The sequence below is a fragment of the Nocardioides sp. genome (genome assembly GCF_035481145.1).
Classification (GTDB): Bacteria; Actinomycetota; Actinomycetes; order Propionibacteriales; family Nocardioidaceae; genus Nocardioides.
This window is the reverse complement of the sequence record NZ_DATIHB010000117.1, coordinates 1-50,586: the sequence shown is the minus strand read 5'-3', so window position 1 is coordinate 50,586 and position 50,586 is coordinate 1. Positions and strand designations below refer to the sequence as shown.

55 protein-coding genes and 1 riboswitch are annotated in these 50,586 nt (G+C 70.9%); of the genes, 7 read left to right on the top strand and 48 right to left on the bottom strand.

Features of this window, described 5'->3' with window-relative positions:
* Positions 1-79 precede the first annotated feature (79 nt).
* Together VLF38_RS09900 and VLF38_RS09895 are read right to left on the bottom strand one after the other, a co-directional pair.
* Positions 80-625 (bottom strand): DUF3090 domain-containing protein, encoded by a 546-nt coding sequence (locus VLF38_RS09900; protein WP_325271099.1) that lies wholly within the window; start codon positions 623-625, stop codon positions 80-82.
* A 10-nt stretch (positions 626-635) separates the two neighbouring features.
* Entirely contained in the window at positions 636-1,337 is a 702-nt protein-coding gene (locus VLF38_RS09895; protein ID WP_325271098.1) for an MSMEG_4193 family putative phosphomutase, read from the bottom strand.
* 33 nt (positions 1,338-1,370) lie between these two features.
* On the opposite strand from VLF38_RS09895, the gene corA reads away from it, so the two are divergent.
* A complete protein-coding gene (corA, locus tag VLF38_RS09890) occupies positions 1,371-2,372 on the top strand; it encodes a magnesium/cobalt transporter CorA (RefSeq protein WP_325271097.1) in 1,002 nt (333 codons plus the stop codon).
* Positions 2,373-2,382: 10 nt separating this feature from the next.
* Here corA and VLF38_RS09885 read toward each other — a convergent pair whose 3' ends face one another.
* On the bottom strand, positions 2,383-3,207 hold the full coding sequence (locus tag VLF38_RS09885) for an undecaprenyl-diphosphate phosphatase (RefSeq protein ID WP_414689380.1): 825 nt from the start codon (positions 3,205-3,207) through the stop codon (positions 2,383-2,385).
* 13 nt (positions 3,208-3,220) lie between these two features.
* The gene (locus VLF38_RS09880; protein WP_325271095.1) at positions 3,221-3,415 is read right to left on the bottom strand and encodes a hypothetical protein; all 195 of its coding nucleotides are present in this window, start codon (positions 3,413-3,415) and stop codon (positions 3,221-3,223) included.
* 71 nt (positions 3,416-3,486) lie between these two features.
* Here VLF38_RS09880 and VLF38_RS09875 point away from each other — a divergent pair, with 71 nt between their 5' ends.
* The 3 genes from VLF38_RS09875 to VLF38_RS09865 all read left to right on the top strand — a co-directional run bounded on the left by VLF38_RS09875 (position 3,487) and on the right by VLF38_RS09865 (position 5,134).
* Positions 3,487-4,434: an aldo/keto reductase gene (locus VLF38_RS09875; RefSeq protein WP_325271094.1), complete on the top strand. Its 948-nt coding sequence runs from the start codon at positions 3,487-3,489 to the stop codon at positions 4,432-4,434.
* 3 nt (positions 4,435-4,437) lie between these two features.
* Positions 4,438-4,671 carry a DUF5703 family protein gene (locus VLF38_RS09870; RefSeq protein ID WP_325271093.1) on the top strand — a complete coding sequence of 78 codons (234 nt, stop codon included), beginning with the start codon at positions 4,438-4,440 and terminating at the stop codon, positions 4,669-4,671.
* A 64-nt stretch (positions 4,672-4,735) separates the two neighbouring features.
* On the top strand, positions 4,736-5,134 hold the full coding sequence (locus VLF38_RS09865) for a hypothetical protein (RefSeq protein ID WP_325271092.1): 399 nt from the start codon (positions 4,736-4,738) through the stop codon (positions 5,132-5,134).
* Positions 5,135-5,164: 30 nt separating this feature from the next.
* Here the strand turns inward: VLF38_RS09865 and VLF38_RS09860 are convergent, their stop codons facing one another.
* Positions 5,165-6,484, bottom strand: a complete 1,320-nt coding sequence (locus VLF38_RS09860; RefSeq protein ID WP_325271091.1) for a M20/M25/M40 family metallo-hydrolase — start codon at positions 6,482-6,484, stop codon at positions 5,165-5,167.
* 31 nt (positions 6,485-6,515) lie between these two features.
* Here VLF38_RS09860 and VLF38_RS09855 point away from each other — a divergent pair, with 31 nt between their 5' ends.
* Complete coding sequence (locus VLF38_RS09855) at positions 6,516-6,905, top strand: DUF6766 family protein (protein ID WP_325271090.1); 390 nt, start codon at positions 6,516-6,518, stop codon at positions 6,903-6,905.
* Here VLF38_RS09855 and ribH read toward each other — a convergent pair.
* The 5 genes from ribH to rpe form a co-directional block, all read right to left on the bottom strand.
* The gene (gene ribH, locus VLF38_RS09850) at positions 6,893-7,375 is read right to left on the bottom strand and encodes a 6,7-dimethyl-8-ribityllumazine synthase (RefSeq protein WP_325271089.1); all 483 of its coding nucleotides are present in this window, start codon (positions 7,373-7,375) and stop codon (positions 6,893-6,895) included. The genes VLF38_RS09855 and ribH overlap by 13 nt on opposite strands.
* Positions 7,372-8,664 (bottom strand): bifunctional 3,4-dihydroxy-2-butanone-4-phosphate synthase/GTP cyclohydrolase II, encoded by a 1,293-nt coding sequence (locus tag VLF38_RS09845; protein WP_325271088.1) that lies wholly within the window; start codon positions 8,662-8,664, stop codon positions 7,372-7,374. Before VLF38_RS09845 ends, ribH begins: the two co-directional genes overlap by 4 nt.
* Positions 8,661-9,305 carry a riboflavin synthase gene (locus VLF38_RS09840; protein ID WP_325271087.1) on the bottom strand — a complete coding sequence of 215 codons (645 nt, stop codon included), beginning with the start codon at positions 9,303-9,305 and terminating at the stop codon, positions 8,661-8,663. Before VLF38_RS09840 ends, VLF38_RS09845 begins: the two co-directional genes overlap by 4 nt.
* On the bottom strand, positions 9,305-10,384 hold the full coding sequence (gene ribD / locus VLF38_RS09835) for a bifunctional diaminohydroxyphosphoribosylaminopyrimidine deaminase/5-amino-6-(5-phosphoribosylamino)uracil reductase RibD (RefSeq protein WP_325271086.1): 1,080 nt from the start codon (positions 10,382-10,384) through the stop codon (positions 9,305-9,307). Before ribD ends, VLF38_RS09840 begins: the two co-directional genes overlap by 1 nt.
* A gap of 101 nt (positions 10,385-10,485) precedes the next feature.
* Positions 10,486-10,645, bottom strand: a riboswitch (FMN riboswitch).
* Between the two features lie 106 nt (positions 10,646-10,751).
* Entirely contained in the window at positions 10,752-11,408 is a 657-nt protein-coding gene (gene rpe / locus VLF38_RS09830; RefSeq protein ID WP_325271100.1) for a ribulose-phosphate 3-epimerase, read from the bottom strand.
* An 87-nt stretch (positions 11,409-11,495) separates the two neighbouring features.
* Here rpe and VLF38_RS09825 point away from each other — a divergent pair, with 87 nt between their 5' ends.
* Together VLF38_RS09825 and VLF38_RS09820 are read left to right on the top strand one after the other, a co-directional pair.
* Positions 11,496-11,774: a hypothetical protein gene (locus VLF38_RS09825; protein ID WP_325271085.1), complete on the top strand. Its 279-nt coding sequence runs from the start codon at positions 11,496-11,498 to the stop codon at positions 11,772-11,774.
* Positions 11,774-12,928 (top strand): hypothetical protein, encoded by a 1,155-nt coding sequence (locus VLF38_RS09820; protein ID WP_325271084.1) that lies wholly within the window; start codon positions 11,774-11,776, stop codon positions 12,926-12,928. Before VLF38_RS09825 ends, VLF38_RS09820 begins: the two co-directional genes overlap by 1 nt.
* 34 nt (positions 12,929-12,962) lie before the next feature.
* Here the strand turns inward: VLF38_RS09820 and ligD are convergent, their stop codons facing one another.
* The 38 genes from ligD to VLF38_RS09630 form a co-directional block, all read right to left on the bottom strand.
* Positions 12,963-13,937 carry a non-homologous end-joining DNA ligase gene (gene ligD, locus VLF38_RS09815; protein ID WP_325271083.1) on the bottom strand — a complete coding sequence of 325 codons (975 nt, stop codon included), beginning with the start codon at positions 13,935-13,937 and terminating at the stop codon, positions 12,963-12,965.
* 35 nt (positions 13,938-13,972) lie between these two features.
* Positions 13,973-15,355 (bottom strand): RsmB/NOP family class I SAM-dependent RNA methyltransferase, encoded by a 1,383-nt coding sequence (locus VLF38_RS09810; RefSeq protein WP_325271082.1) that lies wholly within the window; start codon positions 15,353-15,355, stop codon positions 13,973-13,975.
* Entirely contained in the window at positions 15,348-15,773 is a 426-nt protein-coding gene (locus VLF38_RS09805; protein WP_325271081.1) for a hypothetical protein, read from the bottom strand. The genes VLF38_RS09810 and VLF38_RS09805 overlap by 8 nt, the downstream gene beginning before the upstream one ends.
* Positions 15,774-15,775: 2 nt before the next feature.
* On the bottom strand, positions 15,776-16,705 hold the full coding sequence (gene fmt, locus VLF38_RS09800) for a methionyl-tRNA formyltransferase (RefSeq protein ID WP_325271080.1): 930 nt from the start codon (positions 16,703-16,705) through the stop codon (positions 15,776-15,778).
* A gap of 2 nt (positions 16,706-16,707) precedes the next feature.
* On the bottom strand, positions 16,708-17,256 hold the full coding sequence (gene def, locus VLF38_RS09795) for a peptide deformylase (RefSeq protein ID WP_325271079.1): 549 nt from the start codon (positions 17,254-17,256) through the stop codon (positions 16,708-16,710).
* Positions 17,257-17,298: 42 nt separating this feature from the next.
* Positions 17,299-19,353, bottom strand: coding sequence for a primosomal protein N' (locus VLF38_RS09790; protein WP_325271078.1), 2,055 nt, complete (start codon positions 19,351-19,353; stop codon positions 17,299-17,301).
* 176 nt (positions 19,354-19,529) lie between these two features.
* A complete protein-coding gene (metK, locus tag VLF38_RS09785) occupies positions 19,530-20,729 on the bottom strand; it encodes a methionine adenosyltransferase (protein WP_325271077.1) in 1,200 nt (399 codons plus the stop codon).
* A gap of 77 nt (positions 20,730-20,806) precedes the next feature.
* Entirely contained in the window at positions 20,807-22,021 is a 1,215-nt protein-coding gene (coaBC, locus tag VLF38_RS09780; protein WP_325271076.1) for a bifunctional phosphopantothenoylcysteine decarboxylase/phosphopantothenate--cysteine ligase CoaBC, read from the bottom strand.
* A 16-nt stretch (positions 22,022-22,037) separates the two neighbouring features.
* Positions 22,038-22,367, bottom strand: a complete 330-nt coding sequence (rpoZ, locus tag VLF38_RS09775; protein ID WP_325271075.1) for a DNA-directed RNA polymerase subunit omega — start codon at positions 22,365-22,367, stop codon at positions 22,038-22,040.
* 62 nt (positions 22,368-22,429) lie between these two features.
* Positions 22,430-22,990, bottom strand: a complete 561-nt coding sequence (gene gmk / locus VLF38_RS09770) for a guanylate kinase (RefSeq protein ID WP_325271074.1) — start codon at positions 22,988-22,990, stop codon at positions 22,430-22,432.
* Entirely contained in the window at positions 22,990-23,307 is a 318-nt protein-coding gene (mihF, locus tag VLF38_RS09765; protein WP_325271073.1) for an integration host factor, actinobacterial type, read from the bottom strand. Before mihF ends, gmk begins: the two co-directional genes overlap by 1 nt.
* A 98-nt stretch (positions 23,308-23,405) precedes the next feature.
* Entirely contained in the window at positions 23,406-23,783 is a 378-nt protein-coding gene (locus VLF38_RS09760; RefSeq protein ID WP_325271072.1) for a hypothetical protein, read from the bottom strand.
* 10 nt (positions 23,784-23,793) lie between these two features.
* Positions 23,794-24,645: an orotidine-5'-phosphate decarboxylase gene (pyrF, locus tag VLF38_RS09755; protein ID WP_325271071.1), complete on the bottom strand. Its 852-nt coding sequence runs from the start codon at positions 24,643-24,645 to the stop codon at positions 23,794-23,796.
* Entirely contained in the window at positions 24,645-25,448 is an 804-nt protein-coding gene (locus VLF38_RS09750) for a tRNA-dihydrouridine synthase (protein WP_325271070.1), read from the bottom strand. Before VLF38_RS09750 ends, pyrF begins: the two co-directional genes overlap by 1 nt.
* Positions 25,445-26,257 (bottom strand): hypothetical protein, encoded by an 813-nt coding sequence (locus tag VLF38_RS09745; protein WP_325271069.1) that lies wholly within the window; start codon positions 26,255-26,257, stop codon positions 25,445-25,447. The genes VLF38_RS09750 and VLF38_RS09745 overlap by 4 nt, the downstream gene beginning before the upstream one ends.
* A 10-nt stretch (positions 26,258-26,267) precedes the next feature.
* Complete coding sequence (locus tag VLF38_RS09740; protein WP_325271068.1) at positions 26,268-27,323, bottom strand: quinone-dependent dihydroorotate dehydrogenase; 1,056 nt, start codon at positions 27,321-27,323, stop codon at positions 26,268-26,270.
* Positions 27,320-30,649: a carbamoyl-phosphate synthase large subunit gene (gene carB / locus VLF38_RS09735; RefSeq protein ID WP_325271067.1), complete on the bottom strand. Its 3,330-nt coding sequence runs from the start codon at positions 30,647-30,649 to the stop codon at positions 27,320-27,322. The genes VLF38_RS09740 and carB overlap by 4 nt, the downstream gene beginning before the upstream one ends.
* Positions 30,650-30,656: 7 nt before the next feature.
* Positions 30,657-31,793, bottom strand: a complete 1,137-nt coding sequence (gene carA / locus VLF38_RS09730; RefSeq protein ID WP_325271066.1) for a glutamine-hydrolyzing carbamoyl-phosphate synthase small subunit — start codon at positions 31,791-31,793, stop codon at positions 30,657-30,659.
* Entirely contained in the window at positions 31,790-33,097 is a 1,308-nt protein-coding gene (locus VLF38_RS09725; protein WP_325271065.1) for a dihydroorotase, read from the bottom strand. The genes carA and VLF38_RS09725 overlap by 4 nt, the downstream gene beginning before the upstream one ends.
* A 4-nt stretch (positions 33,098-33,101) precedes the next feature.
* Positions 33,102-34,055 carry an aspartate carbamoyltransferase catalytic subunit gene (locus VLF38_RS09720; protein WP_325271064.1) on the bottom strand — a complete coding sequence of 318 codons (954 nt, stop codon included), beginning with the start codon at positions 34,053-34,055 and terminating at the stop codon, positions 33,102-33,104.
* On the bottom strand, positions 34,052-34,666 hold the full coding sequence (gene pyrR / locus VLF38_RS09715; RefSeq protein WP_325271063.1) for a bifunctional pyr operon transcriptional regulator/uracil phosphoribosyltransferase PyrR: 615 nt from the start codon (positions 34,664-34,666) through the stop codon (positions 34,052-34,054). Before pyrR ends, VLF38_RS09720 begins: the two co-directional genes overlap by 4 nt.
* Positions 34,667-34,778: 112 nt before the next feature.
* Positions 34,779-35,603 (bottom strand): DUF1206 domain-containing protein, encoded by an 825-nt coding sequence (locus tag VLF38_RS09710; protein WP_325271062.1) that lies wholly within the window; start codon positions 35,601-35,603, stop codon positions 34,779-34,781.
* Between the two features lie 35 nt (positions 35,604-35,638).
* The gene (locus tag VLF38_RS09705; protein WP_325271061.1) at positions 35,639-37,363 is read right to left on the bottom strand and encodes a TIGR03767 family metallophosphoesterase; all 1,725 of its coding nucleotides are present in this window, start codon (positions 37,361-37,363) and stop codon (positions 35,639-35,641) included.
* A gap of 142 nt (positions 37,364-37,505) precedes the next feature.
* Complete coding sequence (gene nusB / locus VLF38_RS09700; RefSeq protein ID WP_325271060.1) at positions 37,506-37,904, bottom strand: transcription antitermination factor NusB; 399 nt, start codon at positions 37,902-37,904, stop codon at positions 37,506-37,508.
* On the bottom strand, positions 37,904-38,470 hold the full coding sequence (gene efp, locus VLF38_RS09695) for an elongation factor P (protein WP_107699588.1): 567 nt from the start codon (positions 38,468-38,470) through the stop codon (positions 37,904-37,906). The genes nusB and efp overlap by 1 nt, the downstream gene beginning before the upstream one ends.
* 109 nt (positions 38,471-38,579) lie before the next feature.
* Positions 38,580-39,323: an SIMPL domain-containing protein gene (locus tag VLF38_RS09690; RefSeq protein ID WP_325271059.1), complete on the bottom strand. Its 744-nt coding sequence runs from the start codon at positions 39,321-39,323 to the stop codon at positions 38,580-38,582.
* Positions 39,324-39,522: 199 nt separating this feature from the next.
* Positions 39,523-39,966: a type II 3-dehydroquinate dehydratase gene (locus tag VLF38_RS09685; RefSeq protein WP_325271058.1), complete on the bottom strand. Its 444-nt coding sequence runs from the start codon at positions 39,964-39,966 to the stop codon at positions 39,523-39,525.
* Between the two features lies 1 nt (position 39,967).
* Positions 39,968-41,080 carry a 3-dehydroquinate synthase gene (gene aroB, locus VLF38_RS09680; RefSeq protein WP_325271057.1) on the bottom strand — a complete coding sequence of 371 codons (1,113 nt, stop codon included), beginning with the start codon at positions 41,078-41,080 and terminating at the stop codon, positions 39,968-39,970.
* On the bottom strand, positions 41,077-41,586 hold the full coding sequence (locus tag VLF38_RS09675; RefSeq protein WP_325271056.1) for a shikimate kinase: 510 nt from the start codon (positions 41,584-41,586) through the stop codon (positions 41,077-41,079). Before VLF38_RS09675 ends, aroB begins: the two co-directional genes overlap by 4 nt.
* Before the next feature lie 6 nt (positions 41,587-41,592).
* Entirely contained in the window at positions 41,593-42,774 is a 1,182-nt protein-coding gene (gene aroC, locus VLF38_RS09670) for a chorismate synthase (RefSeq protein ID WP_325271055.1), read from the bottom strand.
* Positions 42,775-42,921: 147 nt separating this feature from the next.
* Complete coding sequence (locus VLF38_RS09665; protein ID WP_325271054.1) at positions 42,922-43,647, bottom strand: hypothetical protein; 726 nt, start codon at positions 43,645-43,647, stop codon at positions 42,922-42,924.
* Between the two features lie 55 nt (positions 43,648-43,702).
* Positions 43,703-44,401, bottom strand: coding sequence for an A24 family peptidase (locus VLF38_RS09660; RefSeq protein WP_325271053.1), 699 nt, complete (start codon positions 44,399-44,401; stop codon positions 43,703-43,705).
* On the bottom strand, positions 44,401-45,204 hold the full coding sequence (locus VLF38_RS09655; RefSeq protein WP_325271052.1) for a shikimate dehydrogenase: 804 nt from the start codon (positions 45,202-45,204) through the stop codon (positions 44,401-44,403). The genes VLF38_RS09660 and VLF38_RS09655 overlap by 1 nt, the downstream gene beginning before the upstream one ends.
* Positions 45,204-46,442: an endolytic transglycosylase MltG gene (gene mltG, locus VLF38_RS09650; RefSeq protein ID WP_325271051.1), complete on the bottom strand. Its 1,239-nt coding sequence runs from the start codon at positions 46,440-46,442 to the stop codon at positions 45,204-45,206. The genes VLF38_RS09655 and mltG overlap by 1 nt, the downstream gene beginning before the upstream one ends.
* A complete protein-coding gene (gene ruvX, locus VLF38_RS09645) occupies positions 46,439-46,924 on the bottom strand; it encodes a Holliday junction resolvase RuvX (RefSeq protein ID WP_325271050.1) in 486 nt (161 codons plus the stop codon). The genes mltG and ruvX overlap by 4 nt, the downstream gene beginning before the upstream one ends.
* Before the next feature lie 6 nt (positions 46,925-46,930).
* Positions 46,931-49,615, bottom strand: a complete 2,685-nt coding sequence (gene alaS / locus VLF38_RS09640; RefSeq protein ID WP_325271049.1) for an alanine--tRNA ligase — start codon at positions 49,613-49,615, stop codon at positions 46,931-46,933.
* A complete protein-coding gene (locus VLF38_RS09635; RefSeq protein ID WP_325271048.1) occupies positions 49,615-49,908 on the bottom strand; it encodes a DUF6167 family protein in 294 nt (97 codons plus the stop codon). The genes alaS and VLF38_RS09635 overlap by 1 nt, the downstream gene beginning before the upstream one ends.
* Positions 49,905-50,408: a hypothetical protein gene (locus VLF38_RS09630; RefSeq protein WP_325271047.1), complete on the bottom strand. Its 504-nt coding sequence runs from the start codon at positions 50,406-50,408 to the stop codon at positions 49,905-49,907. The genes VLF38_RS09635 and VLF38_RS09630 overlap by 4 nt, the downstream gene beginning before the upstream one ends.
* Positions 50,409-50,586: the final 178 nt, after the last annotated feature.

Genomic DNA, 50,586 nt, shown 5'->3' with positions numbered 1-50,586 from the left:
GCCGTCGAGGCGGGCCAGGAACGTCGCGTTGGAGGCCGCCGTGAGCCGCCCTTCGAGGACGAGCCCGGCTGCCGCTCCCTCAGGCACGTCGCTTGAAGCCGTTGGCGCGGACGCAGAGATGGCCCACCGGGTCAATCGGCTCACCGCAGAACGGACAGTCGGGCCGGCCGGCCGACACGACCTTCAGGGCGCGTGCCACGAAGGCACGGGCCGAGGCCGCCGGGAGTCGTACGACGAGGACCTCGCTCGCAGCCTCCGGATCGTCCTCGTCGGGAGTGTCGACCGGGTAGACCTCGATGACGATGCGCTCGTCGTCGGTGTCCCACGACAGCGTCATCGTGCCGGCTCGGAACTGCTCGTCGATCGGCTGCTCCAGCGGCCCGTCGTCGGCGAGATCCAGGGGTGCGACCGCTGGGATGAGGATGTCGGTGTCCGCGTGCATGAGCTCGTCTAGAAGCTCGTCGACGCGCTGCGCGAGGACCGTCACCTGCTGCTTCTCCAGGGCGACGCTGACGACGTGCCGACCGGACCGGGCCTGCAGGAAGAAGGTGCGCTGCCCGGGCGAGCCGACGGTGCCGGCCACGAAGCGCTCAGGCGGATCGAACGAGTGCATCACCGGGTCCATGCCGCCCAGCCTAGGACCCGTGCGGAGAGGTCGTCGGGCCTGCTCCCCCACCGACATCGGCGTCATCCGGCCGGGCAACGGGGGCCTTGAGCCAGGCCAGGTCGCCGGCGTGGGTGTTCATCGCCAGCACGGTCGGTCGAGTGCTGCCGTAGCGCACGATCGAGACCGAGCCCGGGTCGACGTGGATCCGCTGGAAGAGGTCGAAGTCCAGCCCGAGGGCATCTGCTAGTGCGGCCTTGATCGGGTCGCCGTGGCTCACCGCAACCCAGACTGCGCCCGCGCCGTGCTCGGCCTCGACGGCGGCATCGTGCGCGCGGAGAGCCCCCGCGATGCGGGCGGCCATGTCGCCGAGGCACTCGCCCTCCGGGAAGGTCGCCTGCGACGGCGTCGACTGCACGGTCTTCCACAGCGGCTCGTCGAGCAACTCCTTGATCGTGCGGCCCTGCCACCCGCCGTACCCGACCTCCTGCAGGGCGGCATCGACGGTGACCTCGAGGCCGGTGGCCGCGGCGATCGGCGCGGCCGTCTGCAGGCATCGCTCGAGCGGACTGGCGGCGAGGGCGACCGGCCCGGCAGCGGCGATCCGGTCGGCGACCGCATCCGCCTGGGTGCGGCCCACCTCGTCGAGGTGCACACCCGGCGTGCGGCCGGCCAGGACTCCGGAGGTGTTCGCCGTGCTCCGGCCGTGCCGCACGAGGATCACTGTTGCCATGTCGGCGAGCCTAGCCGGGGCTAGTGTCGAGTCGTGATCGTCGACAGTGCCCTCTACCGCGACGGCGTCCGCGTGCCGCTGGACTGCACGATCGACGACCTCAGCCGGCTACGCGCCGAGTGCGACGAGACGAACGAGTTCGTCTGGATCGGTCTGCACGAGCCCACCGAGGCCGAGCTCGAGCGGGTGGCCGCGATCTTCAACCTCCACCCCCTCGCCGTCGAGGACGCGCTGATGGCGCACCAACGGCCGAAGCTCGAGCGCTACCCCGACTCGACGTTCCTCGTGCTCAAGACGCTCTGGTACGTCGACGAGACCGACGCCGTCGAGACGGGCGAGATCAATGTCTTCACGGGTCGCGACTTCGTCGTCACCGTCCGTCACGGCAAGGGCGCCGAGCTGCACACCGCGAGGCTGATGCTCGAGCAGCGGGCGGCCGTCCTCAGCCACGGCCCCTCGGCGGTGTCGTACGCCGTGTGCGACCGTGTCGTCGACGAGTACCTCAAGGTGGCGGGCGAGCTCGAGATCGACGTCGACGAGGTCGAGGCGTCGGTCTTCTCCGAGGAGGAGACCGACGAGACCGAGCGCATCTACATCCTCAAGCGCGAGCTCGCGGAGGTGCGCCGAGCGGTGCTGCCGCTCCGGGAGCCGATGAACCGGGCGGCGACCGGTGCTGTGGCGGGCATGCCCATGGACGCTGCGCCGTACTTCCGTGATGTCGCGGACCACCTCGGCAGGGTGGCGGAGGCGATCGACACCCTCGACTCGTTGCTGTCGTCCGCCTTCGAGGCACAGACCGCGCGCATCTCGCTGCAGCTGTCGAAGGTCTCCGCGCAGCAGAACGAGGACATGCGCAAGATCTCCGCCGGCGCCGCCCTGGTCCTCGTACCGACTCTCATCGCGGGCATCTACGGCATGAACTTCGACCACATGCCGGAGCTGCACTGGTTCTTCGGCTATCCCTTCGCCCTGGTGTTGATGGCGGGTGTCTCGCTCTACCTCTACCTGCGGTTCAAGCGCTCCGGCTGGCTCTGACGCCGACGGATCACGCGGTGAGGCGATAGCCCGCCGTCAGCAACACGAGGACGCCGGTGCCGAGCACGACGCGGTAGATCACGAATGGCAGGTACGACCGCGTGGAGACGTACCGGAGCAGCCAGGCGATCGCGGCGTAGCCCACGACGAAGGAGACCACCGTGGCGGTGATCGTCGGTCCCCACCCGTAGGTGTTGTCGTTGGCGCCGATCTCCTTGAGCTCGAAGAGGCCGGCTCCGATCACCGCGGGGATCGCCAGCAGGAAGGCGTAGCGGGTCGCCGCTGCGCGCTCGTAGCCGAGGAAGCGGCCCATCGAGATGGTCGCGCCGCTGCGGGAGACGCCGGGGATGAGTGCGCACGCCTGGGCGAGCCCCATCAGCACACCGTCGCGAAGGGTGAGGTGGCGGATCTCCTTGCTGCTGGAGCTCACGCGATCTGCGATGCCGAGCACGATGCCGAGCACGATCAGGGTGGTGCCCACGACCCAGAGGTTGCGGAAGTGCGTCTCGATGACGTCCTTGAGCACGATGCCGAGGAGGACGATCGGCAGCGAGCCGACGATGATGAACCAGCCCATCCGGGCGTCGAGGGTCCCGCGTAGCTGCGGCTGCCACAGTGACCGCAGCCAGGCGCTGCCGATGCGCCAGATGTCCTTCCAGAAGTAGATCAGGACCGCCAGCTCCGTGCCGATCTGGATGACCGCCGTGAACGCGGCGCCCGGATCGCCCCACCCGAAGAGCTCCGGGAAGATCCGCAGGTGGGCCGAGCTCGAGATCGGGAGGAACTCGGTCAGGCCCTGCAGGATGCCGAGGAAGATCGCCTTGAGGAAGTCCAGCACGCCGCGAAGCCTACGAGAGGCCGAGCGCGACCGCGGCGGCGACACCCGCGACCCCGACCATCGTGAGCGCCGCGCCGGCGAGCAGGCACCGCCAGGGCGAGGGCCCGTCGCCGCGGGGTGGCGCGGGGTCGGCGGCGACGAACGCGCGCACCCGTCGCCGTCGCTCGTAAGCCTGTGCCTCGGCCAGCTCCCGGACGCTCACCATGTGGCCGACCGTACGCCGAGCGGCGGCGTGGCGCGCGCGGGCGCCCGCGCCCCTGTGGATACCGTTTGTGCATGCAGCAGCGCACGTTGGGCTCCACCGGGCTCCAGGTCTCCCGCCTCGGTCTCGGCACGCTCACGTGGGGCCGCGACACCGACGAGTACGAAGCCCGCGAGATGCTCACGTCGTTCGTCGCCGCCGGTGGCTCGCTGCTCGACACTGCCGCCGGCTATGGCGACGGCGCCTCGGAGGAGCTGATCGGCTCGCTGCTCGGCGACGCCGTCTCCCGCGACGACGTCGTGATCGCCACGAAGGCCGGCATCTCCCGTCGCCGCGGCGAGCGGGAGACCAACGTGTCACGTGGCCGGCTGATCGCGGAGCTCGATGCGTCCCTGCGGCGCCTCGGGGTCGACCACGTCGACCTGTGGCAGGTGCACACCTGGGTCGACGAGACCCCGCTCGAGGAGACCCTCTCGGCCCTCGACTACGCCGTCACGACCGGCCGCGCGTCGTACGTCGGCGTCTCCAACTACACCGGCTGGCAGACCGCGCAGGCCGCGACCTGGCAGCGTGCTGTCCCCGGGCGGGCCACGCTCGCCTCCACCCAAGTCGAGTACTCGCTGCTCAACCGCGCCGTCGAGGCCGAGATCGTCCCGGCCGCGCAGGCACTCGGCCTCGGGCTGCTCCCCTGGTCGCCGCTGGGCCGTGGTGTGCTCACTGGCAAGTACCGCACCGGGACGCCCGCCGACTCCCGTGCGGCGTCCTCGCACTTCTCCGGCTTCGTCGGCGCCTACCTCAACGAGCGCTCCCAGCGGATCGTCGAAGCGGTCTGCCGGGCCGCCGATGGTCTGGGCTGGACCCCGATCGAGGTCGCCCTCACGTGGGTACGGGACCGGCCCGGGGTGGCCTCCCCGATCGTCGGAGCCCGCACCGCCGCCCAGCTCAAGGCGGCGCTCGGCACCGACGAGCTGGTCCTGCCGCCCGCGATCACCGACGCACTGGACGACGTCTCAGGAGAGTGACTGATGGCCGCAGCCGCACGCAGGGCACTCAAGCCCGGACTCGAGTGGGAGTTCGACCAGCACGTCCTGCCGCGTGAGGCGAGCCGTTCAGCGGTCACGCGCTACCTCGTCGACCTCGCCGAGACAGGCGGCTGGGAGCTCGCCCGCCTCGCCATCGGCAACGACGGTGTACGCCGGATCGTGGTGAAGCGGAAGATCATCCGCCAGCAGCGCCAGCTCTACTTCCTGCCGGTCTGAGGGGCGCTCCAGCTGAGTAGCACTGCTGTCGCGACCGGCATGCGCCCGCGTACACGCTGACGACATGAGGATCTTGAGCACGTCGGTGGCGCTGGCCGTCTTCTCCGCAGCGATGTGGTTCGCCTGGCTGGGCTGGGACCACGAGTACTACCTCGTCGACGGCTACCCCCAGGGGCCGTACCGGGCCTGGCAGGTCATCGGTGCGGGGGCAACGGTCGTGGCCGGAGCGGTGGTCGCCTACGCCGTCGTGCGCCGTGCGTGGGCGATCGTGCCGCTTGCTGCTGCCGGAGCACTGGGCTTTGCGATCCCGTGGTCGATCGACGCCGCGCAGACCGACGACAGCGGCCTGTGGGTGGTGGGCCTGATCCTGCTGCTCGGCGGAGCCGGCGCGGGCCTGCTGGTGGTGCTGGCGATCGCGACGGCGGTCTTCCGCCCGCGTGCTGTGGCACGGCCCGGGGCCTGAACGCCCCGTCCTGCGCCAGGCCTGCTCACCTCAGGCGTGATCGAGGAACCGGTCGAAGACCCGGGCACCGAACTCCAGCCCGTCGACCGGAACCCGCTCGTCGACACCGTGGAAGAGCGCGGTGAAGTCGAGCTCAGCAGGCAGCCGCAGCGGGGCGAACCCGTAGCAGCGCATCCCGAGCTTGCGGAAGTGCTTCGCGTCGGTGCCACCGCTCATCAGATACGGCGCGACGAGGGCATCGGGATCCTCGGCCAGCAGCGAACTCTCCATCGCGCGCACCAGCCCTCCGTCGTACGGCGTCTCCCAGGGCTGCTGGTGGGAGACGAACTCCCAGTCGATGTCCGGCCCGCAGAGCTGGCGGAGGGTCTCGAAGAACTCGTCCTCGAAGCCGGGCAGGAACCTGCCGTCGACGTGGGCCGCCGCGTGGCCGGGCACGACGTTGACCTTGTAGCCAGCGTCGAACATCGTGGGGTTCGCAGTGTTGCGGATCACCGCGCCCAGCATCCGGGCTGCTCCGCCGAACTCCTCGACCAGCGCCTCGGCGTTCGCCGGAGTGGCCGGGACACCCGCGACCTCGCCGACCGCCCCGAGGAGGACCTCCATGGTCGGGGTGAGCCGGACCGGCCACTCGTGCGTGCCGATGCGGGCGACAGCACCGGCGAGCGCGGTGACAGCGTTGTCGTGGTTGATCATCGAGCCGTGCCCGGCGCGGCCGTTCGCAGTGAGCCGCATCCAGGCCATGCCCTTCTCGGCCGCCTCGATCAGGTACATCCGCTGGCCGCGGACGGTGGTCGAGAAGCCACCGACCTCGCCGACCGCCTCGGTGCAGTCGGCGACGAGGTCGGGGTGGTTCTCGACCAGCCACTGCGCGCCGAGGTGCCCTCCGGCCTCCTCGTCGGCGGTCATCGCCAGCACGATCGGCCGGGCCGGCAGTTGCCCCGCCCGCGCCCGTGCCCGGATCACCGAGAGCGCCATCGCGTCGAAGTCCTTCATGTCGACTGCGCCGCGGCCCCAGAGGTAGCCGTCCTGGATCTCTCCGCTGAGGGGGTGGACGGTCCAGTCGTGTGCATCGGCCGGGACGACGTCGAGGTGGCCGTGGACCAGCAGCGGCTCGCCCGGTCCGTCGCCGATCCGCGCGACGAGCGTGGTCCGGCCGGGACGGGATTCGACGAGCGTCGACGCGATGCCGACGTCGTCGAGGAGGGCGGCGACGTGCTCCGCTGCCTTCCGCTCCCCCGGACCCTGGTCCGTGCCGTCGTTGGTGGAGTCGATCCGGATCAGGTCGCGGCAGATCTCGACGACCTCCGCGGCCGGGTCGTAGGACGCGCTCGGCTGCTCAGCGATGGACATGGGGCCATCCTGACACGGGTACCTGCGACCCATGAGCGCCGAAGACGAGGGCCTCGCGCCCGACCCCCGTACCAACCACAAGCCCGACACCCATCTGCGTCGATGGGGTGCCGTCTACCTGCTGGTGCTGCTCTTCCTCGGGTCCTGGACCGGGCAGTTCTTCACCGAGCTCGCGTCATTCCGCAGCGAGCAGCACTCCCACGACGAACCGTTCGTGTGGAGCGACTTCCTGATGACCTTCGGCCAGAGCACGCTGGAGAACTGGCAGAGCGAGTGGCTCCAGCTGGTCTTCCAGGCGATCCTGCTGCTGGGCGCCAAGCACCTGATCTTCCGCGTCGATGCGGAGGACATGGAGCGCCTCGAGGCGAAGGTCGACGAGATCAACCGCCGCCTCGGAGGCGATCCCGGTCAGAATCCCTGACGGATCCGCTTCAACGTCTGGGCGGTGACGAGGGCAGCGGAGGTGGCCTCCCAGCCCTTGTCCTCCTTCGAGCCCTCGAGCCCGGCCCGGTCCAGTGCCTGCTCGTCGTTGTCGGTCGTGAGCACGCCGAAGCCGACCGGGACGCCGGTGTCGAGCGCCACGCGGGTCAGGCCGTCAGTCGCGGCGTTGCAGACGAAGTCGAAGTGAGGTGTGCCGCCACGGATCACGACACCAAACGCGACGACCGCGTCGTACCCCTTGAGCGCGAGCTCGCGGGCGACGATCGGCAGCTCGAAGGCGCCGGGGACGCGGACGACGGTCGCGTCGGTGACCTGGTACGCCTCGAGGCAGCGCTGCGCGCCGGCGAGCAGGCCCTCCATCACCTGCTCGTGCCAGGTGCCCGCGACGATCGCGACCCGGAGGTCAGAAGCGTCCGTGGGTGCTGCCGTGGGTGCGCCGGCGCCGCTCATGAGTTGCCCTCCAGGGTGTCCAGGTCGATGGTGTGGCCCATGCGCTCTGCCTTGGTGCGGAGGTAGGCCACGTTGTTCTCGTTGACGTGCGTGTCGAGCGCGACGCGCTCGGCGACCGCGATGCCGAAGTCGGCGAGGCTGGTGCACTTGTCGGGGTTGTTGGTGATCAGCCGTACGTCGGTGACGCCGAGGTCGCGCAGGATCTGGGTCGCTGCGCCGTAGTGGCGTGCATCGGCCGGCAGGCCGAGATCGAGGTTGGCGTCGACGGTGTCGCGGCCGTTCTCCTGGAGCTGGTAGGCCTGCAGCTTCGCAGCGAGGCCGATGCCACGGCCCTCATGCCCGCGCAGGTAGACCACGATCCCCGTGCCCTCCGCGACGACCTTCTGCAGCGACTCCTCGAGCTGGGGGCCGCAGTCGCAGCGCTCGGAGCCGAAGACGTCCCCAGTGAGGCACTCGCTGTGCACGCGCGTCAGGACCGGCTCGCCCGCGGCGACCGCAGCTGCGATGTCCCCGCGGACCAGAGCCATGTGCTCGCTGCCGTCGACGGTGACCCTGTAGCCGAACGCCTGGAACTCGCCGTGCTTCGTGGGCAGACGGGTCTCGGCGACCCGCTCGATGAGCACCTCGGTGCGACGCCGGTGGCGGACCAGGTCCTCGATCGAGATCATGCAGATGCCGTGCTCATCGGCGAACTCACGCAGCTCCTGCGCGCGCTTCATCGTGCCGTCGTCGTTGACGACCTCGACGAGGACACCGACTGGCGTGAGACCGGCGAGGCGGGCGAGGTCGACCGCAGCCTCGGTGTGGCCCCGGCGGACCAGCACGCCGCCCTCGCGGTAGCGCAGCGGGAAGACGTGACCGGGACGGGTCAGCTCCCACGGCTCGGTGGCGGAGTCGGCGAGCACCTTGACGGTGCGCGCACGGTCGGCCGCCGAGATGCCGGTCGTCGTGCCGTCACGGGCGTCCACCGAGATCGTGTACGCCGTGCGGTACGCGTCCTTGTTGTGCGGCGTCATCAGCGGGATCTCGAGGCGGTCGAGCATCTCGGCCGGCATCGGGGCACAGATCACGCCGCTGGAGTGGCGGATCGTCCACGCCATCAGCTCGGGAGTCGCCTTCGACGCGGCGAAGATGATGTCGCCCTCGTTCTCGCGGCCCTCGTCGTCGACGACGATGACGGCCTTGCCCGCTGCGATGTCGGCGATCGCCTGCTCGACGTCGTCGAGGCGGACGCCGCCGTGCTGGGCCTCGCCGGGCTGCGGGGCGTTGGGGTCCTGAACGGTCGTCACTGGTCCTGCTCCTTCATGAGCTTCTGCAAGTAGCCGCTGGTCAGCAGCTTCTCGACGTGCTTGGCGATGACGTCGGCCTCGAGGTTGACCCGGTCGCCCGGCTGGCGGCGACCCATCGTCGTACGGGCGAGGGTCTCGGGGATGAGGCTGACGGTGAACGTGTCGTCGTCGCGGGCCTCGACGACCGTGAGGCTGACACCGTCGATGGTGATCGAGCCCTTGTCGACGAGGTAGCGCCCCATGCCCGCAGGTGCCTGGAGCTCGACGAGCTCCCAGTGCTCGCTGGGGGTGCGCGCGACGACTTCGCCGACTCCGTCGACGTGGCCCTGGACGACGTGGCCGCCGAGGCGCTTGTCGGCGGTGACCGCGCGCTCGAGGTTGACCTCGTCGCCGACCTCGAGGTCACCGACGGAGGTCTTGTCGAGCGACTCCTGCATGACGTCGGCGGTCCACAGGTCGGGGGCTCCCCCGGTGGTCGAGCTCGTCGAGACGACGGTGAGGCAACAGCCGTTGACCGCGATCGAGTCGCCCAGGCCGGTGCCCTCGAGCACCGTGCTGGCGCGGATGGTGAGCCGGATCGCGTCGTCGAGCCGCTCGATCGCCTCGACGGTGCCGAGCTCCTCGATGATGCCGGTGAACATCAGTCCTCCTCGTGCGTGGCCAGACCGCGGAGCGGCGTGCCCAGGGTGGTCAGGGTGAGGCGGACGCAGGTGTCCTCGCCGTCTGCCTCGATGACGGCGACGTCGGTGACCCGCAGGTGCGCCGCGTCGCTGATGGTGTGAATGCCGAGGTCGTCGACGGCATTCCGTCCGGCGCCGAGCAGCACTGGAGCGACGTACGTGACGACCTCGTCGACGAGCCCGGCCTTCCAGAACGCTGCAGCGAGCGTCGGACCGCCTTCGAGGAAGACGTGGCGGCGCTCCTTGGCGAAGAGCTGGGCGAGTGCCTCGGCAGGGTCGTGCGTGCGCAGGTGCATGGTGCCGGCCGAGCCGTCGAAGACCCGCGAGCGGGCCGGCAGGTCGCGCAGGCCCATGACCGCGCGGAGCGGCTGCTCGGCAAGGGGTTCGTCGGACGCGTCGCGGACGGTGAGCTGCGGGTCGTCGAGCTCGACGGTGTTGGTGCCGACCAGCATGGTGTCGGCGAGGCCCCGGAGCCGATGGGTGTCGATCCGCGCGGCACGGCTGGTGATCCACTTGCTCGTGCCGTCGGCAGCAGCGCTCCGGCCGTCGAGCGACGTCGCGAACTTCCAGGTGACGAACGGACGCTGGTGGGCGAGGGCGAAGGACCAGACCCGGTTCAGCGCGTGCGACTGCGCCTCCATGAGTCCGTGCTCGACCTCGATGCCGGCGTCACGGAGGGTCTCCGCTCCTCCGGCGGCTTCGGGATTGGGATCGGACTGTGCGAAGACGACGCGGGCCACCCCGGCACCGATGAGTGCCTGGGCACACGGTCCGGTGCGGCCGGTGTGGTTGCACGGCTCGAGGGTGACGACGGCGGTGGCGCCGGCGAGGTCGATGCCCCGCTCCTGCGCGGCGGCGATGGCGGCCGCCTCGGCGTGAGCCGTGCCGGCTCCGCGGTGGAAGCCTTCGACGAGGGTGGTCCCGTCGGGAGCCAGGACGACGCAGCCCACCCGCGGGTTGGGCCCGAGCGGTACGCCGGGGGTCGCGGCCAGCTCGAGCGCACGCAGCATCGCGTCGTGCTCAGCGGCAGTGAAGGCCATGGCGCTCTCTCTGTGTCCGGTCGCGGACTCCAGGGGCTGCCGGTGCGGGCCTGGTCACCTGCGGTGCGCGTCGTGCGCGAGCCGGGTGAGCGGGCGTCGTACCGCGTGCGCTTTCCATCCGGACTCTGACCGTCGGTTGAGGAGTCTCACCTCATCAACCGGCCGCTGGCTGCGGCCGGGTCGCGGACTTCTGACGCCTCACCTGGTGGTAGGGCTCCAGTCACCGCCGGTGCGGAATTTCACCGCCCCCAGTGCACGCGAGTGTTCAACTCGTCGGCACAATCCTTGCACATGGCTGACGTCTCAACCACGTGGGGTGCGCCATGCGGGCGACCGGGAATCCCGGTCAGGGGATCGCCGGAACCGGTCAGGCGCGGGCAGCCTCGGCCTTTGCGCGCAGGTCCTTGACCATGGCGTCGGGGTCGGCGGCGCTGTAGACGGCCGAGCCGGCCACGAAGACGTCGGCCCCCGCCTCGGCGCAGCGCTCGATCGTCTCGAGGGACACGCCGCCGTCGACCTGGAGCCAGGTCTCGACGCCGTGCTTCTCCATGAGCGCGCGCGTACGGCGGATCTTCGGCAGGCAGAGGTCGAGGAACTTCTGGCCGCCGAATCCGGGCTCCACGGTCATGATCAGCACCATGTCGAGCTCGGCGAGCATGTCCTCGTAGGGCTCGATCGGCGTGGCCGGCTTGAGCGCCATCGACGCGCGCGCACCCTGCTTGCGGATCTCACGTGCCAGCCGCACCGGAGCTGCCGCAGCCTCCACGTGGAAGGTGACCGACGCGCAGCCCGCCTCCGCGTACGCCGGAGCCCAGCGGTCGGGGTCCGCGATCATCAGGTGCGCGTCGAACGGGAGGTCGGTGTGCGAGCGCAGCGACTCGACCACCGGGAGGCCGAGCGTGAGGTTGGGGACGAAGTGGTTGTCCATGACGTCGATGTGCACCATGTCGGCGCTGCCGATGCGACGTACTTCGGCGCCGAGGTTCGCCAGGTCGGCGTTGAGGATCGACGGGGTGATCTGCATGCACGTGGCCACGGGCCGCAGTCTAGGTCCTTCCACAGGCGCTCCTGTGCGCTGAATCGGCAGCGGACCCACCGGGTAGTCACAGGCATGACGAATGGATTCGGCGTGCGGCCCGACGACCTGCCCGAGACCGCCACCGCCCTCGCGGCTGCCGGTGCACAGCTCGAGGCCCTTGACGTGCCCCTGCTCCCGGACGCCGGCCGGTCCAGCGACGAGGTGGCGGCCGCGGTGCGGCAGCTGGTCGACGAAGCGGTCTCGCTCGGTGAGGAGCTGACCCAGCTCGGTGCTGCGTTCGAGGCCGCCGCCCAGTCGTACGCCGCCGCAGACGATGCCGTCGCCGTGTCGCTGCTCGGCTGGGGCGACTGATGGCCGACTGGTGGCCCACCGATCTCCACGGAGACCCCCGTGCGTGCGGTGTCCTCGCAGCCTGGTTGCGCCAGGTGGCGACCGACGTCGTCGACGCCGCGCGTCGGGTCACCCGGGTGCTGCCGACTCCGATGTGGACCGGCACCGCGCGCGACGCCGCCGCGCTCCGCGTCGCGTCGGAGGTCGCGTCCGCGCACGAGGTCGCGCAGCGCATGCAGCAGCTCGCCCGGGGTCTGGGCGACCTCGGCGAAGTGCTTGGCCGCGTGGCAGCCGGTCTGGCTGGCGCACGCGACCAAGCGCTCGCCGACGGACTCGCGATGACGGGAGACGGCTTCACCGCGGCGTCCCACCATCCCGCAGCGCACGCGGTCCGGGCTGCCCGAGCCGACGAGCTCCGGGCGCACCAGGAGCTGGCAGGCGTGCTCCGGACGGTCACGGAAGGCGAGATGGCCGAGCGACTGCTGACCGCGATTCTCGACGGCGTTCTCCATCGACCCGACCCCGAGGCTGACCTGCTCGGGCAGACCTCGTGGCTCGTCGGGCTCCCCGGCGCGGCCGATGTGCTGAGCGACAAGGCGAAGGCTCGACTCGGCGCCGCCCGGGCGGCTCGGTTGGCGAAGGCGCTGGGGTCAGAGAATCCTCAGGTCGTCGGCGCCGCCGCAGCGGTGACGCGAGCCGGTCCGGTGGTGAGCCGCGCGGCGAAGGCGGCCGGGCCGGTGGGCACGGCGCTCAGCGTTGCCACCGCGGGCCAGGGCCAGTGGCAGGCGGATGCCGACGATACGCGCCTGTCGACCTCTGATCGGGTGGGCCGCACCGCCGTGAGGGCCACTCTCGAAGGTGGCACGGCGATCGCAGGTGCCCTCGCGCTCGGGCAGCCCATGGCCGCCCTCGGCACGGCGATCTGCCCCGGCGTCGGGACGGTGGTCCTGGGTGGGGTCGGTGCGGCGGTGGGAGGCTTCCTGGCCAGCGAGGCCGGTCGGGCTTCAATCGATGCGGCGGTCGAGGGTGTGGACGAGGCTCTCGACCTTGCCGGTGATGCAGCTTCTACCGTGGGTGAGGCTGTGTCGGGTGCCGTGGACGCAGTCGACGATGCCGGTGAAGCGGTGGGTGACGCGATCGGCTCCGCCGTAGACAAGATCTGCTCCTGGGACTGATGCGTCCGGTGCGAGCCGACGTCGCTGGGGGTGCCTAGCCCTCGTCGGCCGGTGCCGACTCCCCGGCCGCCTCGTCGCGGTCGGCCCACTCCAGCAAGGGGGCGATCGACCACGGGTGGTCGTCGATGGCCTCGTGCAGGTCACCGAGCTCGGCGAATCGCGCCGGCATCGTCTCGATGGTGAAGTCGTCGGGCTCGCACTCCGGGATCTCGTCCCACGTCACGGGTGCGGACACGCGTGCGTTCGGCACACCTCGCACGGAGTACGCCGAGGCGATCGTGTGGTCGCGGGTGTTCTGGTTGTAGTCGATGAAGAGCTGCGCGGGGTCACGGTCCTTGCGCCACCACGCGGTCGTCACCATGCCGGAGGCACGACGTTCGACCTCGCGCGCGAACGCATGGGCTGCGCGGCGTACCTCCCGGAAGCCGTGCTCGGGAGGGATGCGGACGTAGACGTGGACGCCACTGCCGCCGCTGGTCTTGGGGAAGCCGACCACACCGAGCTCGTCGAGGACCTCGTGCACGACCGCCGCTGTGCGCTGGACGGTGGCCCAGTCGCACGCCGGGCCGGGGTCGAGGTCGATGCGCCACTCGTCGGGCTTCTCCGTGTCGGTCCGCCGGCTGTTCCACGGGTGGAACTCGACGGTTGACATCTGCACGGCCCAGATCACCGACCCCAGCTCCGTCACGCAGAGCTCATCCGCCGTGCGCCCCCAGCGGGGGAAGAAGAGCTCGACCGTCTCGACCCACGGCGGAGCCCCGGCCGGAAGGCGCTTCTGGTGGACCTTCTCCCCCGACAGGCCCTTCGGGAAGCGGTGCAGCATGCAGGGCCGCTCCCGGAGCGCGTTGACGATGCCGGGGCCGACGCTGAGGTAGTAGTCGACCAGGTCCAGCTTCGTGGCGCCCGTCTCCGGGAAGTAGACGCGGTCGGGGTTGGTGACCTTGACGGTCCGGAGCTCCCCGTCACCGTCGGTGGGCGGGACCTCGATCTCCACGAACGGGCTGGCCATGGCCCGAGCATAGGTGCGTTCGGCGAGCCTCCGGGTCAGCCGCGGCGGAGCACCGCGAGGTACATCGCGTCGCAGCCGTCGCGGTGCGGCCAGAGCTGCTCGGTCCGCTCGACGGCGACGTCGCCGCGAACAGCGACAACGCTGTCGACGACGCCACGGGTCTCTGCGAGCACGGGCGAGCAGGTCGCGTAGACCACGACCCCGCCGGGACGCACACCGTCGAGGGCGGTGTGGAGCAGTGCGCGCTGCAGCGGGACGAGCTCCTCGACCTCGGGGGGCGTCTTGCGCCAACGCGCCTCGGGGCGACGGCGCAGCGCGCCGAGTCCTGAGCAGGGCGCGTCGACGAGGACCCGGTCGAACGTGCCGGCGGCCCAGGCAGGACGCGTGCCGTCACCCGTGATGACGCCGGCCACGCCCGCGCGGGCGGCGCGCACGCCTTCGGCGACCAGCCGCGCACGATGGTGCTGGCGCTCGTTGGCCAGCACGAGAGCGCCCCGCTGGGCCGCGACCGCAGCGAGGAGAGCGGACTTCCCGCCAGGGCCCGAGCAGAGATCGAGCCACAGCTCATCGCGTCCGTCGAGCGGCACGGCGGCCAGCGCAAGGGCCACCCGCTGCGAGCCCTCGTCCTGCACGCCCGCCCGGCCCTCGGCCACTGCCGGGATCACCGACGGGTCGCCCCCCGCGAGCTCCACGGCGTACGGCGAGCGCCCGGTGGGCTCGCCTCCGGCGAGGATCAGCTCGTCGAGGGTCGCGAGACCGGGGCGGGCCACCAGCATGACCTTGGGCGCGACGTTGTCGGCGGCGAGCAGGGCGTCGAGCTCGGCGCGCACGTCGTCGGGTTTCGTCGCTGCGACAGCCTCGGCGAGGGCATCGACCACCCAGAGGGGGTGGGAGTGGGCGAACGCCGCGAACTCGTGGACCTTCGCCGGGGCGAGCAGGCGGACCCACTCCTCCAGCGGCTTCTCCCCCACCCGCCGCAGCACGGCGTTGGTGAAGCCGGCGGGGCCTTGCCCGATGGTGCTGCGCACGAGGTCCACCGTGGTCGAGATCGCTGCGTGGTCCGGCACGCGCATCGCGAGCAGCTGGTGGACGCCGAGGCGCAGGGCATCGAGGACCTTCGCCTCGATGCGTGCGAGCGGCCGGTCGGCGCAGGCACCGATGATGACGTCGTACGTGCCCTGGCGGCGGATCGTGCCGCTGGCCAGCTCGGTCGTGAACGCCGCGTCACGCCCGTCCAGGGAGTACTTGCGGAGCACCTGGGGCAGCAGGAGGTTCGTGAAGGCACCTTCCACGCGGACCGCCGTCAGCACGTCGTAAGCCGCTCGCCGTGTCGGGTCGGCGCTGGGCCGCGGCTTCGGCGGTCGCCCACCGGACTGCGGGGCGGGACGGCGCGCGCCCTTGCGACGGGGATCAGCCATGGCCGCGCTCCTCGAGGAATTCCTTGCGGAGGCGTGCGGGCGCGACGGCGAGCCAGGCGTCCTCGATGATCTCGGTCAGCTCGTCGAGAGCGATCTCGCCGAGTCGGGACTCCTGGACCAGCACCGCGTTGTAGCCCCGGAAGTGCGGGACGGTGAAGAACGGCAGCCGGTCGTCATCGACGAGGGCCGCCTTGTCGGACTCCGAGCCGGTCCGGATCACCAGCAGGTCGTCGAACGGCTCACCGCTCGCCGGGTCGATCGCCGTGGCGCCGGGCGCCCGGTAGAGCAGGAAGCCCCGGCCCTTCGGCCCTGCCGGCACCTTGTACGTCGGCCGGTCACCCCAGCTGGTGCCCAGCTCGACCTCGGGGAGGGCGCGGCAGATCCCGTCGATGTCGTCGGGCGTGGCAGGGCGGCTCATCGTCACTCGAAGCACGCGTCGGACGGGAAGCCCTGGATGCCACGCGCCCAGTCGGCGGCAGCCATCTGCTTCTTGCCGAACGCCTTGACCTCACCGAGCTTGACGACCGTCGAGCTCGTGCCGACGTAGACGGCGTTCTTGGTGATCTCGAGCTGGCCGGGCGCCAGGTCGGAGCTCGCGCCGATGGTGACGGGTCCGATCTTGATCCGCTCGTCCTGGAAGGTGGTCCACGCGCCCGGGAACGGGCTACAGGCCCGGATCCGGCGGTCGACGCCGACGGCGGGCTCGCTCCAGACGATCCTCGCGTCGTCGACCTGGATCTTCGGGGCGTAGGAGAGCAGGCCGTCGGTCACCTGCTCGCGCGCCTCGAGCTGACCCGACTCGATGCCGCTGATCGTCTGGACGAGTAGCTGGGCGCCACCCTCCGCGAGGCGGTCGAGCAGGTCGCCCGCGGTGTCGGTCGCACGGATCCGCTCGGTCATCATCCCGAACGTCGGCCCGGCGTCGAGCTCCTTGACGATCCGGAACGTCGTCGCGCCGGTGATCTCGTCGCCAGCCCAGATCGAGCGCTGCACCGGAGCGGCGCCACGCCACGCCGGAAGGAGCGAGAAGTGCAGGTTGACCCACCCGTGGCGCGGGATGTCGAGCGCGCTCTGGGGCAGCAGTGCGCCGTAGGCGACGACCGGACAGCAGTCGGGATCGAGCTCTGCGAGGGCCGCCTGGAACTCCGGGTCGCGCGGGTGCCCCGGCTTGAGGACCGGGATGCCCAGCTCCTCCGCGCGCACGGCGACCGGTGACGGCAGGAGCTTCCGTCCCCGGCCTGCCGGGGCGTCCGGGCGGGTGATGACGGCGACGACCTCGTGGGGTGACGTGGCGAGCGCGTCGAGGGACGGGACGGCGACCTCGGGGGTGCCGGCGAAGACCAGGCGCATGCTCAGAATCCGAATCCGTTGGTGCGGTGGGGCGACACCTTGATCTGCGGCTGCCCGGCGTCGCCGAACCACTCCGACTCGCGGATCTGGCGCATCGCGGCCTTGCGCGCATCGCTGTCGAGCTTGTCGATGAAGAGGACCCCGTCGAGGTGGTCGGTCTCGTGCTGGATCGCCCGGGCCAGGAGCTCAGAGCCATGGATCGTGAGTGGCTCGCCGTGCATGTCGAAGCCCTGGGCCACGACCGACATCGCACGCTTGCACTCGTAGGTCAGCTCGGGAAGGGAGAGGCACCCCTCGAGGCCGTCCTGGATCTCCTGGGAGAGCTCCAGCGTCGGGTTGATCAGGTGACCCACCTCGCCGTCGACGTACCAGGTGAAGACGCGGAGCGAGACGCCGATCTGCGGTGCTGCGAGACCGGCGCCCGGCGCCTCGAGCATGGTGTCGGTGAGGTCCTGGACGAGCCGCTTCAGCTCGCGGTCGAACGAGGTGACCTCGGTGGCGCGCTTGCGCAGCACGGGGTCTCCGAAGAGGCGGATCGGCTGGACAGCCACGGGACTCCTTCACTTGATGACGGGGAAGAGTCTAGAGAGGGGTCAGAGGGTGACGGGGTCCACCTGCACCCGCACGGGATCGAGCCGGCGCGCCGATCGGATCCGCTGGAGCTCGCTGAGGGCGTCGGTCAGCGCCGCGCCCGCCGCCCACGGGACGCGCAGCACCGTGCGCACCACGTCGTCGCCGTGCTCTACGGGGCCGAGCACCTCGGTGCCGGGTGGCAGCGAGAGCAGCGTCATCGCGTCATCGACGGCCCCGAGCGACCCGCTCAGGGTGGCGACCCGGCACGAGGGAGGCATGTGGGCCGAGGCGCGGTCAGCCAGCTCGCGCTCCGCATGACCGACCGGGTCCCACCGGACGAGGGCCTGCAGCGTGGGATCGGCCGCGTCGCCCACGGCGAGCACCCGGCCCCCGGACCGGGTCAGGGCGGCAGCCGTGGTCCAGCGACGGAGGGCCTCCTCGCGGACACGCAGGTCAGGCCTGGCGAGCATCAGCCAGGTGTCGAGCAGGACGACCGCTGCGTAGCCTTCCGGGGCGGGGGGCTCGGCGCCCGGCGTCGACACCACGATGGTGCGTGCGGCCGAGGGGGCCCGGTCGAGGATGCGGTCACCGCCTGACGTGATCACGCGCGCGCCGGGAAACGCCCTCCCCAGCTCTTCGGCGGTGCGCACCTCGCCCACGACGGGGGCACGCAGGCCGCGGTGGCCGCATGCGCCACACGCCCACGCCTGCTCGGACCGACCGCACCAGCGGCAGGTCGGTGGAGCCGTCGGTGACGCGAGCGCCAAGGGACCGGAGCACGTGCGGCAACGGGCAGGGGTGCGGCAGCGCTCGCAGGCGAGTGCTGCGGCATAGCCGCGACGAGGGGTCTGGACCAGGACCGGACCGTCCTCCAGCGCCCCACGCACGAGGTGGTGCACCTGCTGCGGCATCCGCGTCGTGCGCGCGAACGGATCGCGCTCGAGGTCGTGCTCGGTGGCACCGGCGACAGTGACCGAGAGCGCGGCCCGGAGGCTCTCGCGGGCCGGACTGAGCGAGCGGGCGAAGCCGGTGCGCACGAGGAGCTGGGCGTCAGGGGTCCGGCCCAGACCACCGATGAGGAGTGCGCACCCCTCGATCTCCGCACGCGTGCGCGCAACCTCACGGACGTGGGGGTACGGCGCGCGGGGCTCCTCGTGGGAGTCGTCACCGTCGTCCCACAGGAGGACCAGCCCGAGGTCACGGACAGGGGCGTAGGCAGCCGCGCGGGTGCCGACGACGACCGTGACCGCTCCACGCAGCACGGCGAGGAAGTCGCGATAGCGCTGGGCGGGGCCGGCGTCGGCCTGGAGCACGAGGTGGCGTGCCACGACCGGCGCCAGGGCGTCGGAGACCTGCTGGGCATCGCGCGCGTCGGGGACGATGACCAACGCGCCGCGACCGCTCGCCACGGTGCACGCGACCGCTGAGGCGACCTGGAGAACCCAGGTCGGCCGGCCGCGGTCGGTGCCGGGCGTCGCCGACCAGACGGCCCGCGGCGCTCCGCCCTGGGCGAGGCTGGAGACCAGGTCGACGCCGCCGAGGACGCTCCCCCACGGCTCGGTGAGGCGTGGATCGAGCGGACCGGACGTGGGCACGGTTGACTCACCAGGAGGCTCCTGCTCCACGGTCGCGTGGCGTGGCGGCACGGCCAGGCGCAGCAGATCGCCCCGGGACCCGGCGTAGCGCGCAGCGACGCGCGTGACCAGCTCGAGCACCTGGGGCTGGAGCACCGGGACCGGGCTCACCACGCGGCGCAGCGACTGCAGCCGGCCGTCGTGCTCGCTCGCCGCCGCCCGCTCGACGACGAAGCCATCCACGTCCTTGCCGGCGAAGCGGACCTTGACGCGGGCTCCTGAGACGGCGTCATCGGCCATCGACGCGGGAACGAGGTAGTCGAAGGTGCGGTCGAGGTGGGCGAGACCGGTGTCGACGAGCACGCGCGCCACCGGCTCGACCGAGGAGGCGGCCACGGGCGCGGAAGCCTTTGCGGCGCGGGTCTTCGCCGCCTTGACCTGCGCGCGCACGAGGCCGGGCACCAGCTCGGGCTGCTCCTCGGCGTCAGGCGTGCGGCTCACGGCAGAACTCTCCCAGACCACCCCGACACCGCAAACGGCTCCTCCACAGGATCGACAGCAGAGCGCCGCTCAGGTGCCGTAGGGCAAGGCGGAGCGAGGCAGGAGTCCGTGTGGGGAGCGGACTTCGACGAACGACAACGCCGCCCATGCGGCGCATGGGCGGCGTTGTGCGTCGATCAGACTCCCGCAGCAGCCTTCAGCGCGTCGGCGCGGTCGGTGCGCTCCCAGGTGAACTCGGGGAGCTCACGGCCGAAGTGACCGTAGGCGGCCGTCTTCGCGTAGATCGGACGACGCAGGTCGAGGTCGCGCAGGATGGCGGCCGGACGCAGGTCGAAGACCTCGAGCACGGCCTCCTGGATCTTCTCGTCCGGGACGACGCCGGTGCCGAAGGTCTCCACGAAGACGCCGACGGGGTGCGCCACGCCGATCGCGTAGGCGACCTGGACCTCGGCGCGGCGGGCCAGGCCCGCGGCGACGATGTTCTTCGCGACCCAGCGCATGGCGTAGGCGGCCGAACGGTCCACCTTCGACGGGTCCTTGCCCGAGAAGGCGCCACCACCGTGACGGGCCATGCCGCCGTAGGTGTCGACGATGATCTTGCGGCCGGTCAGGCCGGCGTCACCCATGGGGCCACCGATGACGAAGCGGCCGGTCGGGTTGATGTAGAGCTTGTGGCCCTCGGAGGGCACCGAGTCCTTGAACTGCTCGAGGACCGGCTCGATGACGTGGACGGTGATGTCCTTGGCCAGGGTCTCCTGGTCGACGTCCTCGGAGTGCTGCGTCGACAGCACGACGGCGTCGACGCGCACGGCGCGGTCGTCCTCGTCGTACTCGATGGTGACCTGGGTCTTGCCGTCGGGGCGGAGGTACGGCAGCGTGCCGTCCTTGCGCACCGCGGTGAGGCGCTCAGCGAGCGTCTGGGCCATCTTGATCGGGAGCGGGAAGAGCTCCGGGGTGTCGTCGCAGGCGTAGCCGAACATCAGGCCCTGGTCGCCGGCGCCCTGCTTGTCGAGCTCGTCACCGGAGCCGTCGACGCGCTCCTCGAAGGCGTCGTCGACACCCTGCGCGATGTCGGCCGACTGCGCGCCGATGGCGATCTGCACGCCACAGGAGTGACCGTCGAAGCCCTTCTCGGAGGCGTCGTAGCCGATCTCGAGGACCTTCTGGCGCACGAGCTGCGCGATCGGGGCGTACGTCGAGGTGGTGACCTCGCCCGCGACCATGACGAGACCCGTGGTGACGAGCGTCTCGACGGCCACACGACTCATCGGGTCGTCAGCCAGGAGCGCGTCGAGGATCGTGTCGCTGATCTGGTCAGCGATCTTGTCGGGGTGACCCTCGGTCACGGACTCCGAGGTGAAGAGGCGTCCAGCCACAGTCGTTCCACTCCCATGCATTGGTGTGATGTTGAACTCAACGATAGACGGCGCCTGCAGAGCCCCCGGCGTCCGTCTCAGCCGCGAAGGTTAGCGGCAACCTGGTCCCAGATGGCATGCGCCACGCTTGCCTTGCTCCCCCGCGGGACGTCGGCCCGGTGACCGGAGGCCGCGAGGATGACCGCCTCGTTGTCGGGGCTGCCGAAGACAGCGCCGCCCGAGACGTCGTTGACGACGAGCAGGTCGCACCCCTTGCGGGCGAGCTTCGCCGTGGCGAGCTCGAGGACCGACCCGGTCGCGTCGCCGGTCTCGGCGGCGAAGCCGACGATGACCTGGCCCTCCCGCAGGCGGTGCTGCGAGATCTCCTTGAGGATGTCGGGGTTCTGTTCCAGCGTGATCGTCGGCGCCGACCCGTCATCGGCCTTCTTGATCTTCGCGTCGCTGACGTCGGTCGGCCTGAAGTCGGCGGGGGCCGCCGCCATCACGACCGCATCGGCGGACGGAGCAGCGGCGAGCACCGCGTCGCGCAGCTGGGCGGTGGTCTCGACCCGCACGACCTTGACTCCGGCGGGATCGGGCAGTGTCACGTTGGCCGCCACGAGCGTGACCTCGGCGCCGCGGGCTGCCGCCGCGCGCGCCAGGGCGTAGCCCTGCAGGCCGCTCGAGCGGTTGCCCAGGAAGCGCACCGGGTCGAGGTACTCGCGCGTGCCGCCGGCGGAGACCAGGACGTGCCGGCCGGCGAGATCGGGCGCAACGGCCCCCCTCGACAGCACGTCGAGCGCAAGCTCGAAGATCTCGCTCGGCTCGGGAAGGCGGCCCTTGCCAGTGTCCTTGCCGGTCAGGCGGCCCTCGGCAGGCTCGATGACCACAGCGCCCCGTTCGCGCAGGGTGCGGACGTTGGCCTGTGTCGCCGGGTGCTCCCACATCTCGGTGTGCATCGCCGGGGCGAAGACCACCGGGCAGCGCGCCGTGAGCAGCGTGTTGGTCAGCAGGTCGTCAGCGAGCCCGTGGGCGGCCTTGGCCAGCAGGTCGGCGGTGGCCGGCGCGACCACGACCAGATCGGCGTGCTGGCCGATCTGGACGTGGGGCACTGCCTCGACGCGCGTCCACACGTCGGAAGCGACCGGCTTGCCCGAAAGGGCCGCCCAGGTGGGCGCCCCGACGAACTCGAGCGCCGCCGCCGTGGGAACGACGGTGACGTCGTGGCCGGACTCGGTGAAGCGCCGCAGCAGCTCGCAGGACTTGTACGCCGCGATGCCGCCGCTGACGCCGAGGACGACCCGCGGCGACATCGGTCTCAGCCTCGGATCACGCAGGCTCGGTGAACGAGCCGGCGTCGGCAGCCGCGGCCGCCTGCGCGGCCTCCTCGGCAGCGAGCTCGGCCGGGTCGATGTCCTCGCAGGTCAGCAGGTCGCTGTTGATCTCGCGGAGCGCGATCGAGAGCGGCTTCTCCTGGACGTGCGTGTCGACGAGCGGGCCGACGTACTCGAGCAGGCCCTCGCCGAGCTGCGAGTAGTAGGCGTTGATCTGCCGCGCACGCTTCGCGCTGTAGAGGACCAGCTTGTACTTCGAGTCGGTCTTCGTCAGCAGGTCGTCGATCGACGGGTTGGTGACACCCTCGCCGGTGGGAGCAGACACGTGGGAACGCCTTAAATTCGGGGATCAGGGGTGGTGCAGGAGCATGACGGCACGACGCCAGGTCAGGCTCGCATCAACTTTACCAACTCGGCGGCTGCCTCGTGAACTTCGTGGTTGACGATCGTCACGTCGAACTCCGCCTCGGCGGCCAGCTCGACCTTCGCCGTGGCCAGCCGGCGCTCGCGCTGCTCCTCGGTCTCGGTGCCGCGGCCGACCAGTCGACGGACGAGCTCGTCCCACGACGGAGGCGCCAGGAAGACGAGCAGAGCCTCGGGCATGTTGGCCCTCACCTGGCGCGCGCCTTGCAGGTCGATCTCCAGCATGGCGGGCCGGCCGGTGGCCAGGGCGGCCTCGACCGGCGAGCGCGGCGTGCCGTACTTCGCGTGGCCGTGGACGACGGCGTACTCCAGGAGGTCGCCCTCCTCGATCATCCGGTCGAACTCATCGTCGGTGACGAAGTGGTAGTGCTCGCCGTCGACCTCTCCGGGGCGCGGAGCGCGGGTCGTCGCGGAGACGGAGATCCAGACGTCCGGGTAGTCCTCGCGGACGGCCGCGGCGACGGTGCCCTTGCCGACCGCGGTCGGGCCTGCCAGGACGAGCAGGCGGGGGGTGCTCTCCGGCATCAGTCGCGGGTGAACTCGGCCTCGAGGGCCGCGACCTGCTTGGCGCCCAGACCACGCACACGGCGGCTCTCGGCGATCGCCAGCCGCTCCATGAGCTGGCGTGCCCGCACCTTGCCCAGACCGGGCATCGACTGCAGGAGGTCGACGACCTTCATCTTGCCGATGACCTCGTTGATCTGGCCCTCGCGGATCACGTCCATGATCGACGCGCCGGAGTTCTTCAGCCTGTTCTTGACCTCGGCGCGCTCACGGCGGGAGGCGGCGGCCTTGTCCAGGGCAGCCTGGCGTTGTTCCGGGGTCAGCTGGGGCAGGGCCACGTGTCAGGTCCTCGTGTCGGATCGGGAAGGCAGGCGGCCAATCTAGTCAGGTGATCCCGCGAGCGGCAACGCGGACCGGACAACTGGGCCGATCGGTGTCAGAAGAGAGGCGTGTGGCAGACGTCGCGGGCTTCCTGGTCGACGGCATGCGCCGCATCCTGGACGTCCGGGGACGCGAGCTTGAGGGCCGCCTGCTGCGTCGCCTTCTCGTCCTCGGCCTCGACCGCCTCATCGAGGTCCTGGATGGCTCGGACGAGGGTCCGCCACTCCCCCCGTACGTCGTCCGGGGCCTCGTCCGCCAGGTCGTGGAGGACCGGAAGCGCGTCGAGCAGGCCGTTCTCGGAGCCGCCCTCGTCGAGGGCCTTCCCGATCTTCGGCGCGGCCTCCTCGACGTGACCGCACCACTGGTCGCGCTCGCTGGAACACGCGTTGAGTGACAGACAGCCGACGAGTGCGCCGGCGACGAGGAGCCTCATCGGCGCGCCGTCACAGCAGCGCCGCGAACTGGTCGTTGGCGCGGGCGGCAGCGTCCCGAACTGCCTGCACCGACGGTCCGGCGCCGAGGATCTCGCGCGTCGAGGTCGGCACGACATTGCGAACAGCGGCCCCGAAGATCCGGCGTACGTCGTCAGCGGTGCCGCCCTGTGCGCCGATGCCGGGCACCAGCAAGGGGCCGTTGATGTCGAGGTTCTCGTCCGTGGAGCCGATCGTGGCGCCGACGACGGCACCGAACGAGCCGAGCGAGGCGGCACCCTCGTTGGCGGTACGCAGGCCGGCGAGCACCTCCCCTGCGATCGTGCCGCCGTCGGCGGTGCGGGCGTGCTGGAACCGCGGCGCCTCGGGGTTCGACGTCAGCGCGAGCGCGAAGACGCCGGCGCCGTGTCGTGCGGCGGTCTCGATCATCGGGGTGAGCGAGCCGAAGCCGAGGTACGGGCTCGCGGTGATCGCGTCCGAGGCGAGCGGGCTCGTGGGGTCGAGATAGGCGTCGGCGTAGGCCTGTGCCGTCGTGCCGATGTCACCGCGCTTGACGTCGAGGATCACCAGGCAGCCCGCCTCGCGGGTGGCGGCGATGACCTTCTCGAGCACCGCGACGCCGCGCGAGCCGTGCCGTTCGAAGAACGCCGACTGCGGCTTGATCGAGGAGACGACCGGAGCGAGTGCCTCGACGGCGGTCATCGCGAAGCGCTCGCAGCCGTCGGCCGTGTCCGGAAGGCCCCAGGCGGCCAGGAGCGAGGCGTGCGGATCGATGCCGGGACAGAGCGGTCCTCGCTCGTCCATCGCCGTGCGCAGGCGGGCGCCGAAGGGGCTGGCGGTGGGGCTGTCGGTGCGGGTGGTCATCAGGGCTGCTCCTCGAGCTCGGCGGTGATGCGGGCGAGTGTGGACGGGTCGTGCAGCAGTGCGGAGCCGACCTGGACGGTGCCGGCACCGGCGGCCGCGAAGGCGCGGACGTCGGCGGCCGTGGTGACTCCTCCGACACCGACGATCGGGAACTCAGGCAGCTCCGCGCGGACCGTGCGGACGGCTCGCAGGGCGACGGGCCGGACGGCGGGACCGGACAGCTCAGCCGGCGTGCCGTTGTCGAGGGCCGCAGGGAGCGCTCCGCCGACGACGAGGGCGTCGCAGCCGACCTCGGCGACGGCGCGGGCGACGGCCGGCAGGCGGCGTACGTCGGAGCAGAGCTTGACGTGGAGGGCGAGGTTGTCGGGCAGCACGTCGAGGACGGCGCGCACGGCCTCGGTGGCGCCCCGTGGTGACGAGGCGTCGTGGAGCCGCAGGGAGGCCGGGTCGTCGACGGCGAGGTTCAGCTCGATGCCGGTGAGGCCGGGGGCGGTCGCCAGACGGCGTACGACGGCAGCGATGTCCGCCGGCGTCGATCCGGTGACGGACGCCCACGTGGGGACACCCTGCTGGGCGAGCCAGGGCAGCTCATGGGTCAGGAAGCGGTCCACGCCCGGGTTCTGCAGCTGGTGCGCGCGGACCAGTCCACCGCGCGACTCGGCGATCCGCAGTCGGCTCCCCCGCCGGGGGTCGAGCGTGAGGGTGCGCGTGACGAAGCCGGCGAGCCTGGCCAGGTCGGCGTACGGCGCCAGCTCACGGCCGGTGCCGCCACAGCCGGCGGCGACGTGCAGAGGGAGGCTCACAGCAGCCCCCACTGGATCCGGTCACCCCGGAAGACCGGGCCCTCGGCGCAGGCGCGCACGCGGTGCGCGATGGCGTCCTCGCCCACCGCGGGGACGATGCAGTCGTGGCAGAGTCCGGTGCCGCACGCCTGCGGGACCTCGAGCGCCACCTGGCTCCAGGCGCCGTGCTGCTCGGAGATCCCGGCGACCGCGTGCAGTGTCGTCGCGGGACCGGCGGCATAGACGACGGACGGTTCCGCGCGCTGCAGGACGCCGGGCAGGGCCTGCGCGACGCTCCCCTGGGCGCCCATCGAACCGTCAGCGGTGACCACGGTGACCGCGCGGGCCGAGCGGCGTACGTCGAGTCCGTCGATCACCTCGGCTGCGGTGTCGCCTGCGAGCAGGAAGGTGACGGGGCAGCCGCGCTCGACCAGGCGCTCGGCGAGCGGGAAGAGCGACGCGGCGGCGTAGCCCTCGCCGACCAGGACGCAGGCGACAGCCTCCTTGGGCTGCGCGAAGGGACGCCCGAGCGGCCCGATCAGGTCCACCGGCGCCCCCGCCGGTAGGCCGGCGAGCCAGCTGCCCGCGATGCCGGCTGGCTGCACGACCACGTCGATGGTGGCGCCGTGGGCGCTCGAGGAACGCACGCGATGCACCCAGTAGCTGCGGCGCAGCAGCCGCGCGTCGCCGGCCCCGGAGCCGCTGAGCGCGATGCTGACGAAGTTGCCCGGTCGGAAGCTCTCCACGACGCCGGGCGCGGCGAGCGTGACGTGCTGGAACGCACCGATCCGCTCACTCGCCCGGACCTCCGCGGTCGCCTGCACAGTCATCGGGTGCCCGTCATCGGGTGGTCGGCACCCCGCGCAGGATCCGGCGGGGCCACAGCGGGCCCTCGTAGATGAACGCCGTGTAGCCCTGGAGCAGGTCGGCTCCGGCGTCGAGCCGGGCGCGGGCATCTTCGACGGTCGTGACGCCGCCGACGCCGATCAGGGTGAGGTCGTCACCGACACGGCCCTTGAGCAGGCGGAGGACCTCGAGGGACCGCTGGGTCAGCGGACGCCCGGAGAGGCCGCCCGCGCCGATCTCCTCGATCCGGCCCTGCGGTGACCTGAGCCCGTCACGCGAGATCGTCGTGTTGGTCGCGGTGATGCCGTCCAGGCCGATCGCCTTCGCCATGTCCGCCACCGCGAGCACGTCGTCGTCGTTGAGGTCGGGGGCGATCTTCACCACGAGCGGCACCCGCCGGTCGGTGACGACCTGGTCAGCACGCGTGCGCACTGCCTCGAGGAGCGGGGCGAGCTTCTCGACCGCCTGCAGGTTGCGCAGGCCCGGGGTGTTCGGGCTCGACACGTTGACCACCAGGTAGTCGGCGTACGGCGCGAGGTGGTCGACGGACTTCTCGTGGTCCTTGATGACTGCGGCGATGTCGTCGTCAGGCACGACCTTGGTCTTGCCGATGTTGACGCCGACGACGGGCCCCGGCTTGCCCTTGCGGGCGGCAGCGCGCGCGGCGAGGCGCCGCCCCACGATCTCGGCACCGTCGTTGTTGAAGCCCATGCGGTTGACCACGGCCCGGTCGTCGAGCAGGCGGAAGAGGCGCGGCTTCGGGTTGCCCGGCTGGGCCTCCCCCGTGACCGTGCCGACCTCGATGTGGCCGAAGCCGAGCCCCGCGAGCGCGTCGATGCCGACGGCGTTCTTGTCGAAGCCTGCCGCCAGCCCGAGGACGTTGGGGAAGGTGATCCCCATTGCCGTCACCGGCCGCGCCTTCAGGGTGCGGTTCCAGGCTCCCGTCGCGACGCGGCCGGCGCGGATCGCCGCGAACGCCTGCTCGTGGGCCTTCTCGGGGTCGAGCTTCGAGAAGACGCCGTCGAAGAGGACGTCGTAGGGCTTCTTCACGCGGGCTGCCCCTCGGTGACCGGGTTGATGATCTCGGCCCACTCCTGCAGCGAACGCACGCCGATGTCTCCGCCCCGCACCGCGGCGATGCCCTGGACGGCCGCGGCTGCGCCCTGCACCGTCGTGATGCACGGGGTGCCGGTGAGCACCGCGGCGGCGCGGATCTCGTAGCCGTCGACACGCGCCTCGGAGGCGGAGCCATTGGGGGTGTTGACGATCAGGTCGATCTCGCCGTCCAGGATCATCTGGACCGAGGTCTTCTCGCCGCCCTCGCCCTCGCCCTCGAACGCCTTGCGCACGACGGTGGCGTTGATGCCGTTGCGGCGGAGTACCTCGACGGTGCCCTGCGTCGCGAGCAGCTCGAAGCCGTAGTCGGCGAGGACCCGGGCCGGGAAGATCATCGAGCGCTTGTCGCGGTTGGCGATCGAGATGAAGACCTTGCCCGACGTGGGCAGCGGGCCGTACGCCGCGGCCTGGGCCTTGCTGAACGCCGTGCCGAAGTCGGCGTCGAAGCCCATGACCTCACCGGTCGACTTCATCTCCGGGCCGAGGACGGAGTCGACGAACTTGCCCTCCGGCGTACGGAAACGGTTGAACGGCAGGACCGCCTCCTTGACCGCGATCGGTGCATCGGCGGGAAGCATGCCTCCGTCGCCCTCTTCCGGCAGGACGCCTTCCTTGCGCAGGTCGGCGATCGTCTCGCCCATCATCACGCGGCTCGCGGCCTTGGCGAGCGACGTGCCGGTCGCCTTGGAGACGAACGGCACGGTGCGGGAAGCGCGCGGGTTCGCCTCGAGCACGTAGAGGACGTCGGAGCCCAGCGCGAACTGGATGTTGATCAGGCCGCGCACGCCGACGCCCTTGGCGATGCCCTCGGTGGCGGCACGGATGCGCTTGATCTCGGCGGCGCCGAGGGTGATCGGCGGGAGCGCGCACGAGGAGTCACCGGAGTGGATGCCGGCCTCCTCGATGTGCTCCATGACGCCGCCGAGGAAGAGCTCCTCGCCGTCGTAGAGCGCGTCGACGTCGATCTCGACCGCGTCGTCGATGAACCGGTCGATGAGGACCGGACGGTCCTCGCTGATCAGGTCCGTCGCCGCGACCAGGTAGGACTCGAGCTGCTCGTCGGAGAAGACGATCTGCATGCCGCGACCACCGAGGACGTACGACGGGCGCACCAGCACCGGGTAGCCGATGGTGTGGGCGATGTCGCGGGCGTCCTCGAAGGAGACCGCCGTGCCGTGCTTCGGCGCGACCAGGCCGGCCTCGTCGAGCACGCGGCCGAAGGCGCCGCGCTCCTCGGCGAGGTCGATCGCCTCGGGCTGGGTGCCGACGATCGGGACGCCGGCGTCCTTGAGGCCCTGGGCCAGGCCGAGCGGCGTCTGCCCACCGAGCGTCGCGATGACGCCGGCGACGGGGCCGGCGGCGAGCTCGGCGTGGTAGATCTCCAGGACGTCCTCGAGCGTCAGCGGCTCGAAGTAGAGGCGGTCGGCCGTGTCGTAGTCGGTGGAGACCGTCTCCGGGTTGCAGTTGACCATGATCGTCTCGTAGCCGGCCTTGGTGAGCTCCAGGGCGGCGTGCACGCACGAGTAGTCGAACTCGATGCCCTGGCCGATGCGGTTGGGGCCCGATCCGAGGATCAGCACAGCCGGCTTCTCGCGCGGCTGCACCTCGGTCTCCTCGTCGTACGACGAGTAGTGGTACGGCGTCTTGGCAGCGAACTCGGCGGCGCAGGTGTCGACCGTCTTGTAGACCGGGCGCACGCCGGTGGCCCAGCGCGCCGCACGGACCTCGGCCTCGGAGAGGCCGCGGATGTCAGCGACCTGGGCGTCCGAGAAGCCGTGGCGCTTGGCGAGCCGCAGCGCGGCCTCGTCGAGCGCGGGTGCTGCGGCCGTGGCTTCCGCGACCTCGTGGATGAGGAAGAGCTGGTCGACGAACCAGGGGTCGATCTTCGTGGCGTCGAAGATCTCCTCCTGGGTGGCGCCGGCGCGGATCGCCTGCATGACCTTCTGGACGCGGCCGTCATGCGGGCGCTTGATGTCGGCGAGCAGGGCCGCCTTGTCGCCCGGGTCACCGGTGAAGCGGAACGGGGCCGCCTTGTTCTCCATGGAGCGGAGCGCCTTGTTGAACGCCTCGGTGAAGTTGCGGCCGATCGACATCGCCTCGCCCACGGACTTCATGTGCGTGGTGAGGGTGTCGTCGGCGGTCGGGAACTTCTCGAACGCGAAGCGCGGGACCTTCACGACCACGTAGTCGAGCGTGGGCTCGAAGGAGGCGGCCGTGGAGCCCTGCGGACCGGCGGTGATGTCGTTATCGATCTCGTCGAGGGTGTAGCCGATGGCGACCTTCGCGGCGATCTTGGCGATCGGGTAGCCCGTCGCCTTCGACGCGAGCGCGGAGGAGCGCGAGACACGCGGGTTCATCTCGATCACGATGACGCGACCGTCGGCCGGGTTGACGGCGTACTGGATGTTGCAGCCACCGGTGTCGACGCCGACCTCACGGATGATGCCGATCGCGAGGTCGCGCAGGTGCTGGTACTCGCGGTCGGTGAGCGTCATCGCCGGCGCGACGGTGATCGAGTCACCGGTGTGGGTGCCCATCGGGTCGAAGTTCTCGATCGAGCAGATGATGACGACGTTGTCCTTCTTGTCACGCATCACCTCCAGCTCGTACTCCTTCCAGCCGATGATCGACTCCTCGATGAGGACCTCGGTCGTCGGGGACGCGGCGAGGCCGGCGCCCGCGAGGCGGCGCAGCTCGGTCTCGTCGTACGCGATGCCGGAGCCGGTGCCGCCCATGGTGAAGGACGGTCGGATGACGACCGGGTACACGCCGCCGAGGGTGTCGACCGCGGCCAGGACCTCGTCCATCGTGTGGCAGATCTCGGAGCGGCAGACCTCGCCGCCGACCTTCTCGACGATGGCGTTGAAGAGCTCGCGGTTCTCACCGCGGTGGATCGCGTCGAAGTTGGCGCCGATCATCTCGACGCCGTACTTCTCGAGCACGCCGTTCTCGTGGGCGGCGATGGCCGCGTTGAGGGCGGTCTGGCCACCGAGGGTCGGCAGGATCGCGTCGGGGCGCTCCTTGGCGATCACCTTCTCGACGAACTCCGGCGTGATCGGCTCGACGTACGTGGCGTCGGCGAACTCCGGGTCGGTCATGATCGTGGCCGGGTTGGAGTTGATGAGGATGACCCGGAGGCCCTCGGCCTTGAGGATGCGGCAGGCCTGGGTGCCGGAGTAGTCGAACTCGCAGGCCTGGCCGATGATGATCGGGCCGGAGCCGATGACGAGGACGGACTTGATGTCGTCGCGCTTGGGCATATCTGGTTCAGCCCTTCCGGCCGTAGTTGCGTGCAGTCATGAGCTGGACGAAGCGGTCGAAGAGGTACGCCGCGTCGTGCGGGCCGGCCGCCGCTTCGGGGTGGTACTGCACGGAGAAGGACTTCAGGCCCTTCTCGTCGTGCAGCTCCAGACCCTCGACGCAGTCGTCGTTGAGGTTGATGTGCGAGACGGTCGCCTCGCCGTACGGCGTGGTCGTCGAGCCCTCGAGCGGGGCGTCGACCGCGAAGCCGTGGTTGTGCGCGGTGACCTCGACCTTGCCGGTGGTGCGGTCCATGACCGGCTGGTTGATGCCGCGGTGGCCGTACTTCAGCTTGTAGGTGCCGAAGCCGAGCGCCCGGCCGAAGAGCTGGTTGCCGAAGCAGATGCCGAAGTACGGGATCCCCGCGTCCAGAGCCGCCTTCAGCAGCTCGACCTGACCGGTGGTGGCGGCCGGGTCGCCGGGGCCATTGGAGAAGAAGAGGCCGTCCGCGTCGACTGCCCGGACTTCCTCGAGTGTGGCGGTGGCCGGCAGCACGTGGACCTCGATGCCGCGCTCGGCCATCATCCGCGGGGTGTTCGCCTTGATGCCGAGGTCGACCGCTGCGACGGTGAACTTCTTCTCACCGACGGCGGGCACGACGTACGCCTCGGTTGTGGTGACGGCGTCGGAGAGGTTCGACCCGGCCATCTCGGCCGCCTGCTGGACCTTCACCAGCAGGGCAGCCGGGTCGGTCTCGACCGTGGAGATTCCGACGCGCATCGCACCGGCCTCCCGCAGGTGGCGGGTCAGCGCGCGGGTGTCGACGCCGGAGATGCCGACGACGCCCTGCGCCTTCAGCTCGTCGTCGAGCGAGCGGACCGAGCGCCAGTTGGACGGGATGCGGGCAGGGTCACGCACGACGTAGCCGGCGACCCAGATCTTGCGGGACTCCGGGTCCTCGTCGTTCATGCCGGTGTTGCCCACGTGGGGGGCGGTCATGACGACGACCTGGCGGTGGTACGACGGGTCGGTCAGCGTCTCCTGGTAGCCGGACATGCCGGTGGAGAAGACGGCCTCGCCGAAGGTCTCGCCTTCGGCGCCGAAGGACTCGCCGCGGAACGAGCGTCCGTCCTCGAGTACGAGCAGGGCGGGCTTGAGGCTCATACGAGCTTCCCTTCCATCGTGGTTGCGCGACCGCGCAGGAACGTTGCGTGCACGGCGCCGGTCAGCTCGCGACCGTGCCAGGGGTTGTTGCGCGACAGCGACACCGAGGCGTCGCGGTCCACGGTGACCTTCGCCGAGGGGTCGACGAGGGTGAGGTTGGCGGGGGCACCGACGGCGAGCTCGTGGCCGTGGCCGTCGAGCCCGGCGATCCGCGCCGGGTTGACCGACAGGACGCGGGCGACGCCGGCCCAGTCGAGCAGGCCGGTCTCCACCATCGTGGTGGTGACCACCGACAGCGCCTGCTCGAGGCCGAGCATGCCGAACGCCGCGTCGACGAAGGCATGCTCCTTGTCGTGCTTCGCGTGCGGCGCGTGGTCGGTCGCCACGGCGTCGATGGTGCCGTCGGCGAGGGCCGCGCGGAGCGCCTGGACGTCCTCGGCGGGCCGCAGCGGCGGGTTGACCTTGTACGTCGGGTCGTAGCCGATCAGCTCGTCGGTGGTGAGGATCAGGTGGTGCGGCGTCACCTCGGCGGTCACGTCGATGCCCTGGGCCTTGGCCCAGCGGACGACCTCGATCGAGCCGGCCGTCGAGACGTGGGCGACGTGCACGCGGCTGCCGGTGTGGCGGGCCAGCATCACGTCGCGGGCGACGATCACCTCCTCGGCGACGCCGGGCCACCCCGGCAGGCCGAGCTGGCCGGAGAGCTCGCCCTCGTGGCAGCAGGCGCTGCCGTACGGCGCGAGCGTCGGGTCCTGCGCGTGCTGGGAGACGACGCCGCCGAACGCCTTGACGTACTCCAGCGCGCGGCGCATGACGCGGGCGTCGTGGACGCACTTGCCGTCGTCGGAGAAGACCCGGACACCGGCGCGAGACCGGGCCATCAGGCCGAGCTCGGCGAGCTCGTGGCCCTCGAGGCCCTTGGTCACGGCGCCGACAGGCTGCACGTCGACCAGGCCGGCGGCGCGGCCCAGGTCGTAGACGCGCTCGGCGGCCTCTGCGGTGTCGGTCACCGGGTTGGTGTTGGCCATGGCCAGGACCGCGGTGTAGCCACCGACGGCGGCCGCCTGCGAGCCGGTGAGGATCGTCTCGGCGTCCTCACGGCCCGGCTGGCGCAGGTGCGTGTGGAGGTCGACGAAGCCGGGCAGGGCGACCAGACCGTCGGCGTCGACCTCGGTCGCGCCGGCCGCGCTCAGGCCGGTGCCGATCTCGGTGATCGTCCCGTCGACGACCAGCAGGTCAGCCGCCTCGCCGCCGAGGATCCGGGCACCCTTGATGAGGGTCTTGCCCGTGGGTGTGGTGGTCATCGGGTCACTCCCCCGCGTTGGTGGTCGGCGCGGCCGACGGGCCGGCGAGCAGGTGGTAGAGCACGGACATGCGGATCGCGACACCGGCCGAGACCTGGTCGAGCACCGCGCTGGAGGCGGCGTCGGCTGCTTCCGCGGCGATCTCGAGACCACGGTTCATCGGACCCGGGTGCAGGATCGGGGCGCCGTCCTTGAGCAGCTTCAGGCGGTCGCGGGTCAGTCCGTAGCCGACGGTGTACTCCCGCGGAGTCGGGAAGTAGCCACCGCTCATCCGCTCGCGCTGGACGCGGAGCATCATCACCGCGTCGGCGGTCGGCAGCACGGCGTCGACGTCGTACGACGTGGAGAAGCCGGCGTCCTTGGACCAGGCGGTGATGCCGGCCGGCATCAGCGTCGGCGGCGCGACCACGGTGACCTCGGCGCCGAGCTTGGTCAGGCACTTCACGCCCGAGCGGAAGACGCGGCTGTGGGTCAGGTCGCCGACGATCGCGACGTGCCGACCTTCCAGGCTGCCGAGGTGACGGGTCAGCGTGTAGGCGTCGAGCAGGGCCTGCGTCGGGTGCTCGTGCGTGCCGTCGCCGGCGTTGATGACCGGGATGTCCAGCCAGCCGGCGACCTGCTGTGCGGCGCCGGAGGCGGAGTGCCGCATGACCAGGCCGTCGATGCCCATCGCGGTGACCGTCAGCACGGTGTCGCGCAGCGACTCGCCCTTGGAGGTCGAGGAGCCCTTCGCGGAGAGGTTGATGACGTCGGCGGAGAGCCACTTGCCGGCGATCTCGAAGCTCGACCGGGTGCGGGTGGAGTCCTCGAAGAAGAGGTTGATGACGGTCTTGCCGCGCAGCGCAGGCAGCTTCTTCACGTCGCGGCGCTGCACGTCGTGCATCTCCGCGGCGGTCTCGAAGATCGTCGCGATGTCGTCGGCGGTGACGTCATCGATCGAGAGCAGGTGCTTCTTCACTGCGCCGTCCCCTCCTTGCTGGTGTCGAAGATGCGGACCTCGTCTGCGCCGTCTGCGCCATCGGTCTCGCGGAGCCGGACGCTGACCCGCTCAGTGCGGGCGCTGGGAAGGTTCTTGCCCACGTGGTCAGCACGGATCGGAAGCTCGCGGTGGCCGCGGTCGACGAGGACCGCGAGACGCACCACGGCCGGGCGGCCGAGGTCGGCCAGGGCGTCGAGGGCGGCGCGGATCGTGCGCCCGGAGTACAGGACGTCGTCCACGAGCACGACCGTCTTGCCGTCGATCCCGCCGGACGGCACCTCGGTCTTGTGGGGGCTGCGCGTGGGGTGGGACTTGAGGTCGTCGCGGTACATCGTCACGTCGAGGGCGCCGACCGGCACGACCGTGCCCTCGACCGACTGGATCTTCTCGGCGATCCGCTTCGCGAGCGGAACGCCGCGGGTCGGGAGGCCGAGGAGCACGAGATCGTCCGCGGTCTTGTTGCGCTCGAGGATCTCGTGCGAGATGCGCGTCAGGGCACGCGAGATGTCCTGGCTGTCGAGGACGATGCGACCGGAGCCGGTCGACTCATCGGCGGAAGAACCACCGGGGACCAGATCATGGGTAGGCATCAGCGCTGCTGACTCCTTCTCCGCCTCACGGGACGGCTCGTTAAAGGATGTCGAACGGCACTCACTCTAACAGGCGCACGGACGCTCCCCGGAACCGGGTGGGGTGCGCCCGTCATCGCGACAGGTGCCGTGCCCGCGCCAGCTGGAAGAGGCCGTAGCAGCCGAGGCCGACGGAGATCGCGCCGAGCAGCCACGGGCCGGCGGGCTGCTGGAGCACCCGCGCCAGCGCCTGGTCGAGGCCGCCCGACTTCGCCGGATCGTGCGTCGACGCCGCCCAGACGAAGAGCCCGCCGACGATGCCGAACGCAACGCCCTTCGCGACATACCCGATGGTGCCGAGCAGCAGGTAGAGCGTGCCGCTGTCGCCGTGGCGGCCCTCGGCGGTGAGGTGCTTGCGGTGCCGTCCGCTCAGCCCGCGCCAGGACATCACCACCGCATAGGCCAGGAAGCCCAGGCCCACGCCCGCTACCAGCCACGGACCCGCGGGCAGCGAGAGCAGCCGCGCGGTCCACGTCTCCTCGGTGCGCCCGGAGCGCTCGGTGGAGTCGCCCAGGACGACGCTGAAGGCGCTCGCACCGATCAGCGCGTAGGCCATACCCTTGGCGGCCGCCGTGGCTCGGTGCCCCCAACGGTCCCAGGTGTCCTCGTCGCGGTGCTCGACGAAGAGCTCCAGCGCACGCCACACCACCAGGACCGCCATGCCGGCGGCCACGAGCCACAGGACGGCGGCACCGAAGGCGTGCTGGGCCAGCTCGTGGAGCGCTCCGTGGTGGTCGAGCCGGTCCTCGCGGTGCCCGAGGGACAGCTGGAGTCCGAGCCAGGCGATGACGAGGTGCACGAGGGCGTAGAAGACGAGCCCGACCCGGATCCCCGCGTCGAGCAGGTCGCTGTGGTCGGCCTTCCGGCCCGCCTCTTCCACCGCGCCCTTGACGCTCATGCGGTCCCAGTTCCCCGGGGCGAAGCCGGAATGCGCTAGGGCCTCTGCAGGAGGAGCTCCACGTTGCGGTCGTCCGCATCGCCGGTGCGGTTGACGGCACGGTCCTGCCAGTCGTTGGCACTCAGCTCCCGGGCGAGCGCGGCGAGCTGCACCGTGTTGGCGAGACTTCCGGAGTAGGACGCCGGCGCCGCGTGGTCGACCATCGTGCAGAAGATCGACAGGGTGCCGTCGGCGTTGTCGGCGATCTCGAGGAGCCGCGACTGCTGCGGGAAGTCGACGTGCGAGGCGGTGTTGATCTCCCAGAAGCCGCGCCTGCCCCCGGCGCGGGCCCAGACCTCGTTGCGGTGGCTGTGGCCGTTGATCCAGGCGATGACGCGCGGGTGCTCCTGCAGCAGTGCCACCACGGCGGGCCCCTGGACGCGGGGTGAGAGGTCCCCTCCGGTCAGGACCAGGGGGTTGTCCATGGTCTCGCTGGTGTGGTGGCTGCAGACGATCTGGTACGCCGCACGCGGACTCGCCAGCTCAGCCTCGAGCCACGCCATCTGAGGCGCGTCGATCGAGCCGTTGGAGTAGCCGTTGGGGTTGACCGTGTCGAGCACGAGGAACTGCACCTCACCACGGACGAACGTGTAGTACGCCGTTCCCTGCGCGCGGTTCTCGGCGGTGAAGCCATGCCCGACCGGCGTACCGGTGGTGGTGAAGTGCTCTTCGACGACCTGGCGGCGGTTCAGGATCCGGCGATCCCTGTCGGCGCTGACCAGCCGGACGTGCGTGCCGACCTGCAGGGTGTTGAGAAGGCCGTTGAGCAGGCCGAGCGGATCCGTGCGCAGTGCGTGGAGCAGGTCGGCCTGGCTCAGGCCCGCCGGCGGACTGATGATCTTGAGGCTGCCGGTCGCGATCGCGCTCATGCCGACGCCGAGGGTCCTCGGTGGGAAGTTGCCCTGCACTCCCCCGTCGTGGTTGCCGAACGCCGTGAACCACGGCATCCGCAGGCCGACCGGCACGAAGGGGCGGCGGGCCGCGTCCAGGAGCCCCGGCACCTTCGGGAAGCCGTACTTCCGGCGCGGGATGTCCACGGCGCGCAGGAGCGGCTGTCCGTCGGGGTGCCAGTAGTGCGGGTCGTAGCTGAGGAAGTCCTGGTCGGCGACTCCCTCCCACCGGTTGCGGTTGCCCGAGTCGGGGGTGAGCACGGTGCCACCGGAGAGGACGTCGATGTTCCACCGGGTCTCGTTGTACTGCGCGTTGTCGGCGTTGTCGCCGGTCTGGATGGCGAAGTCGAGCGGCAGCCCAGTCACCGGCGAGGCTGATGCCACGTCGTTGATCGCGCGGACCATCGCGTCCGCGACCTGCGTGGTCAGCATCTCGTGCGCCCGGTACGCCGAGGACGCCAGGCCGGTGGTCGGGTCACCGTCGACGTCCACGTCGTCGAAGCGGTCGAGCCACTCCAGCCGCATCGGTGACTGCGCGTCGACGATGTGGACGTCGGAGAGCTGGGCGAATGCCAGCACCCCTCGGCGGCGGGTGGCCCGGTCGGGGGCCGCTGCCACGAAGTCGCTGCGCACGGCGTGCGGCTCCCCGGGCGCTTCCACGATCCGGCGGTAGCCACCGATTCCGGCAGGCCCACGCTGCCAGGTCCGCGCGAGCGTGGTGCCGGCGGCCGCGATGCCTCCGGCGGCGAGCGCTGCCTGGGGGCGGATGATGCCGGTGACGGCTGCTGCCGCGAGTCCGGTCCGGATCAGGTTGCGACGGGTGATCTGCACCACAGCACCATAAATGACCCGCGGGTCAATCCGTGCGTGTTCGACGCACTCACTTCAGCGCACTCACTTCGGCGCGGAGTCTCCGGCAACGCAAACGGCCCGTCACGCTCCCCTGAGGAAGCGCGACGGGCCGTTTCCGGGATCAGGCGGACTTGCGCTGGATCGCGCCGAGGACGCCGTTGACGAAAGCTGGAGACTCGTCGGTCGACAGGTCGCGAACGAGGTTCATCGCCTCGCTGATCGCGACGGCAGCCGGAATGTCCTCGACGTACAGCAGTTCGTAGACGCCGAGGCGCAGGACGTTGCGGTCCACCGCCGGCATGCGGTCGAGCGACCACCCCTGGGCCGAGTCGGCGAGCAGGCTGTCGATCTCCTGCGCGTGCTCGAGCACGCCGAGCACCAGCGTCGTCGTGTACGGGTTGGTCGGGCCCTCACCGTCCTCGATGGCGCGGTCGAGCGCGTCACGCGCACTCTCGCCGCGGAGCTCGGAGGCGAACAGCAGGTCAAGAGCCCGCTTGCGGGCCTTGCCGCGAGCGCTCATCAGCCCTTCACTCGGGAGAGGTAGGCGCCGCCCTCGCGGGTGTCGACCTTGATCTTCTCGCCGTTCTCGATGAAGAGCGGGACCTGGATCTCGTGGCCGGTCTCGAGCGTGGCCGGCTTGGTGCGTCCGGTCGCAGAGTCGCCGACGACGCCGGGCTCGGTGTACTGGATGACGAGCTCGACGGAGGCCGGGAGCTCGACGTACAGGACGCGGCCCTCGTTCATCGCGATGATGACGTCCATGTTCTCGAGGAGGTAGTTGGGCGCGTCGCCCATCAGCTCCGGCTGGACCTCGACCTGGTCGAACGTGTCGCCGTCCATGAAGACGTAGGCCTGGCCGTCGTTGTAGAGGTACTGGTAGGTGCGCTTGTCGACCGTCGCGGTCTCGACCTTGGTGCCGGCGTTGAACGTCTTGTCGACGTTCTTGCCCGACTCGACGTTCTTGAGCTTGGTGCGGACGAACGCCGGGCCCTTGCCGGGCTTCACGTGCTGGAACTCGACGACCTGCCAGAGCTGGCCGTCGAGGTTGAGAACCATGCCGTTCTTCAGGTCGTTCGTGGTTGCCATAGCGCGCGAAGCCTCTTCATCTGTCAGGGATCAGGGTGCGCGTCCGGGAGCGCCGGCCGCAGCAGCCGCCAAGTCTAGACGTGGCGGCTGCTGCCGGACGAACCGGTGCTCACGCGAGCTCGAAGACGACCTCCACGTCGACCTGGAGCTTCTGCTCGCCGGGCTCGATCGGCACGCTCCCGGCCGCCTCCTTGAGCAGGGCGGCGCTGTCCGCGGCCGCGGCCGGCACGTAGCCGGAGGAGGCCTCGCGCTCCCGGATCCGGACGACCTTGCCCAGGTCGCGGCCCCCGGCGGCGGCGTACGCCTTCGCGCGGGAGCGCGCGTCCTTGACGGCCTTCGCGCGGGCTTCGTCCATCGCCTCGCCCTTGTCGGAGAGGGTGAGGCGGGTGTTGCGGACCTGCACGGCGTCACCACCCGCAGTGACCGCGTCGCCGAGGACCCGGCCCGCGGTGTCGAGGTCACGGGCATAGACGCGGATCGTGTGCTCCGCGTCGTAGCCGTCGGTGTGCTCGCCGTTGCGGTCGTAGACGAAGTGCGGGTTGATCGAGAAGCCTGTGGTGCGGATGTCCTTCTTCTCGATCCCGGCCTTCTCGAGGGCTGCGGTCACTCGCTTCTCGATCCGGTTTCCCTCCGCGAGAGCCTCGGCGTTGGACGGACGGGTGACCTTCACCGCGAGGTCGACGATGAGCAGGTCGGGCACGACGGTGACCTTGCCCGTGCCGGAGACGGTGATCGCCTGGTCGCCGACCTTGCTGTGGCGCTGCGTACCCAGGGCGTAGGCGGCCAGCACGGCGAGGACGAGCAACAGGACGAGGATGGCGACAGCGCCGATCAGCGCGCGGGGACTGTTCATGTGGAGCTCCTTGGAGAGGCGATGTCCCTACGACGCGTCGTGGGCGCCGCAGGTTCCGACCGGGCGTGCGCTACCGGACACACTTCTCGCCTGCAGCGGGGGTGGGCACGGAGGACGCCGGGGCCCGTGCCCAAAAATGTGTCCGTACCTGTACACGGCCGCGCGGCTTGGGTCGTCGTCTACCAGCGTCGAAGCGGCGTCAGCCGCGCGCGGTCAGCGCGGCGATGGCGCCGAGCGCCTGGCGGTAGCCGTCGATGCCCTGGCCCGCGATCACCGCCGCGGCGTACGGCGTGACCACGGAGGTGTGCCGAAACTCCTCGGGGCGCTGCTTCGGGTCGGAGATGTGCACCTCGACCAGCGGGCCGACGAGCTGCGCGCAGGCGTCGAAGATCGCCCAGGAGTAGTGGGTCCACGCGGCGGCGTTGAGCACGACCGGAGTGGCGTCGTCAGCTGCTTCGTTGAGCCAGTCGAGCAGCACGCCCTCGTGGTTGGTCTGCCGCGTCTCCACGGCGAGCCCGAGCTCGGCGCCCCACTGCTCGCAAAGCTCACCGAGCTGGTCGTGCGTCGTGGTGCCGTAGATCTCCGGCTGGCGACGGCCGAGCCTGCCGAGGTTGGGGCCGTTGAGGACGAGCACGCGCTGCACGTCAGGCCTCCTTCGCGGCGCCGGCCATCACGTCGTACGCCGCCCGCAGGTGCTCCTCGGACGGGCCGGTGAGGACCACGGGCCGGGCGAGGTCGTCGAGTACGACGAAGCGCAGCGTGTTGCCGCGCGACTTCTTGTCGACGCGCATGGCGGCGTGGAGGTCCTCGAACGACGCCCGGTTGTAGCGCGTCGGGAGTCCGACGGAGGCGAAGGCGTTCGTGTGGCGCGCGGCGAGCTCCTCGGAGATGTGGCCGGTCAGCCGGGCCAACTCGGCGATGAAGACGCAGCCGATCGCGACCGCTTCGCCGTGGCGCATCGTGTAGCCCTCGGCCCGCTCGATCGCGTGGGCCATCGTGTGGCCGTAGTTGAGCGCCTCGCGCCCCGGGTGGCCGTCCTTGCCGCCGGTCTCCTTGAGGTCGTCGACGACGACGTCGATCTTGACCTGGATCGCCCGCTGGACGAGCTCCGGGATGACGTCGCCGGCCGGGTCCAGCGCTGCCGCCGGGTCGGCCTCGACGAGCGTGAGGATCTCGGGGTCGGCGATGAAGCCGCACTTCACGACCTCGCCGAAGCCGGCGACGAGCTCCTCACGCGGCAGCGTCGTGAGGGTGTCGAGGTCGACCAGCACCCCGGCCGGCTCGTGGAAGGCACCCACGAGGTTCTTTCCGGCGGCGGTGTTGATGCCGGTCTTGCCGCCGACCGCCGCGTCGACCATCGCCAGCAGCGTCGTCGGCACGTGGACGACCTTCACGCCGCGCAGCCAGCTCGCGGCGACGAAGCCGCCCGCGTCCGTGGTGGCGCCGCCGCCGAAGGTGACGACGGCGTCGGAGCGGGTGAAGCCGGCCTCGCCGAGCGCCTCCCAGCACTGGAAGATGACGTCGGCGTCCTTGGTCTGCTCACCACTGGGAAGGCCCAGCGCCAGGACGTCGTAGAGCGGGCGCAGCACCTCGAGCACCGGCGCAGCGAGCTCCTCGAGCTCGGCTGCGTAGAGGAACGCGACGCGCTGGACGCCGTCGCCGAGCAGCCCGGGCAGCCGGTCGGCGAGGCCGCGGCCGATCACCACGTTGTACGGCGAGGCTCCGCCCACGTGCAGCACGGTCTCGGTCTGGCTCATGCGTTCTCCTCCACGCGGCGGATGACCTCCGCGGCGACGTCGTCGGGGGTGCGGCCGTTGGTGTCGACGGTGATGGTCGCGACGGCGCTGTAGATCGGGGCGCGCTCCTCGAGCAGCTTCATCACGCGGGCACGGACGTTGCCGAGCAGCAGTGGACGACCGTGGCCGAGGCCCACGCGCTTCACCGCGTCGGCGAGCCCGACCTCGAGGTAGACCACCGTGTGGCCCTGCAACGCCTCCTGCGTGGCCTCGGCGAGGACGGCACCACCGCCCAGCGCGAGCACGCCGTCGTGGGTGCGCAGCGCGTCGGCGACGGCGTCGACCTCGAGCGCACGGAAGTGCTGCTCGCCCTCGTCGACGAAGATCTCGCTCACTGGCTTGCCTGCCGCGGCCTCGATGTCGTGGTCGGTGTCACGAACATCGACGCGCCACCGCTCGCCGAGCCGGCGCGCGACGGTCGACTTGCCGGCCCCCATCGGACCGACCAGCACGACCTTGGGTGTCACGTCAGCTCACTTGAAGTTGATGGCGTCGAGGTACGCCTGCGCGTTGCGCCGCGTCTCCTGGACGGAGTCGCCGCCGAACTTCTCCACCACGGCGTCGGCGAGCACCAGGGCGACCATCGCCTCGGCGACGATGCCTGCGGCCGGGACGGCGCAGACGTCGGACCGCTGATGGTGGGCGACCGCCTCCTCGCCGGTGGCGACGTCAATGGTCTTCAGCGCCCGCGGAACCGTCGCGATCGGCTTCATCGCGGCCCGCACACGGAGGACCTCGCCGGTGGACATGCCACCTTCGGTGCCGCCTGCGCGCCCCGACGTACGCCGGATGGTGCCGGTCTCGTCACGGACGATCTCGTCGTGCGCAAGCGAGCCCGGCGTCGCAGCGAGCTCGAAGCCGTCGCCGATCTCGACGCCCTTGATCGCCTGGATGCCCATCATCGCGGCAGCGAGGCGCGCGTCCAGGCGACGGTCCCAGTGGACGTGCGAGCCGAGGCCCTGCGGCAGGCCGTAGACGACGACCTCGACGACGCCGCCGAGGGTGTCGCCGGCCTTGTGGGCCTCGTCGATGCGGGCCACCATCGCCGCCGAGGAGGCAGCGTCGAGGCAGCGCACGGGGTCGGCGTCGAGCTTCTCGAGGTCGGCCAGCAGGGGCAGGTCGGTGCCGGTCGTGCGCACGCCGCCGAGCTCGATGACGTGGCTGACGATCTCGACGTCGAGCACCTGGGCGAGGAAGTTGGAGGCGACGCGGCCGAGGGCGACGCGTGCCGCGGTCTCACGGGCGGAGGCGCGCTCGAGGATCGGACGCGCCTCGTCGAAGTCGTACTTCTGCATGCCGACGAGGTCGGCGTGGCCCGGGCGCGGACGGGTCAGCTTCGCGTTGCGACCGGTCTCCTTGAGCAGGCTGGGGTCGACCGGGTCCGCGGACATCACGGTCTCCCACTTCGGCCACTCGGAGTTGCCGACGCTGAGCGCGATCGGGCCGCCCTGGGTCTTGCCGTGGCGGACGCCGCCGGTGATCGTCACGACGTCCTGCTCGAACGCCATGCGCGCACCACGGCCGTAGCCGAGGCGGCGACGGGCCAGCGAGTCGGCGATGTCGTCAGAGGTCACCTCGACATGAGCCGGGAGACCTTCGAGGATTGCAGTGAGCGACGGTCCGTGGGACTCGCCCGCAGTGAGCCAGCGAAGCATGGCTCCATCCTTTCATGCGTACGCCGCTCCCCTGGCGCCGCGCTCCCCTTACGGACGGCGGCCACCTCCCACACGAACGGGCCCCGACACGCTGGCGTGATCGGCGTGTCGGGTGCCCGGCGCCGTCTCAGGTGGCCGGTGTGCCCGTCACTCGCTGGCGGACGCGCCCGCGAAGCCGCACTGCTTCTGCTCCTGCTCGACCTTCTTGGTCAGGCGCGACATCCCGGCGGCGTGGGCATCGGCGACGCTGCCCTCCGCGATGGTGCCCGCCTCACGCGCCCGGTTGAGGTCGGAGACCTGGTCGCAGATGTGGAAGACGTCGCTGTACGGACCCCAGAAGACGTTGTCCTCACCGACGTGCTCGATCACCGAGTCGCGCTCCTCGGTGTACTGCTCGACCGACGGCGGGTTGAAGTCGATGCCGATGGTGGTGGCGAGGAGCGCCAGCACCACACCGATGCCGCCGGCGACGGCCTTCTGGCCCTTGCCCAGGTCCTTGTCGAGGAAGATCAGCACGACCAGCGGCACGAAGGCGAGCAGGGTCATGAAGGCGCCGAGCTGGTTCTGGACGAAGAAGCGGACCGTGTCCGACTTGTGCGCCGGGTCGAGGCGGTTGGCCTTCTTCCACAGCAGGTTGCCGGCAATCGCCAGGACGGCGATGACGACGAGACCGCCGACCAGGATCGCCATCCGGCCGTTGGTGAACGGCTGGCCGTTCTTCGCCAGCAGCTCACCGAAGATCAGGCCCAGCTCGGCGGCGATCGCCGCGATCCACAGGATGAACGCGATGACGCGCAGCTGGGTGGCACTGGAGTTGGCCTGGGCGGACGGGGTCCACTCGGGACTCGACGGCGCTGCGGAGCTCTTGGTCATGGCTTCTCCCGAGGAAGTGAGGTGATCAGGCGACGGCAGCCTGCCACAGCCGCGATCAGGTGGCGAGTAGGACTTGCCAGCCGATCCCGATCACGGCGCCCACCAGCATGAACGGCCCGAACGGGAACGAGCGGTCCGTGGTGAGGCGGAGCAGCCGCATCGGCACCCACAGCACGACACCGAGGACGAACCCCGCGTAGCCGCCGACCAGCAGGGCGGTCCACCCGACATAGCCCAGGGCGAGACCGAGCACGCCGGAGAGGCGGACGTCACCGAAGCCCATACCCGGCGTGAAGCGCCACAGCAGCCAGTAGAGGGCGCGGAGCAGGACCAGTCCGACCGCTGCACCGACCAGCCGCCGTGGCTCGCCCTCCAGGAGCGCGGCCACGACCACGAGCACCCCCACCACGAGGTACGACGGTCGCAGCAGCGCCGTGGGCAGCAACCGGAGGCGCCAGTCGACGTAGCCGAGTGCGACCCCGACCGGGCAGAGGTAGAGCAGGAAGAGCAGCGCCCAGTCGGCACCGAGGGCAGCACCGAGCACGCCGCCCGCGGCCGCTGCGGCGAGCGCCAGCCGCCAGGAGAGGCCTGGCCGCGCTGCGAGGTCGGCGTACGGGATCTTGGGGGTGGGGGGCTCCTCCCCCTCCCCTGCCTCCTGGGCAGGAGGCTCGGGGAGCCGGGCTATCAGGAGCGGGACGAACCAGCCGAGGACACCGGCGACCACCGCGCACCAGGCGGCGACGACCGGGTGCATCAGACCGTCCGGGCGGCGAGCTCTGCCTCGCCGGCAGCCCGCATCTCCGCGAGGGGCGCCTCGTGGCCGGTGAAGAGCGAGAACTGGACCGCCGCCTGGTGGACGAGCAGGTCGAGCCCGCCGACCAGCACTCCGTTGGTCGCGCGCGCCAGCGGCGTGGGCCACGGGTGGTAGAGCACCTCGAAGGTCACCTCCACGTCGTCGCACCGCGAGACCAGATCGGGTGTCTGCGCCTCGGCGGGGATCGTCGAGACGAGCACGTCGCCTTCGGCGAAGTCGTCAGCGAGGGAGCCGACGGTGACCACGGGCGCAGAGGGGTGCCGGTGGATCGCGGCGACGGTCTCCGACGCGCGATCGGCCGACCGGACCAGGAGCCGGATCTCGGTGGCGCCGAGGTCACAGAGGGCGAGTGCCGTGGAGGTGGCCGTGGCTCCCCCGCCCAGGATCGTCGCGCTGAGGACGCGACCGTCGTAGCGCTCGCGGATCGCGGCCGCAGCACCGGGGATGTCGGTGTTGTCGGCGTGCAGCGTGCCGTCGTCGAAGACGAGGGTGTTGGCAGCACCTGCGAGGCGGGCCCGCTCGGTCACCGTGTCGGCGAGCGCGATCGACTCACGCTTGAGGGGCATCGTCAGCGAGAGGCCGCGCCACTCCGGACCACAGCCGCCCACGAAGTCGGCAAGACCGCCGGATGCCACGCGCTTGGCCTTGTACGACCAGTCGAGCCCCAGCGCGGAGTACCCGGCCTTGTGCAGGATCGGAGAGAGGGAGTGGGCGATCGGGTCACCCAGGACGGCGCACTTCATCAGCACCGTTCCGACTCGGTCGCGCAGTACTGCTTGAACTCCGACTTGTACCGCTGGAACTCCTCCGGCGAGGAGGCGAACTTCGTCTCGCCCGTGCGCAGGTTGACGGTCACGTAGTAGTACCAGTCCCCCGACGCCGGGTGTGCCGCCGCTGCGAGGGCGTCGTCCCCGGGAGCCTCGATCGGACCCGGCGGCAGGCCGGCGTACCGGTAGGTGTTGTAGGGGTTGTCGACCTCGAGGTCGGCGTTGGACGTGTGCGCCACCCCGATCCGACCAAGTGCGTAGTTGACCGTCGCATCGATCTGCAGCTTGCCGATGGTGCCGGCGGTGCCGGGGTTCTCGATCCGGTTGTAGATGACCCGGGCGATCTTCGGCATGTCGCTGCCCCGCCCCTCTGCCTCGACGAGGGCGGCCACGGTCATCAGCTCGTGCGGCGTGTAGCCGAGGCGCTTCGCGGATGCCTCGAGGTCGACGTCGTCGGCGGCCTGCCTCCAGCGAGACACCATCTGCTTCAGCATGTCGACCGGCTTCGCCTGCGGGCTGAACGCGTAGGTCGCCGGGAAGAGGTATCCCTCCGGGTTGCCCTTGGCGTACGCCGGCAGCCCGAGGCGCTGGGGGTTGCTGAGCGCCCGCTGGAACTGTGCCTTGGTGAAGTCGGTGTGCTTGGCCAGCAGGTCGACGATGTCGACGACGCGCAGGCCCTCGGGAATCGTCACCTTGTCCGTGCGGATGTTGGCCGGGTCGGTGAGCACGGCGAAGGCCTCGGCGGCGCTCGACTTCTTCTTGACCTCGTAGAACCCCACCTGGATCCGCGAGGAGGCGTCGGCATGCGAGCGCGCGTAGGAGATGTAGGCCTCCGCCGACTGCACGACGCCGGCATCGCGGAGCTTCACGCCGAGCTGGTCAGCCGTGTCTCCGGCCGCGACCTCGACGAGGACCGGGGTGGTGCCCGGGCCGGCGTAGTCGGCGGGCTCGGCAAACTGCTCGCGGGCCCAGTCGACGCCCTTCGTCAAGCCGACGTACGCGACGCCGCCCATGAGCGCGATCAGGACCAGGAGCAGCAGGCAGCCGCTGCCGGCACGCTTGCGGCCCTTGCGGTGGCCGCCGCCGTCCTCGTGCGACATCCCGAGTGCGGCGCCCAGGTCGCCGTGGTGGCCTTCGGGGGACCGGTGCTCGCCCGGGTGGTGGCCGGAGTGCCGCTCGTGCTGAGGACCCTGCTCAGGCTGCTGCTCGGTCACGCGCTGTCTCCCTCGGGTGCCACGTCGTCGGTGATGATCACGATCTCGCCGGGGGCACTCCCCCGGGCCCGCTCGGTCTCGAGCGCGTTCTGCAGGATCACGACGGCCGCCACCTGGTCGACGACCGCGCGACGCTTCTGGCCCTTGCGTCCCTGCGAGCGGAGCTGTGCCTCGGCGGTGACCGTGCTCAGGCGCTCATCACACAGCCTCACGGGCACCGGCGCAACGTGCCGCGCCAGCGCTCCGGCGAACTTGCGCACCTTCACTGCTGCAGGGCCCTCGGAGCCGTTGAGCGACCGCGGCAGGCCCACGACCACCTCGATGGCGTTCTCCTCGTCGAGGATCGCGGCGATCCGGGCGATGTCGCCATCGCCACGGGGCACGGTCTCGACCGGCGTGGCGATGATCCCCATCGGGTCGCACCGCGCCACGCCGATCCGGGCGTCACCCGGATCGACCCCCAGTCGTACGCCGATGCGCATGCTGGCTCAGGCCTGGACGGTCTGCTGAACGGAGGCGATGACCGCCGCGAGGGCCGCGTCGACCTGCCCGGCCTCGGTGCCGCCGCCCTGGGCCATGTCGGCCTTGCCGCCGCCCTTGCCGCCGATGAGCGGGCTCACGGCGCGGAGCAGGTCGTTGGCGGAGAGGCCCTGGTCGCGAGCGGCCTCGTTCGTCGCAGCGACCACGGAGACCTTGCCGTCGGCGACGCCGAGGACGACCACCGCAACCGGCTCGCTCGGTGCGAAGCGTGCGCGCACGTCGGTGACGAGCGTGCGGACGTCGCCACCGCCGGCGCCGTCGACCCGCTTGGCGACGACCTTGACCCCGTTGACCGTCTCGGCAGCGGCGGCGATGTCGCCCGCCGCGGCGAGGAGCTGCGCGACGCGGACCTTCTCGATCTCCTTCTCCGCGGAGCGGAGACGCTCGACGAGGTCGCCCACCCGGCCGACGAGGTCGTCCGGCTGGGCCTTGAGCAGCTCGGTGAGCTGGCCGACGACGTCACGCTCGCGAGCGAGGTACTTGAAGCCCTCGAGGCCGGTGAAGGCCTCGATGCGCCGGTTGCCGGAGCCGACGGAGGCCTCGCCGGTGACGACGAGCGTGCCGATCTGCGAGGAGTGGTCGACGTGGGTGCCACCGCAGAGCTCACGGCTCCAGGGTCCACCGATCTCGACGACACGCACCTTGGTGTCGTCGTAGGTCTCGCCGAAGAGCGCGATGGCGCCCCAGTCCTTGGCCTCCGGGAGCGTCATGTAGTCCCAGGCGACGGGGAGGTCGGCGCGCAGGGCTGCGTTGGAGACCTCCTCGACGTCCTTGAGCTGCGTCGGAGTCAGGGACTGGGTCCAGCCGAAGTCGAGACGCAGGTAGCCGGGGCGGTTGTAGGAGCCGGACTGGAGCGCGGTGGGGCCGAGCACCTCGCGCAGCGCAGCGTGGATGACGTGCGTGCCGGAGTGCGCCTGACGGGCACCGGTGCGCCACTCCGGGTCGACCTGGGCGTGCAGCGCGCTCGCGGACGACGACCCGGCGGCGTACTCGCCGTCGACGACGCGGACCTGGTGGACGACGAGGCCCTTGACCGGACGCTGCACGTCGAGGACCTCGAAGCGGCCACCATCGAACTCGATGATGCCGGCATCGGCGGCCTGGCCACCGGACTCGGCGTAGAACGGCGTGCGGTCGAGGACGAGCTCGCCGACCTCGCCGCTGCGGAGCACGTCGACGTCCTTGCCCTCGCGGAGGAGGGCCAGCGGCTTCGACTCGGTGGAGAGGGTCTCGTAGGCGAGCCATTCGGTCGGGCCGTTGCTGTCCAGGATGCCGCGGTAGACCGTGAGGTCGGCGTGGCCGCCCTTCTTCGAGCGGGCATCGGCCTTGGCGCGCTCGCGCTGCTCGGCCATCAGGCTGCGGAAGCCCTGCTCGTCGACGGCGAGACCCGCCTCAGCGGCCATCTCGAGCGTGAGGTCGATCGGGAAGCCGTAGGTGTCGTGGAGCTGGAACGCCTTGTCGCCACCGAACGTCGTCGCGCCGGACTTCTTCACGTCAGCCGCGGCGAGGTCGAAGATCTGCGTGCCGGACGTCAGCGTCTTGCGGAAGGCGTCCTCCTCGGCGTTCGCGACGCCCAGGATCCGGTCGTAGTTGTCGAAGAGCTCGGTGTAGGTCTGCCCCATGCGGTCCCGGGAGACCGGAAGCAGCTCACGCAGCGCCGGGTCCTCGTAGCCGAGCAGGCGCATGTTGCGGATCACCCGGCGGGCGAGGCGGCGCAGCACGTAGCCGCGGCCCTCGTTGCCCGGCGTGACGCCGTCGTTGATCAGCATCAGTGAGGAGCGGATGTGGTCGGCGACCACGCGGAAGCGCACGTCGTCCTCGGGGTTGGCGCCGTACGTCTTGCCGGTGAGCTCCATGGCCTTCTCGATCACCGGGAAGACGACGTCGGTCTCGTACATGTTGTTCTTGCCCTGGAGCAGGTACGCGACCCGCTCGAGGCCCATGCCGGTGTCGATGTTCTTCTTCGGCAGCTGCCCGGCGATGTCGAAGTCGCTCTTGCTGCGCACGGCGGAGAGCTCGTCCTGCATGAAGACGAGGTTCCAGAACTCGAGGTAGCGGTCGCCGGCGTCCCAGTCGCGATCGGCACCGAACGCGGGACCACGGTCGATCAGGATCTCCGAGCACGGGCCGCCAGGGCCCGGGACGCCCATCGACCAGTAGTTCTCCTTGGCCGGGAGACGCACGATGCGGTCGTCCGGGAGCCCGGTGATCCGCTTCCAGTGGCCGACGGCCTCTTCGTCGCCGTCGAGGACCGAGGGGTACAGGACGGACTCGTCGAGGCCGAAGCCGCCGTCCCCCTGGCTCCTGGTGACCAGGTCCCAGGCGAGCTCGATGGCCCCTTCCTTGAAGTAGTCACCGAAGGAGAAGTTGCCGCACATCTCGAAGAAGGTGCCGTGGCGGGTGGTCTTGCCGACCTCCTCGATGTCAGGCGTCCGGATGCACTTCTGCACGCTCGTCGCCCGGGCGTACGGCGGCGTCTCCTGGCCGAGGAAGTACGGCTTGAAGGGGACCATGCCGGCGTTGACGAAGAGCAGGTTCGGGTCGTCGAGCAGGAGCGACGCCGACGGGACGACGGTGTGTCCTGCCGCCGCGAAGTGGGCGGTGAACCGTCGGCGGATCTCGGCGGTCTCCATCAGTCTGTGCCTCTTTCGATCTGTACGTGGCGGGGCCCGGTGAGGGCAGGTGTCCGGGTGGTCGGGGTGGCCAGCGGAAGGCCGAGCTTCTCGCGGAGCTGGTGCTCCTTGTCGGTGCGGGCCTGGGCCGCCTCGTCGCGCAGCATCCGGGCCCCCAGCGCGAGTGCCCTGCCGCGATCGCGAAGCCCGTCGGGGGTCAGCGCCTCCTGGGTCCGGCGCGCCTTGACCATGCCGTAGACGCCGACGCCGACGCCCGCGACGAACATCGCCGCTCGGCCGGGGACGGGGTTCATCCGGCGACCCTCTGTGCGCTGCCCTGGGCGGCGCGTTCGCGGGCACGGATCTCATCGCGGACCCGGCGGTACTCGTCCTTGCGGGCCCTGCGCGAACGCTTGACCTCACGCTTCATCTCGAAGCGGATCCGGTTGCGGACCTCGGGCGCGAGGGCTCGTCGTACGCCATGGCCGAGCGCAGCGGCCTTCACGACGGACTCGCGGGCCACGAGGTCGAGGAACAACCTGCCGTCGATCCGCTGCGGTGCGGCCGTGCCGGGCGCGATGTCGTCGTTGTCAGGCTCCTCGCCGACTCTCGTGATCACGAACTCCTCGGGCTCGCGGACGACCTGTGCGGCGCGGGCGAGTGCCTCGACCTTCGCCCGCAGCTCGGCTGCCTCGGCGCGGGTCCTGGCCAGCTCGCTCTCGGTGCGCTCACGCTCACGGCGGACCAGGACGACGCCGGCGACACAGACGGCCGCCAGCACCACCAGGACGAGGGCGAGGAGGGCGAGGATCACAGTGCCCGACCTTATCGCGGCGCCGGTCGCTCCCGTATGCCGGATCGGCCAGCGGCCAGGGCGCAGGCCCGGGGCTGGCCGATCACCGCAGCCAGGCTGCTCGAACCAACACGTTGACGTGTCAACCTCCCGGGATCCCCGCGCGGAGGACGCCGGGTGACGTGTCAACGTGTTGGTT

Coding starts and splice junctions, on each gene's coding strand:
- ligD (WP_325271083.1), bottom strand. CDS start 13,937: ATGGCCAGCCCGTTCGTGGAGATCGAGGTCCCGCCCACCGACGGTGAC.
- VLF38_RS09660 (WP_325271053.1), bottom strand. CDS start 44,401: ATGCACCCGGTCGTCGCCGCCTGGTGCGCGGTGGTCGCCGGTGTCCTC.
- VLF38_RS09840 (WP_325271087.1), bottom strand. CDS start 9,305: ATGTTCACCGGCATCATCGAGGAGCTCGGCACCGTCGAGGCGATCGAG.
- VLF38_RS09880 (WP_325271095.1), bottom strand. CDS start 3,415: ATGGTGAGCGTCCGGGAGCTGGCCGAGGCACAGGCTTACGAGCGACGG.
- VLF38_RS09870 (WP_325271093.1), top strand. CDS start 4,438: ATGGCCGCAGCCGCACGCAGGGCACTCAAGCCCGGACTCGAGTGGGAG.
- VLF38_RS09635 (WP_325271048.1), bottom strand. CDS start 49,908: ATGAACCCCGTCCCCGGCCGAGCGGCGATGTTCGTCGCGGGCGTCGGC.
- VLF38_RS09710 (WP_325271062.1), bottom strand. CDS start 35,603: ATGAGCGTCAAGGGCGCGGTGGAAGAGGCGGGCCGGAAGGCCGACCAC.
- pyrF (WP_325271071.1), bottom strand. CDS start 24,645: ATGACCACCCGCACCGACAGCCCCACCGCCAGCCCCTTCGGCGCCCGC.
- pyrR (WP_325271063.1), bottom strand. CDS start 34,666: ATGCCTACCCATGATCTGGTCCCCGGTGGTTCTTCCGCCGATGAGTCG.
- ruvX (WP_325271050.1), bottom strand. CDS start 46,924: ATGCGCATCGGCGTACGACTGGGGGTCGATCCGGGTGACGCCCGGATC.
- aroB (WP_325271057.1), bottom strand. CDS start 41,080: ATGAGCCAGACCGAGACCGTGCTGCACGTGGGCGGAGCCTCGCCGTAC.
- rpe (WP_325271100.1), bottom strand. CDS start 11,408: ATGCAGATCACCCCGTCGATCCTCAACGCCGACCTGGCGAACCTCGGC.
- coaBC (WP_325271076.1), bottom strand. CDS start 22,021: ATGTCGCCGCGGGTCGTCCTCGGCGTCAGCGGCGGCATCGCGGCGTAC.
- VLF38_RS09895 (WP_325271098.1), bottom strand. CDS start 1,337: ATGGCAACAGTGATCCTCGTGCGGCACGGCCGGAGCACGGCGAACACC.
- VLF38_RS09810 (WP_325271082.1), bottom strand. CDS start 15,355: ATGGCTGATCCCCGTCGCAAGGGCGCGCGCCGTCCCGCCCCGCAGTCC.
- VLF38_RS09875 (WP_325271094.1), top strand. CDS start 3,487: ATGCAGCAGCGCACGTTGGGCTCCACCGGGCTCCAGGTCTCCCGCCTC.
- carB (WP_325271067.1), bottom strand. CDS start 30,649: ATGCCCAAGCGCGACGACATCAAGTCCGTCCTCGTCATCGGCTCCGGC.
- VLF38_RS09860 (WP_325271091.1), bottom strand. CDS start 6,484: ATGTCCATCGCTGAGCAGCCGAGCGCGTCCTACGACCCGGCCGCGGAG.
- VLF38_RS09760 (WP_325271072.1), bottom strand. CDS start 23,783: ATGAGGCTCCTCGTCGCCGGCGCACTCGTCGGCTGTCTGTCACTCAAC.
- VLF38_RS09855 (WP_325271090.1), top strand. CDS start 6,516: ATGAGCGCCGAAGACGAGGGCCTCGCGCCCGACCCCCGTACCAACCAC.
- VLF38_RS09900 (WP_325271099.1), bottom strand. CDS start 625: ATGGACCCGGTGATGCACTCGTTCGATCCGCCTGAGCGCTTCGTGGCC.
- ribH (WP_325271089.1), bottom strand. CDS start 7,375: ATGAGCGGCGCCGGCGCACCCACGGCAGCACCCACGGACGCTTCTGAC.
- VLF38_RS09745 (WP_325271069.1), bottom strand. CDS start 26,257: ATGACTGTGCAGGCGACCGCGGAGGTCCGGGCGAGTGAGCGGATCGGT.
- efp (WP_107699588.1), bottom strand. CDS start 38,470: ATGGCAACCACGAACGACCTGAAGAACGGCATGGTTCTCAACCTCGAC.
- gmk (WP_325271074.1), bottom strand. CDS start 22,990: ATGCCGGAGAGCACCCCCCGCCTGCTCGTCCTGGCAGGCCCGACCGCG.
- VLF38_RS09825 (WP_325271085.1), top strand. CDS start 11,496: ATGACGAATGGATTCGGCGTGCGGCCCGACGACCTGCCCGAGACCGCC.
- carA (WP_325271066.1), bottom strand. CDS start 31,793: ATGAGCCTCAAGCCCGCCCTGCTCGTACTCGAGGACGGACGCTCGTTC.
- nusB (WP_325271060.1), bottom strand. CDS start 37,904: ATGAGCGCTCGCGGCAAGGCCCGCAAGCGGGCTCTTGACCTGCTGTTC.
- aroC (WP_325271055.1), bottom strand. CDS start 42,774: ATGCTTCGCTGGCTCACTGCGGGCGAGTCCCACGGACCGTCGCTCACT.
- VLF38_RS09690 (WP_325271059.1), bottom strand. CDS start 39,323: ATGAACAGTCCCCGCGCGCTGATCGGCGCTGTCGCCATCCTCGTCCTG.
- alaS (WP_325271049.1), bottom strand. CDS start 49,615: ATGGAGACCGCCGAGATCCGCCGACGGTTCACCGCCCACTTCGCGGCG.
- VLF38_RS09805 (WP_325271081.1), bottom strand. CDS start 15,773: ATGAGCCGCCCTGCCACGCCCGACGACATCGACGGGATCTGCCGCGCC.
- fmt (WP_325271080.1), bottom strand. CDS start 16,705: ATGCGCCTGGTCTTCGCCGGCACCCCCGAGGTCGCCGTCCCGTCCCTC.
- VLF38_RS09820 (WP_325271084.1), top strand. CDS start 11,774: ATGGCCGACTGGTGGCCCACCGATCTCCACGGAGACCCCCGTGCGTGC.
- VLF38_RS09725 (WP_325271065.1), bottom strand. CDS start 33,097: ATGACCACCACACCCACGGGCAAGACCCTCATCAAGGGTGCCCGGATC.
- VLF38_RS09665 (WP_325271054.1), bottom strand. CDS start 43,647: ATGACCAAGAGCTCCGCAGCGCCGTCGAGTCCCGAGTGGACCCCGTCC.
- VLF38_RS09865 (WP_325271092.1), top strand. CDS start 4,736: ATGAGGATCTTGAGCACGTCGGTGGCGCTGGCCGTCTTCTCCGCAGCG.
- ribD (WP_325271086.1), bottom strand. CDS start 10,384: ATGGCCTTCACTGCCGCTGAGCACGACGCGATGCTGCGTGCGCTCGAG.
- VLF38_RS09655 (WP_325271052.1), bottom strand. CDS start 45,204: ATGAAGTGCGCCGTCCTGGGTGACCCGATCGCCCACTCCCTCTCTCCG.